This is a genomic window from Collinsella aerofaciens ATCC 25986 (assembly GCF_964239575.1).
GTDB classification, from domain to species: Bacteria; Actinomycetota; Coriobacteriia; order Coriobacteriales; family Coriobacteriaceae; genus Collinsella; species Collinsella aerofaciens_BQ.
In genome coordinates this window covers 1-43,139 of the sequence record NZ_CAXSQQ010000015.1, presented here as the reverse complement: position 1 = coordinate 43,139, position 43,139 = coordinate 1, and the positions used below count along the sequence as shown (strand labels likewise).

33 protein-coding genes are annotated in these 43,139 nt (G+C 59.2%); 29 read left to right on the top strand and 4 right to left on the bottom strand.

Annotated features, from left to right (window positions below; translation table 11 throughout):
• The first annotated feature begins 211 nt into the window (after window positions 1-211).
• From coaE to uvrB, 3 genes are read left to right on the top strand one after another with little or no spacing between them, the layout of a single operon-like run.
• Window positions 212-853, top strand: a complete 642-nt coding sequence (gene coaE, locus ACESUZ_RS07400; RefSeq protein ID WP_373199322.1) for a dephospho-CoA kinase — start codon at window positions 212-214, stop codon at window positions 851-853.
• Window positions 846-1,427 carry a lytic transglycosylase domain-containing protein gene (locus ACESUZ_RS07395; protein ID WP_373199320.1) on the top strand — a complete coding sequence of 194 codons (582 nt, stop codon included), beginning with the start codon at window positions 846-848 and terminating at the stop codon, window positions 1,425-1,427. The genes coaE and ACESUZ_RS07395 overlap by 8 nt, the downstream gene beginning before the upstream one ends.
• A gap of 51 nt (window positions 1,428-1,478) precedes the next feature.
• The gene (uvrB, locus tag ACESUZ_RS07390) at window positions 1,479-3,719 is read left to right on the top strand and encodes an excinuclease ABC subunit UvrB (protein WP_373199319.1); all 2,241 of its coding nucleotides are present in this window, start codon (window positions 1,479-1,481) and stop codon (window positions 3,717-3,719) included.
• Window positions 3,720-3,784: 65 nt separating this feature from the next.
• On the opposite strand, the gene ACESUZ_RS07385 is transcribed toward uvrB, so the two are convergent.
• The 4 genes from ACESUZ_RS07385 to ACESUZ_RS07370 all read right to left on the bottom strand — a co-directional run bounded on the left by ACESUZ_RS07385 (window position 3,785) and on the right by ACESUZ_RS07370 (window position 9,907).
• Entirely contained in the window at window positions 3,785-5,425 is a 1,641-nt protein-coding gene (locus ACESUZ_RS07385; protein ID WP_373199317.1) for an NAD(P)/FAD-dependent oxidoreductase, read from the bottom strand.
• An 80-nt stretch (window positions 5,426-5,505) separates the two neighbouring features.
• Window positions 5,506-6,777 carry an NAD(P)/FAD-dependent oxidoreductase gene (locus tag ACESUZ_RS07380; protein ID WP_373199315.1) on the bottom strand — a complete coding sequence of 424 codons (1,272 nt, stop codon included), beginning with the start codon at window positions 6,775-6,777 and terminating at the stop codon, window positions 5,506-5,508.
• A complete protein-coding gene (locus ACESUZ_RS07375) occupies window positions 6,778-7,608 on the bottom strand; it encodes an Mrp/NBP35 family ATP-binding protein (protein WP_055310500.1) in 831 nt (276 codons plus the stop codon). It abuts the gene before it with no gap.
• A gap of 145 nt (window positions 7,609-7,753) precedes the next feature.
• On the bottom strand, window positions 7,754-9,907 hold the full coding sequence (locus ACESUZ_RS07370; protein WP_373199313.1) for an LTA synthase family protein: 2,154 nt from the start codon (window positions 9,905-9,907) through the stop codon (window positions 7,754-7,756).
• Between the two features lie 193 nt (window positions 9,908-10,100).
• On the opposite strand from ACESUZ_RS07370, the gene uvrA reads away from it, so the two are divergent.
• The 26 genes from uvrA (at window position 10,101) to ACESUZ_RS07240 (ending at window position 43,044) form a co-directional block, all read left to right on the top strand.
• On the top strand, window positions 10,101-12,980 hold the full coding sequence (uvrA, locus tag ACESUZ_RS07365; RefSeq protein WP_373199312.1) for an excinuclease ABC subunit UvrA: 2,880 nt from the start codon (window positions 10,101-10,103) through the stop codon (window positions 12,978-12,980).
• 132 nt (window positions 12,981-13,112) lie between these two features.
• A complete protein-coding gene (ybaK, locus tag ACESUZ_RS07360) occupies window positions 13,113-13,613 on the top strand; it encodes a Cys-tRNA(Pro) deacylase (RefSeq protein WP_117848725.1) in 501 nt (166 codons plus the stop codon).
• Between the two features lie 105 nt (window positions 13,614-13,718).
• Complete coding sequence (gene murJ, locus ACESUZ_RS07355; protein ID WP_373199310.1) at window positions 13,719-15,299, top strand: murein biosynthesis integral membrane protein MurJ; 1,581 nt, start codon at window positions 13,719-13,721, stop codon at window positions 15,297-15,299.
• Between the two features lie 6 nt (window positions 15,300-15,305).
• The gene (uvrC, locus tag ACESUZ_RS07350) at window positions 15,306-17,246 is read left to right on the top strand and encodes an excinuclease ABC subunit UvrC (RefSeq protein WP_324249602.1); all 1,941 of its coding nucleotides are present in this window, start codon (window positions 15,306-15,308) and stop codon (window positions 17,244-17,246) included.
• 364 nt (window positions 17,247-17,610) lie between these two features.
• Window positions 17,611-19,224 carry an ABC transporter substrate-binding protein gene (locus tag ACESUZ_RS07345; protein WP_161144836.1) on the top strand — a complete coding sequence of 538 codons (1,614 nt, stop codon included), beginning with the start codon at window positions 17,611-17,613 and terminating at the stop codon, window positions 19,222-19,224.
• Window positions 19,225-19,381: 157 nt separating this feature from the next.
• Window positions 19,382-20,338 carry an ABC transporter permease gene (locus tag ACESUZ_RS07340; RefSeq protein WP_035138896.1) on the top strand — a complete coding sequence of 319 codons (957 nt, stop codon included), beginning with the start codon at window positions 19,382-19,384 and terminating at the stop codon, window positions 20,336-20,338.
• A gap of 3 nt (window positions 20,339-20,341) precedes the next feature.
• The gene (locus ACESUZ_RS07335) at window positions 20,342-22,357 is read left to right on the top strand and encodes a dipeptide/oligopeptide/nickel ABC transporter permease/ATP-binding protein (RefSeq protein ID WP_035138893.1); all 2,016 of its coding nucleotides are present in this window, start codon (window positions 20,342-20,344) and stop codon (window positions 22,355-22,357) included.
• On the top strand, window positions 22,358-23,185 hold the full coding sequence (locus tag ACESUZ_RS07330) for an ABC transporter ATP-binding protein (RefSeq protein ID WP_006236159.1): 828 nt from the start codon (window positions 22,358-22,360) through the stop codon (window positions 23,183-23,185).
• A gap of 80 nt (window positions 23,186-23,265) precedes the next feature.
• Entirely contained in the window at window positions 23,266-24,243 is a 978-nt protein-coding gene (locus tag ACESUZ_RS07325; protein WP_373199308.1) for an acetylxylan esterase, read from the top strand.
• Window positions 24,236-25,087, top strand: a complete 852-nt coding sequence (locus ACESUZ_RS07320) for an acetylxylan esterase (protein ID WP_055310507.1) — start codon at window positions 24,236-24,238, stop codon at window positions 25,085-25,087. Before ACESUZ_RS07325 ends, ACESUZ_RS07320 begins: the two co-directional genes overlap by 8 nt.
• A 68-nt stretch (window positions 25,088-25,155) precedes the next feature.
• The gene (locus ACESUZ_RS07315) at window positions 25,156-26,076 is read left to right on the top strand and encodes a dihydrodipicolinate synthase family protein (RefSeq protein ID WP_035138887.1); all 921 of its coding nucleotides are present in this window, start codon (window positions 25,156-25,158) and stop codon (window positions 26,074-26,076) included.
• A gap of 173 nt (window positions 26,077-26,249) precedes the next feature.
• Window positions 26,250-27,215: an ROK family protein gene (locus ACESUZ_RS07310; RefSeq protein WP_373199306.1), complete on the top strand. Its 966-nt coding sequence runs from the start codon at window positions 26,250-26,252 to the stop codon at window positions 27,213-27,215.
• Window positions 27,216-27,285: 70 nt separating this feature from the next.
• The gene (locus tag ACESUZ_RS07305) at window positions 27,286-27,972 is read left to right on the top strand and encodes an N-acetylmannosamine-6-phosphate 2-epimerase (protein ID WP_006236154.1); all 687 of its coding nucleotides are present in this window, start codon (window positions 27,286-27,288) and stop codon (window positions 27,970-27,972) included.
• 101 nt (window positions 27,973-28,073) lie between these two features.
• Complete coding sequence (gene rapZ, locus ACESUZ_RS07300) at window positions 28,074-28,994, top strand: RNase adapter RapZ (protein ID WP_373199304.1); 921 nt, start codon at window positions 28,074-28,076, stop codon at window positions 28,992-28,994.
• 6 nt (window positions 28,995-29,000) lie between these two features.
• Window positions 29,001-29,930 (top strand): DNA-binding protein WhiA, encoded by a 930-nt coding sequence (whiA, locus tag ACESUZ_RS07295; RefSeq protein WP_373199302.1) that lies wholly within the window; start codon window positions 29,001-29,003, stop codon window positions 29,928-29,930.
• A gap of 193 nt (window positions 29,931-30,123) precedes the next feature.
• On the top strand, window positions 30,124-31,149 hold the full coding sequence (gap, locus tag ACESUZ_RS07290) for a type I glyceraldehyde-3-phosphate dehydrogenase (protein WP_055286941.1): 1,026 nt from the start codon (window positions 30,124-30,126) through the stop codon (window positions 31,147-31,149).
• A gap of 140 nt (window positions 31,150-31,289) precedes the next feature.
• Window positions 31,290-32,480 carry a phosphoglycerate kinase gene (locus ACESUZ_RS07285; protein WP_368142249.1) on the top strand — a complete coding sequence of 397 codons (1,191 nt, stop codon included), beginning with the start codon at window positions 31,290-31,292 and terminating at the stop codon, window positions 32,478-32,480.
• Entirely contained in the window at window positions 32,473-33,240 is a 768-nt protein-coding gene (gene tpiA, locus ACESUZ_RS07280; protein WP_022094882.1) for a triose-phosphate isomerase, read from the top strand. The genes ACESUZ_RS07285 and tpiA overlap by 8 nt, the downstream gene beginning before the upstream one ends.
• 5 nt (window positions 33,241-33,245) lie before the next feature.
• On the top strand, window positions 33,246-34,799 hold the full coding sequence (gene gpmI, locus ACESUZ_RS07275; RefSeq protein WP_117877273.1) for a 2,3-bisphosphoglycerate-independent phosphoglycerate mutase: 1,554 nt from the start codon (window positions 33,246-33,248) through the stop codon (window positions 34,797-34,799).
• A 165-nt stretch (window positions 34,800-34,964) separates the two neighbouring features.
• A complete protein-coding gene (gene secG, locus ACESUZ_RS07270) occupies window positions 34,965-35,219 on the top strand; it encodes a preprotein translocase subunit SecG (protein ID WP_006236144.1) in 255 nt (84 codons plus the stop codon).
• Between the two features lie 293 nt (window positions 35,220-35,512).
• Entirely contained in the window at window positions 35,513-37,189 is a 1,677-nt protein-coding gene (locus ACESUZ_RS07265; RefSeq protein WP_373199299.1) for a peptide ABC transporter substrate-binding protein, read from the top strand.
• Between the two features lie 156 nt (window positions 37,190-37,345).
• On the top strand, window positions 37,346-38,383 hold the full coding sequence (locus ACESUZ_RS07260; protein WP_022094885.1) for an ABC transporter permease: 1,038 nt from the start codon (window positions 37,346-37,348) through the stop codon (window positions 38,381-38,383).
• 14 nt (window positions 38,384-38,397) lie between these two features.
• Window positions 38,398-39,333: an ABC transporter permease gene (locus ACESUZ_RS07255; RefSeq protein ID WP_373199296.1), complete on the top strand. Its 936-nt coding sequence runs from the start codon at window positions 38,398-38,400 to the stop codon at window positions 39,331-39,333.
• A 2-nt stretch (window positions 39,334-39,335) separates the two neighbouring features.
• On the top strand, window positions 39,336-40,427 hold the full coding sequence (locus ACESUZ_RS07250; protein ID WP_138375019.1) for an ABC transporter ATP-binding protein: 1,092 nt from the start codon (window positions 39,336-39,338) through the stop codon (window positions 40,425-40,427).
• On the top strand, window positions 40,427-41,455 hold the full coding sequence (locus ACESUZ_RS07245; RefSeq protein WP_022094888.1) for an ABC transporter ATP-binding protein: 1,029 nt from the start codon (window positions 40,427-40,429) through the stop codon (window positions 41,453-41,455). The genes ACESUZ_RS07250 and ACESUZ_RS07245 overlap by 1 nt, the downstream gene beginning before the upstream one ends.
• Window positions 41,456-42,000: 545 nt before the next feature.
• Window positions 42,001-43,044: an IS110 family RNA-guided transposase gene (locus ACESUZ_RS07240; RefSeq protein WP_443985274.1), complete on the top strand. Its 1,044-nt coding sequence runs from the start codon at window positions 42,001-42,003 to the stop codon at window positions 43,042-43,044.
• Window positions 43,045-43,139 lie beyond the last annotated feature (95 nt).

Here is a 43,139-nt window from a genome sequence, read left to right as displayed (position 1 = left end):
AGGCCAGGGCGCCGCTGACCGGTGGACGGCACCGAGCCGTACGCTTGAACTGAGAAGGGGGAGGCCTCGCGGCCTCCCCCTTTTTTGTGTATATACACGTTGTACTTCGGGATTTAGCTTCCCCGTATGCGCTCTTACTGTTTGGCTGTATTTTGAGTCCTTCTAGTGTATTTGAGCGATAATTACTCGCATTGGCGTTAGGGAGGGCTTGATGTTTACCGTATTTGTCTTGGGCAATATTGCTTCGGGTAAGTCGACTGCCTGCCGCTATTTCGAATCTCGTGGCGCTATGCTAATCGATCTGGATGAGCTTGCAAAATCGCTGTATGTGCCGGGCTCTGATATCGTCAATGCTCTCGCGGATGAATTCGGTTGGGACATTTTGGATGAGGATGGCGGCATTCGCCGCAGCATCCTCGCTTCTCGAGCTTTTGCTTCTCCTGATTCGGTCGCACGGCTCAATGGCATTGTGCATCCCGTTCTCATTGAACAGCTTTCGCTTAGGATTCTCGATCCGGTTTGTTGTACGGTTTCATCTCCCCGTTATCCCTTTTCGGTGGTCGAGGTTTCTGCTCCGACTGGTTTTGAGGATGCATTTGGCTTGGCTGATGAAATTCTGGTCATCAGCGCCCCTTTGTCAGTTCGTCGCGAGCGCGCTATTCAACGTGGCATGGAGCCATCTGATTTCGATGCCCGTTCTGCTTGCCAGCCCGATGAGTCTGCGCTGTGCAATCTCGCTACAACGGTGATTGATAATTCGGCAGCCGATAATTCGCTCTTTGAGCAGCTTGACTCATGGCTTGCATGCCACGGGATTATAGATACTTCGGATGAGGAGGAGGCCGATGCCTAAGGCACGTTTCTTTACGTGGTATCGCGTGGCGCCACTTGCCGTTGTGTTCGTCTTCGGCCTTATTTCGCTCGTCTACTCGTGTGCCCCTGCCGCTTTCTTTAAGCCGCTGTATCCGATTGACTACGAGGTGTATGTAAAGCAATCCAGTATTTCGCATAATCTGGATCCGTATCTGGTGTGCGCTGTCATTAAGTCGGAATCGAATTGGGATCCCGAGGCCGAGTCGAATCAGGGTGCTCAGGGATTGATGCAGCTGATGCCCGAGACTGCCCAGGATATGATCGCCAAGGGCCTTGTCGACGGAGGGGAGTATTCGGCCGACAATCTTAACGATCCGGCTACGAATATCGAGTTTGGCTGCGCATACCTCTCGTATCTTCTCGCCTATTTCAACGGGTCGACGGATAGTGCCATCGCCGCCTATAACGCCGGTATGGGCAATGTCGACGGATGGGCGCAGCAGAACACGTCACTCCATAATGCGATTACCTTCCCTGAAACTCAGGCTTATCTGATTCGCGTCAATAATGCCTGGGTTCGATATAAGACTCTCTATCCCGATCGGTTCGTATAGGACTAAGCCCACCGCCTGCGTATACTGCAGATGTATGAGTTAGGAGTATCCATGGCGGAATTTGAAGTAGAACGCGTTGGTGGTGAACTTAAGCGCTTTGGCGTTGAGGGCGCTGAGGTGCCGTTTGAAGTCGTTTCCCCCTATGAGCCTGCCGGTTCCCAGCCCAAGGCCATTGAGTCACTTGTGCGGGGCGTGAGGGATGGAGACCGCTATCAGGTTTTGCTGGGTGTGACTGGTTCGGGTAAGACTTTTACGATGGCCAAAACCATTGAGGCCTTGGGTAAGCCGACCCTTGTCATGGCTCCGAATAAAACGCTCGCCGCTCAGCTTGCGAGCGAGCTCAAAGAGTTCTTTCCCAATAACGCTGTGGTCTACTTCGTCTCGTACTACGACTACTATCAGCCCGAGGCGTATGTGCCGCAAAGCGATACATATATCGAGAAAGACTCCTCGATTAACGAAGAGGTCGAGATGCTGCGCCATCAGGCGACCGCGTCACTGCTCTCTCGACGTGATGTGATCGTTGTCGCATCGGTCTCGTGTATCTATGGCATTGGCTCTCCTGAGGACTATGCGGGTCTGGCTCCAAACGTCGACAAGAAGGTGCCGCTCGAGCGCGATGACTTTATCCATGCGCTTATCGACATTCAATATGATCGCAATGACTATGACCTGGCGCGTGGCACGTTCCGCGTGCGCGGCGATGTTGTCGACGTGTATCCGCCTTATGCCGAGCATCCGTTGCGGTTTGAGTTCTTTGGCGACGAGGTCGAGCTGATTGCCGAGATCGATGAGGTCACCGGTGAGATGCTTCGTGAGTACGAGGCCATCCCCGTATGGCCGGCATCACACTACGTGACCGAGAAGCCGAAGGTCAAGGCTGCTCTGAAATCGATCAGCGAAGAGTGCGAGAAGCGCGTGGCGGAGCTCAAGGCGACCGACAAGTTGCTCGAGGCGCAGCGTCTGCAGCAGCGCACCGATTATGATCTTGAGATGCTCGAGACGATGGGCTTTTGCAACGGCATCGAGAACTACTCGCGTCATCTGGACGGTCGCAAGCCGGGTGAGCCGCCGTTTACCCTAATCGATTACTTTCCCAAGGATATGCTCTGCATCATCGATGAGAGCCATGTGACGGTGCCGCAGATTCGCGGCATGCACGAAGGTGACCGCTCGCGTAAGGTGACGCTGGTGGAACACGGTTTTCGCCTGCCCTCAGCGCTCGATAACCGCCCACTTCGTTTCGATGAGTTTGAGGCAAGGATACCCCAGTTTATCTATGTTTCGGCCACGCCGGGCGACTACGAGCTGCGGGTGAGCCAAAACGATGTGGAGCAGATTATTCGTCCGACTGGCCTGCTCGACCCCAAGATTGACGTGCGTCCAGTTCGCGGCCAGATTGACGATCTTGAGGACGAGATTCGCGAGCGCGTTGCCCGCAAGGAGCGCGTGCTGGTGACCACGTTGACCAAGCGCATGGCCGAGGACCTGACCGACCATCTGCTCGACGCGGGCATTAAGGTCAATTACATGCACTCTGATACGGCGACAATGGACCGTGTCGAGATCCTGCGAACGCTGCGCGAGGGCAAGATCGATGTTCTCGTTGGCATCAACCTGCTTCGCGAGGGCTTGGATCTCCCCGAGGTCTCACTGGTGGCAATTCTCGATGCCGATAAGGAAGGCTTCTTGCGCAACCGCCGTTCGCTGATTCAGACGATTGGCCGTGCGGCCCGTAACGCCGATGGTGAAGTCATCATGTATGCAGACGTTGTGACCGATTCGATGAAAGAGGCCATCGAGGAGACGCAGCGCCGTCGCGAGATTCAGATGGCATACAACGAAGAACATGGCATTGTGCCCAAGACAGTGCGCAAGGCCATCAACGACATCTCAAGTTTTATTGCCGAGGCCGAAAAAACTGTGGGCTCCAAGGGACGCTCGAAGGGCGACTCTCTTGGCCATGGCGCATTCTATACGCCCGATGAGTCGGGCGAGGGCGGTGTGCCGGAAACGGTGGCGCCCGAGCAGACACTTGCGGAGCAGTTGGAAGAACTGCCGCATGACGAGCTTGTGCGGATCGTCGAAACCATGGAAGAGGATATGCGTAACGCTTCTGCCGCTATGGACTTTGAGGAGGCGGCGCGCCTGCGCGATGCTGTCGTTCAGATTCGGGTGATGCTCGAGGGTGCGTCTGAGGACGAGACGATCGAGCGCTTACGCTCGCAGGCCCGCAAGGGTTCCACGTTCGCATCGGGCAGAAAACGCCAGGGTGCACGGTTTAAGAAATAGCGAACAGGCCCCGAGTTCCCTGTGGAGCTCGGGGCCTATGTCTTTTGCGCGCTGGAATTTGTGCGTTAGAGGTCTGCGATCAGGGCTTCAGCACAACGGATGCCGTCGGTGGCCGCGCTCATGATGCCGCCGGCATATCCAGCTCCCTCACCACAAGGGTAGAGGCCCGGGGTCGACACGGCATGGCACGTTCGGTCTCGGGTAACAGTGACCGGTGAGCTCGAACGAGTCTCCACGCCGGTAAGAACGGCATCGGGACGGTCGTAGCCTCGTAGCTTTTTTCCGAGTAGGGGAAGTCCCAGGCGGAGCGACTCGACGATATGCTGCGGTAGGGCTTCGTCAATTGCCGTCCAGGTCACACCGAGCGGATAGGTGGGCTTTACCTTTCCGGGCGCCTTGCTGGCGCGTCCTGCGAGGAAATCTCCGACGAGTTGTGCCGGTGCGTTCCAGTTGGAACCGCCCAGGCGATAGGCGGCCGCCTCGCAGGCACGCTGGAGCTCGATGCCGGCGAGCGGGTCATCGTTGGGAAGGTCCTCAGGCGTGACGTTAACGAGCAGGGCGGCATTTGCGTTGCGTCCGTCGCGGGCATTGAGACTAGCCCCGTTGACGCACAGATGGCACGGTTCTGAAGAGGCGGCAACAACCTGTCCGCCGGGGCACATGCAAAACGAGAACACGCTGCGGCCGTTGGGAAGATGGGCAACAAGTTTGTAGGGGGCCGCCCCGAGCGCTGGATGTCCCGCCGAGGCTCCATATTGGGCTCTGTCGATGTCGCGTTGCGGATGCTCGATGCGAACGCCCATGGCAAAGGTCTTTTGTGCGAAGGCCACGTTGTGGTCCTTAAGGAGCTCAAAAATATCGCGAGCAGAATGCCCGCAGGCGAGGATGAGGTGCTTTGTCTCGATTGGCTCGTAAGCGGCGTCTTGGGACGATTGGACATCAATACCGGTGATGGCGCCAGACGCGTCGATGCGAATGTCGACGAGCTTCGTTCGATAACGGACGACACCTCCGAGCTGCTCGATGCGCTGGGATATAGCGGTGACAACCTTGGGAAGGATGTCGGAGCCAATGTGCGGCTTGGCATCCCACAGAATATCGCGGGGCGCACCCGCCTCGACGAAGGTTTCGAGGATAAGGCGATGGGCGGGATTTTTTGTTCCCGTATTGAGCTTGCCGTCCGAGAAGGTCCCCGCGCCGCCCAGACCAAACTGAATATTGCTCTCGGGGTCGAGGATGCGCTCCTTTAGAAAGAGGTCGATCGTCTGCGAGCGGCGAAATGCCGGGTCGCCGCGCTCGATAAGCAAGGGCTTAAGACCTGCTTTGGCGAGCGTGAGCGCAGCGAAAAGGCCGGCGCATCCGGCGCCGACAACGACAGGGCGTTCTTGAGGTGCGTCGGAGACGGGGGAGGGGAATGAAGGCTCATCGTCTTCTATCGCGCGTACGCGCGAGCGGTCACGCTCGGCAACGCTGTCGACCGCTTCTCGCTCGAGGTGGGGACTAGTCAGCTCAACACGAAAGCTCAGGATAAAATGGACGTCTCGTTTTTTGCGAGCGTCGATTGACTTGCGGTGGAGTTCGATGGACTTGATCTCGGAGTCCTTGCAACGTAGGATGCGCTTGGCGACTCGCTTGCCAACAATGAGGCAGGTATTTTCATCGCCGGCTTCATCGAGCGACGCGTTGACTTGGGTGATTTCGATCATCGAGGTCTCCTTAGAGGCAAGAAAGAGGCCGTCCGGTATCCCAGACGGCCCGAATGCGTTTTTGATTATAGACTGCGCGGCTACAGGCTGCTTGCAGCGCGAATGCCCGAGAGCCAGGCCCACGCAAGGTTAAAGCCTCCGCAATCGGCGTCGATGTCGAGCGCTTCGCCGCAGACGTAAAGCGGGGCGTCGACAACGCTGCGCGCGCGTAGACTGGGTGTTGAGATGCTCTCGACAGATACGCCACCACGCGTGACCTGCGCCGAGCGCTCCTCGGCTGTTCCCTCGACGAGCAACTTAAAGTGCTTGAGGATCGAGACCAGGTGGATGACATCGTTGGAGCCTGGATGGCACTGCTCGAACGCTGTACAGACGACGCGGGAGAGTTGCGGGGCGAGCATGCCGTCGAGCCAACGGGGATCGCGGGGCGAAAAGCCGCCGAGCAGCTCAACGCGCCGGTTGAGCATATCGAGCAGCTCGTCTTTGGAGAGGTCGGGGAAAACGTCGAGCAGGATGGTATCGCCGCGCTGGATACGACGGGAGAGGTTGAAGACAGCGACGCCCGAGATGCCGAAGGCTCGAAACAGTACTTCACCGTCTTCGTGCCAGAGCTCACTATGGTTACGGGTGAGCGTCAAGCGGGCGCGGACGCGCAGACCATCCAACGTCTTGAGTGCCGCCCGATCGCCAACGACCGTTGCCGATACGGGGCAGAGGATGGGGCGCAGCGAAGTGAGGGGGAGGCTAAACGCATCGGCGATACCGGTGGGGTTGCCGCCCGTGGCGATAATTACGGCATGTGCCTGCAGGGCCTCGTTCTTGCGAGGGACATCGGCGAGCGTTTTCCGAAGCGAGCGGAGCTCCGATTTTCGGTCGTCGTGCTTTTTTGCCTTGAGCGCCCGCGCTGGACGGTCTATTTGGAGTGCCCAGCCTTCGGAAACTTTGTGCGCCGAGGCAACGTTGGCTCCGCAGATTAAGGTGATACCTAGGCGGTTGCAAACGTTGAGAAGCGCGTCGCGCACCGATTCGGCGCGAAGGGAGCGCGGGTACAGCCGGCCTTCCTCGGAGGTTGTCATGATGCCCAGCGAGGAGAAGAAACCCATAAGCTCTTGTTCGGGCTGGGGGCCCATGACGGATTCGACGAATGCGGGGTGGTTATACCGCTGAGGATCAATCGATTCGTTGGAGAGGTTGCAGCGGCCGTTACCGGTCGCAAGGAGCTTAAGGCCGCAGGCGACATCGCGCTCAACGATGCAGACGCTTTTACCAGCACGTGCGGCCGTAATGGCGGCGGCGAGGCCTGAAGCCCCGCCGCCGATTACCAGGACGTCATAGAAGGCGCTCGTGTTCACTTAGGCCTCGTCGGTCTCGTGCGGGGTAATGGCCTCGACGGCAGAGACTGCCTTGGGCAACATGCCATCGGGCAGCGCGGTCTCGACCTCGCCCTTATCGCAGGCCTCGGCGAGTGACGGATTGATGGGAAGCGTGCCCAAGATGTCGAGGTTATAGCGCTCTGCGACCTCGGGGAGCTTGCTCTTGCCAAAGACCTCGATCTTCTTGCCGCAGTCGGGGCACTCAATATAGCTCATGTTTTCGACGATGCCCAGAATGGGGACGTTCATCTTCTCGGCCATGTTGACCGCCTTGGCGACGATCATCGAGACCAGATCCTGCGGGCTCGTGACGATGACGATGCCGTCGACGGGCAGTGACTGGAAGACGGTGAGAGCGACGTCGCCTGTTCCCGGAGGCATGTCGACCAGCAGGTAGTCGATGGGGCCCCACGAGGTCTCGCTCCAGAACTGCCTAATGGCGCCTGCGATGACCGGACCGCGCCAAAGGACGGGGTCGGTCTCGTTTTGGAGCAGCAGGTTGGAGCTCATGACCTTGACGCCGTGCTCGGAGATTTCGGGCAGCATAAGGTTGCCAAGGGCATGGACGTGGCGTCCGCTCATACCGAACATCTTGGGGATAGAGGGACCGGTGATGTCGGCATCGAGGACGCCGACCTTGTGGCCGTGACGGGCAAGCTCGGTAGCGATGGCACCGGTGACAAACGACTTGCCGACACCGCCCTTGCCGGAAAGCACGGCGATGACGCGTTTGACCTCGGACAGCGTGTTCTCCTCAAATTGCGACGGCGACGTTTGTCCGCCGGCGGCCTGTGCGTGCTCGCAACCCATGTATGACTCCTTTGTATATGTTGGGGCCGGAGCCCCGTGATGTGACACGAGCGTCATTGTACCCTCGTTTGCGAGCGGGAGTCATTTGCGATGCATTTGGGCCGAGCGTGCTTGCAATACGATGGGTCCAAGCGAATGGGCGGGCTTACTGAACTTTGCTAGCGAACTCGAGGTATTGCATGCGCTGCAGCTTGTCGATCGTCGAGGCGTATGGGCTGTCTTCAGATTCCAAGTCGTAGCGCAGCCCGTCGGCACCAAGGTAGCCGGCGACATTGATGGTGGGCACATCTGACCTTGTTGCAAGCAGAGCCTTTTGATAGTCGGTGAGCGGGGCGCCGATCTTATTAAGGGTAATGGCTGCAATCTCGTTTGCCCCGACGGTGTCGTAGACGTTGAGCTCGGTATTGCCGGCGATTTCATAGTTAGCCCAGACAAAATATGTCGACTGATAGATACGGAAAGCGTGGCTTGCCGTATCTTCCTGAGGGTACAGCTCGTCGTTGAGAGTCGTTGCGGCGCTCGGCTGATGGTCGCCAAAAAAGACAAGGACAACCGGTCTGCCGATATTGCGGAGCTCGTTGATAAAGTACTCGAGGTCCCGGTCGGATGCGTTGATGCAGGTAAGATAGGTGTTGAGCGCGCTATTGGCACCCTCGCTGGCTCCCTCGACCCAATAGTTTGTCAGCTCCTCGGCGGGAACGGTGCCATAGTCGTAGCCGCCGTGATTTTGCATCGTGACGTCAAAGATGAACTGCGGCGCTTCGTTGGTTCTAAGCAGGTCGAGTATCTTGTCGTAGGTGGCGTAGTCGCATACGCCGGCATGGTAACAGGGCGCACCTTCGAAATCGCCGATTGAAAGAAAGTCTCCAAAGCCCAGCTGCTGATAGATCTTATCTCGATGGTAGTTGACGGGGTTTTGCGGGTGCATAGCGGTAGCGGTATACCCAAGCTCTTTAAGGTCCTTTGCCAGGCTGTTGACGCCATTCATCTGATACAGCTGATAGGGGATCTTGCCTAATCCGACAAAGGCCGTTGTCGCTCCGGTCAAAAATTCGAATTCGGAGTTTGCCGTTCCGCCACCGGTGACCGAAGCGAGCATGGTGCCGCGAACAAGTGTGTCGGGAAGCGAGTTGTAGAATGCGGGGCCGGTGTACCCGGCCGCCTGGAGCTGCTCAAAGCACGAAAGGTCGCTAAAACTCTCGTTCATGACGGCAACAATCGTCGGCTTGATTTCATTGAACTGGGCAACGGCAGCCGCGCGCTGCTCGCTCGAGCCATACGTGCTGTCGTAGGCGGCGGCGAGCTCCTGCTCGATGCTCTGCGCCTCATCGGGCGTATAGCCTTCGGGCTTCTCAATGGGCAACTCGTTGACCATTTCGGTGAACGAAGTGATAAAACCCTGAGACGTATATGTGATGATGGGCTGCCAACGGTCAAATCCAAAATCCAGCGCCTGCTCCAAGTCGATGCTGGAAAAGCCCGAGAGCTCCACAACGGCCACTAGCAGAAAAGCGCAGAGGTTAGCGGCGATTGCGGGGAAGACATGGGTGGGCGTACGGAGCTTTCTCGGTCGGATAAGCGAAAGAAGCCCCAGGGAAATCTCCAGCAGGGCTAGAGAGGTTACGATTCCGGCGGTAAAGGTAAACTCGTATCCCTCGCTCACTTCCATTGCGGTGCCAAGGGCCAAGATATCGCTTGGCAGGATGGCCTCGCCTTTAAACGTTATGACGAAGTGCTCGGCAATGCCAAGGATGCAACAGGCGACGGGCACGAGGGCCATGACGCCTCCATGACGCTGTCCCAGCAAATAAAGGGAGAGCAGAACCGTCGCGAGCAGCCCGACGGAAAACCCGAATGAGTTGGCGGGAATGCGATAGAACGTTTCGTTGCAGGCAATTTCGAGTGAAACGAACGAGAGCGCTGAAACAGCGGCGATGACAAGGACGTCACGGCAAATACAGGCAACCGTTCCCGTCGCAAGATCGGTTTGGTCGATAAGTCCCGAAACCAAGGGCTCGACAAGAAGTATGACGGCGGTAGCACCGAGCGCCGAATAAGAAAGGACCCATAGGGAATTGTCCTCATTTACGAGCAATTGATTCGTAATCCATGCAGCTACCATGCCGAGCGGGATGAGGAGCGTCGCGCACCAAAAGACGCGGGCAATGGGCGGCTTTTCATTGTGTTTGATTGAAAAATATACGCGCACCACGACGATGGCCACGATAAGGACGGCGATGAATATGGGCAGATTGGCCATGTCGCTCGAAGTGATTTCAAGGGGGATATCTTCGGTCATGGACGTTCCTCTGTTACGGCAAATTAAGTTCAGTATTAGATTACTGTAACCTTTCCACGACATTTCGAGAAACAAAGCGCCCGATACGCAAAGCTAAAGGTCTGCGAATCTTGTATTACGAACATCTGTGCGCGTCGAGTGCGCTAAACTCATCGGCAGTATGATTCGATGCAATAGGAGGCAAGGAGCTTCCATGTCTGATTCTTCTATCGTTATTCGCGGCGCTCGTGAGCACAACCTCCGTGATATCGATGTTTCCATTCCGCGTGACCAACTCGTGGTCATTACCGGTCTTTCTGGCTCGGGCAAGAGCTCGCTGGCATTTGACACTATCTATGCCGAGGGCCAGCGTCGATACGTCGAGAGCCTTTCGAGCTATGCGCGCCAGTTCTTGGGTCAGATGGACAAACCCGACCTGGATTCAATCGACGGCCTTTCGCCGGCAGTGTCGATCGACCAAAAGACGACGTCTAAAAACCCTCGCTCGACGGTTGGCACCGTAACCGAGATTTATGACTATCTGCGCCTGCTGTTCGCCCGTGTGGGCACCCCGCACTGTCCCGAATGCGGCCGCGCCATTGAGCGTCAGACGACCGACCAGGTTGCCGACAAGGTCTTGGCGGCGGGGGAGGGCCGCCGCGCGTTTGTGCTGGCACCGGTGGTGCGCGGGCGAAAAGGCGAGTACACCAAACTGTTTGAGGACCTTCGCGCCGAGGGCTTTAGCCGCGTGCGTGTCGACGGTGAAGTGCGCTCGCTCGACGATCCGATCGATCTGGACAAGAAGTTCAAGCACGATATCGAGGTCGTAGTCGATCGCATCGTGATCCGTGAGAACTCTCTGGGCCGTATCGCCGAGTCTGTTGAGCAGGCGACCGCGCTGGCTCACGGCAATGTAAACGTGTACATGCTGCCCGATCGTGATGCTCCCGAGGGGACCGAGGGCGAGCTGCTGGAGTATTCGTTGGCCTTGGCGTGCCCGGAGCATGGTCACTCCATTGACGATCTTCAGCCGCGTGATTTTTCGTTCAACGCTCCCTATGGCGCATGTCCTGAGTGCGACGGCCTGGGCTTTAAGAAAACCGTTGATGCCGAGGCGTTGATCGAGGACCCCTCGAAGTCCATTGCCGACGGAGTCTTTGGTAGCCTGTTTGGCAACTCGAACTACTATCCGCAGATTTTTGCTGCGGTCTGCAAACACTTTAAGGTGAGCACCGATACGCCGTGGGAGGACTTGCCCCCTCGCGTGCGTCGTGCATTCTTGGATGGCCTGGGCGATACGAAGATCTCGGTCGACTACCAAAAGCTCGACGGACGTCGCAGCCAGTGGGATACCAAGTTTTCGGGCGTTCGCAACATCCTGTACGAACGCTATACCGAGACGACGAACGAGAACACCAAGGCGCGCCTGGAGAAGTACATTCGCGAGGAGCCGTGCTCGAGCTGCCACGGCGCTCGTTTGCGCCCTGAGATGCTCGCCGTCACCGTGGGCGGCAAGTCCATTTACGAGGTTTGTTGCCTGTCGTGCCGTGAATCGCTCGAGTTTTTTGAGGGCCTGGAACTCACCGAGCGCCAACAGTTTATCGGCGGCCGTATCGTCAAGGAAATCCTGGAGCGCTTGCGTTTTCTGGTCGATGTTGGACTCGACTATCTGACGCTCGATCGTGCCTCGGCGACGCTTTCCGGTGGCGAGGCGCAGCGTATTCGCCTGGCAACGCAGATCGGCGCGGGTCTCATGGGCGTGCTCTATATTCTGGACGAGCCCTCGATCGGTCTTCATCAGCGTGACAACGAGCGCTTGATCAAGACGCTCGAGCGCCTGCGCGATATCGGCAATACCGTTATCGTCGTCGAACACGACGAGGATACAATCCGTGCCGCCGATTACGTGATCGACATGGGGCCCGGCGCCGGCGTCAACGGCGGACACGTAGTCGCGGCGGGAACGCCTGCCGATATCATGGCGTGTCCTGAGTCGATGACGGGCGCTTATCTGACCGGCAAACGAATGATCCGGGTGCCTGATGAACGGCGCAAGCCCGGTCGCGGCTGCCTTAAAATTACGGGCGCTCGAGCCAACAACCTCAAAAACGTTACTGCCAAAATCGAGTTTGGTACGCTTACGGTTGTTACCGGCGTGTCGGGATCGGGCAAGAGCTCCCTGGTTACCGATACCATTGCGCCTGCCCTTACGAATGCCATTCACCGTTCGACGCGCCCTGTGGGTCCATATAAGAAAATCGAGGGCATCGAGTGTATCGATAAGGTTATCGATATCGACCAGTCGCCGATTGGCCGCACGCCGCGTTCCAACCCTGCTACCTATATCGGCCTGTGGGATGATCTTCGCGCGCTGTTTGCGAGTACGCCGGAGTCGAAGGCGCGCGGCTACTCGCCGGGTCGTTTCTCCTTTAATGTGAGTGGCGGGCGCTGTGAGGCGTGCAAGGGCGACGGGCAGATCAAGATCGAGATGCACTTCCTTCCCGATATCTACGTTCCCTGCGAAGTTTGCGGCGGTAAACGCTACAACCGCGAGACACTCGAGGTCACCTACCGTGGCAAGACCATCTCGGACGCGCTCGACATGAGCGTCACCGAGGCGCTGGCCTTCTTTGGGAATATCCCGCAGATCAAGCGAAAGCTCCAGACGCTGTACGATGTAGGCTTGGGCTACGTGAGCCTGGGCCAGCCCGCCACGACGCTCTCGGGCGGCGAGGCGCAGCGTGTGAAGCTCGCCAAGGAGCTTCATCGACGCCAGACGGGCAAGACGTTCTATATTTTGGACGAGCCGACGACCGGTCTTCATTTTGAGGACGTCCGCCAGCTGCTCGATGTGCTGCAGCGCTTGGTCGATGCGGGCAACACGGTGCTGGTGATTGAGCACAACCTTGATGTCATCAAGGTTGCCGACCGCCTGATCGATATGGGTCCCGAGGGCGGTAACGGCGGCGGAACCGTCGTGGTTTCGGGCACACCGGAGCAGGTTGCGGACTGTCCGCAGAGTTATACGGGCAAGTTTTTGGCGCCGTTGCTCAGGCGTGACCGGGAGCGTCAGGCTCAACTTGATGCTCAATAAATAGGCGATTCAGTTTATGGGCGCCAACGACTCCTTGTGATTCGATGGCGCTTGCTGTGCCGAAGTGACGTATGCAGCCGAATTGGACATATACTTAATCTTTGCGTCCGAATGCGAGGGAAAGGATATGTCATGGCAAAGGCTGTAAAGACGCCAAAAACCAATGCGATGCGCGAGCTGGAAAGCGCCGGCATTTCCTATGTTCTACATACGTACGAAGACGATGGTGATGAGTCGGTGGGCCTGGGGGTCGCGATTTCGGAGCAGCTTGGCGAGGAGCCCGGTCAAGGATTTAAGACCTTGGTCTGCGTGACGCCGTCCAACGACCATGTCGTGTGCTGCATCCCTGTTGCCGATGAGCTCGATCTAAAGTCCGCCGCGCGTGCCGCGGGGGAGAAGTCCTTGGTTATGATGCATGTGAAGGATTTGCTTGCGGCGACTGGCTACGTTCGCGGCGGCTGCAGCCCGGTCGGTATGAAAAAACGCTACCGGACGCTCATTGATGAGACGTGTGTCCTTTGGGATACCATTTTTATTTCGGGAGGCAAGCGTGGTTATCAGCTCGAGCTTGCACCCGATGATTTAATTGCATTTTGCGGGGCGACGGTTGCCGCGATTACGAGAGAGGACTGAGCGATGCCGCAGGAAGAATTGAAGCGCGGAGCTCATTTTGCAAAAGAATCTGCGCCTCAGACGCCCTCATCCGAAGCTTCTTCGTCGCGAGATGACACTGACGACATGGGCTCGTCGGACTACTCCACGGTTGGTCGTTCCGCCGGGCTTATGACCATCCTGACTATCGTGTCTCGCGTCACCGGTTTTATCCGCACGTGGGCAATGGCGGCCGCTATCGGCATGTCGCTACTCTCGTCCTCCTATCAGGTCGCCAACAACCTGCCCAATATGCTCTACGAACTCGTGATGGGTGGCATGCTCGTGACGGCGTTTTTGCCCGTGTACATGGGCGTGAGGCGTGAGCAGGGTCGCGAGGCCTCGAACGAGTACGTGGGCAACCTGCTCGGCATTCTGCTTTTAGTGCTGGGTGGCATTTCGTTGCTGGGGACCGTGTTCGCCCCGGGCTTTATCTGGACGCAATCGTTCCTTTCGGGTGACGGTGGCAGCATGGATACCGCTGCGTTCATGTTCCGTTTCTTTGCCATCCAGATTCTGTTTTATGGTTTGGGCTCGGTGTTCTCGGGCGTTCTCAACGCACACCGCGACTACTTTTGGTCGACGTTTGCCCCGGTCCTCAACAATGTGATCGTCATTGCGAGCTTTATGGGTTTTGCGCCCGTGTCCGCACAGTTTGGCGAACGTGCCGGCATCATCTTGATTGCGGCCGGTACGACCCTCGGTGTCTTTGTTCAGATGGCATGTCAGATTCCCGCGCTTGGCAAGCACGGCGTGCATCCCCATATCCATATCGACTTTAAGGACCCCGCGCTGCGCCAGACGATTGCGCTCGGTATCCCGACGCTGCTCGCCACGGTGTGCATGTTTGTCTCGACTTCTATCACCAACGCTGCCGCGCTGGTGGTCCAGCCCGAGACGGGTCCTTCCGTCATCGCCTATGCGCGCCTGTGGTACACGCTGCCCTACGCGCTGATTGCCGCCTCGCTTTCGACGGCGCTCTATACCGAGCTCTCTCATGACGCACAGGAGAAGGATTACGACAGCGTTCGCACGGGCATTTCGCGTGGCGTCGCCCAGATGCTGTTCTTCCTGATTCCGTTCGCACTGTACCTGATTGTCTTCGCACGTCCGCTCAATTTGATCTACTGTGCTGGCAAGTTCGATGAATCCGGCGTGGCGCTGGTATCCGAGTACCTTGTCTACCTGGCGCTCTCGCTGCCGCTCTACGGCGTGGTCGTGTTGATGCAGAAGAGCTTCTCTGCCTTGCTCGACATGAAGCCCTATAGCCGCTATTGCCTGTATTCCGCCATCGGCCAGGCCGGCTCGGTTCTGCTGTTTGGCGTTGTGCTGGGCTTCGGTATGCCGGCAATCGCGCTTTCGTATGTCGTCGACTACGTGATCTTGGTCGGCTGTTCGCTGTGGTGGCTGCGTCGTCGCCTGCGTGGCCTTCAGGTCAAATCTATCCTACATGGCGGTTTCTTTGGCCTTTTGCTCGGTGGCCTAGGTGCTGCCGCAGGCGCCGGCGTCATGTGGGCGCTTGAACACTTTGTCGGGGCACTTGGCGGCTCGATTCTGATTACTCTTGGCTACGTTTGCGTTGCGGGTGTCGCCTCGCTTGTTGTTACCTTTGGCCTTGCCGTCGTCCTTAAGATGCCCGAGGTCTCGGCGCTGCTTCGTCGCAAGTAGGTGCGCGTGGCCGGTCACGACAACATACCAACGCTTGCCGAGCAGGTTTCGCGCGTTCCCACACAGCCCGGATGCTACCTTTGGAAGGATGCCAAGGGCGATGTCATCTACGTGGGCAAGGCGAAAAACCTGCGCGCCCGCATGCGTCAATACGTGACACTGCAGGATGAGCGTCAAAAGATCCCGCTGATGATGCAGCTGGTGGCGAGCTTTGACTACATCGTTGTCGAAACCGAGCATGAGGCGCTTGTACTCGAGCGCAACCTGATCGGCCAGTACCATCCGTACTTTAACGTCGACCTCAAGGATGACAAGAGCTACCCCTTTATCGCCATTACAAAGGGCGACCTGTATCCCGCGATCAAATACACGCGTGAGCGTCATAAGCCGGGAACGCGCTATTTTGGACCCTATACCGATAGCCGTGCGGCACGTGAGACGATAGATACGCTGCGCAAGGTTATCCCCATCTGCTCTGCATCCTGTGCGGAGTGGCGTCGTTGTCGCCGTACCATCGAGTCCCACAAGGGCGAGGAAGACATCGTCAATATGATTTGCGCACAAAACGGGCGTCCCTGCTTTGACTACCATGTCGGGCGCGGCCCGGGTGCGTGTGTCGGCGCGATTTCCCCGGCAGACTATGCCAAGAACGTCAAGCGTGTCGAGCGCTTTTTGTCGGGCCATCGCAAGGATGTCGTCGATGAGCTGACCTCCGAGATGACGGATGCCGCCGAGGCGCTCGACTTTGAGCGCGCGGCACGCGTCAAACGTCGTTTGGAGGTCATCAGGGGTCTGGACGATCGTCAGCAAGTCGTTTTTCCCTCCAGTGTCGATATCGATGTCATCGGGTTCTATCGCGAGGAGACCATCTCCGCCGCTTGCGTCTTCGTCGTTCGCGAGGGCCGAACAGTTCGCACCTGCGAGTTCATTCTCGACAAGGGTCTTGATGTTGACGAGGAAGAGCTCCAGTCGGGCTTTCTTAAGCGCTATTACGACGAGACGGCTGATATTCCAGCTGAGGTCAACCTTTCCGTCGAGCTTGAGGATGCGGAGGCGCTGGGGGAGTGGCTTGCGGGCAAGCGTGAGCGTTCCTGTCATCTCCATAGGCCGCAGCGTGGCGAAAAGCACCGTCTGCTCGATATGGCATCCAAAAATGCGCGCCATGCCCTCATGCGCTACATGATGCGAACGGGGTACGCTGACGACCGCACCAATCAAGCGCTCCTGGAGCTCGAAAGTGCGTTGGCGCTGCCATCGCCGCCGTTGCGTATCGAGTGCTTCGATATCTCTACACTGCATGGCACCTTTACGGTCGCCTCGATGGTGGTGTTTACCAACGGGCGCGCCGACAAGAGCCAGTACCGTCGTTTTAAAATTCAGGCCGAATTGGACGAGGCAAACGACTTCGTGTCGATGTCCGAGGTTTTGGGACGACGCTATGCTCCCGAGCGCATGGCCGACGAGCGCTTTGGCTCGCGCCCCGATTTGCTCGTTGTCGATGGCGGTAAGCCGCAATTGACCGCTGCGATCAAGCAACTTGAGGCTCTTGGGCTCGATATACCAGTTTGTGGCTTGGCGAAGGCCGACGAGGAAGTTTTTGTGCCTTGGGACGAGACTCCTGTCGTGCTGCCGACCGGGTCTGCTTCGCTCTATCTAATTAAACAGGTACGCGATGAGTCCCACCGATTTGCCATCACGTTCCACCGTGAGTTGCGCGATAAAGCCATGACGGTTTCGGTACTCGATGACGTTCCGGGCGTGGGACCCACCAGAAAACGTGCCCTTATGCGCCATTTTGGCTCGATGAAGCGTTTGCGCGCGGCGAGCGAGCAAGAGATCGCGGAAGTTCGCGGCATACCTGCCGATGTTGCCAAGGCGGTCCACGAGGCGCTCGTTGCATGGAATGCCGAGCGCGCCGAGGCGGCGGCTGGCCATTCCGATAGCTAAACACGAGCCTAAACAACTGATATACATGATTGCGCGATTTTCAACCATTTATTTCGCCATGATTGCCTGCTGGTTTCGGGTTTTATTAACGCTAAAACGTTTGACTAACCCAAGCGAAAACCCTGCTATCCTGCGGGTTGACGAAGACTGATATCTCACCTCGCCGATACATACTGTCTGGCGAATCATTTGTCAATGAATTCGGTGAACGGTAGTAAATACCGTTCAAGCGTATGTATGTATCGGTCGCCGAGCGCGGCACCTCAGTTGGGTTCGTCGGTAGGTAAGGTATATATCGTCCGCAAGTTGCGCGGGGGCACGTCTAGGTGCTCCCGAGTAAGATTCTCTATTGATAGGAGAAGACATGGCCATCATCAACAAGGGTATGTCCAGGCGTTCGTTCCTCGGCCTCACCGGCAGCGTCGCTGCTGTCGCCGGCCTTGGTCTCACTGGCTGCGGTGGCAGCTCTAGCGACGAGGGTTCCGCTTCCGGCTCCACCGATTCCGCCAACCGTGGCGGCGGCGTGATCACCGCTGGTTCCGCTTACGCTCCGTCCAGCTTCGATCCCGCCAGCACCGGCTCCGCTGTGGGCCTGGGTGCTAACTGGCACGTCGTCGAGGGCCTCTACGGCATCGATTACCACGACTACAGCACCTTCAACGAGCTCGCCACCGACGATCCCAAGTCTGTGGACGACACCACTTTCGAGGTCACCATCCGCAAGGGCGCCAAGTTCTCCGATGGCACCGAGGTCACCGCTGACGATGTCGTTGCCTCCTACACCGCTTGCGCCGCTTCCGCTACCTATGCTCCGTTCTTCCAGCCCTTCGAGTCCATCGAGGCCAAGGACGCCAGCACCGTGACGGTCAAGACCAAGGTCCCCAACTTCTCCCTGCTCAAGGATCGTCTGGCCATCGTCCGCGTTACCCCGGCCACCCAGACCGAGGAGGATCGCGCCAAGCAGCCGATCGGCTCCGGCCCCTGGATGTACGACTCTATCTCCGATACCGAGATCACCTTGGTTCCCAACCCCGAGTACAACGGTGAGTATGCTGCCGAGGATAAGAAGATCCAGTACAGCATCCTGACCGACCCCACTGCTCGCGTTACCGCTCAGCAGGAGGGCTCCACGCTCGTTATGGAGCTCGTTACCGCTGACGCCGTCGACCAGCTCGAGAGCGCCGGCTGCAAGATTGACAACGTTCAGGGTTTCGGCACCCGCTTCATCATGTTCAACGTCGCCAAGGAGCCTTGGAACAACGTCAAGGTCCGTCAGGCTGTCATGTATGCGCTCGACACCGAGAAGATGGTCAGCAACACCTTCGCCGGCCTTGCCACCGCTGCCAGCTGCTACCTGCCCAAGAGCTTCACCAACTATCATGAGGCTTCCACGGTGTACAAGACCGACACCAAGAAGGCTAAGAAGCTCATCGAGGAGTCTGGCATCACCCCGGGTGCCATCACCCTGCGCACCACCGACAACGAGCAGATTAAGGGCATGGCCGCCCAGGTCAAGAACGACCTCGACGCTCTCGGCTTCGATGTGACCATCCAGACCGATACCTCGCCGGCCACCTACGCCGCCATCGACGGCGGCGAGGCCTACGATATCCTCCTTGCCCCTGGCGATCCTTCCTGCTTCGGCGCCGACCCCGACCTGCTGCTCAACTGGTGGTACGGCGACAACGTCTGGATGCAGACCCGTTGCCCGTGGAAGGAGTCCGCTGAGTGGCAGAAGCTCCACGGTCTCATGGACGAGGCTCTTGCCGCCGAGGGCGACGAGCAGCAGAAGAAGTGGAACGAGTGTTTCGACATCATTGCCGACAACGCCGTTCTGTACCCCGTTGTCCACGTCAAGACCGTCTCCGCTTCTTGGGACGATCCGTCCACTGCGCCCAATGGCGAGGCCCTCGATGGTTTCAAGGGCATCGGCACGACGAGCATGTCCTTCAGGGGCGTTGCGACCGTCAAGGCGTAAGACTCGCTTGAGTCTATATGCAGGATGTCGGTCGTTGGGACCGTATCCTCATAGTTGAAACAAAGACCCGGGCGGCAACGATGTCGCTCGGGTCTTGTAATGAGTATCCGTACTCATATACCAGTTGGTCCTACCGACAAAAGAAAGGGGAGAGAACGTGAACAACTTGCTACGTTTGATTGGAAGGCGTCTTGTGGCGCTGCCGATCATGGCATTGGGCGTCACCGTCCTGGTGTTCTTCCTTATGTCGTTCTCCAAGACCGACCCCGCCTACACGGCGTTGGGTGACGGTGCCTCGCCCGAGGCGGTTGCCGAGTACCATGAGAAGTATGGTCTGGACGACCCCTGGCCCGTGCGCTACGTGCGCTATATGGGCGATTTGATCCATGGCGACATGGGCACCTATGGTGCTGCTCGCAACTCCGTTGCCAAGCGCATCTCCACGGCCCTGCCCGTCACGATGCAGCTGACCTTCATCGGTCTTGCCATCGGTGCGGTCGTTTCGTTTTTGCTCGGCGTCATCGCGGCACTGTATCGCGACAAATGGCCGGACCAAGTAATCCGTGTCTTTTCCATCGCCGGCTTGGCAACCCCGTCGTTCTGGCTTGCCGTTCTGTTGATCCTGCTGTTCTCTTCCTACCTTAAGGTGCTCCCGGCATCGGGCGCTCTGCCTCACTTCACCACGAATCCGGTTGGCTATCTGGGGCGTATGATCATGCCCGCTATCGCCTTGGCATTTCCGCTGACGGGCCAGATGACTCGTATCGTGCGTACCGCCATGGTCGAGGAGCTCGACAAGGATTATGTCCGTATGGCTCGCGGCGCCGGCGTTCCCGAGAAGGTCGTCGTCGGCATCAACGTTCTTCGCAATGCGCTGATCACCCCGGTCACCACCCTCGGTCTTAAGATCGGTTACCTCATGGGCGGCGCCGTCGTCATCGAGGTTATCTTCAACCTCCCCGGCATGGGCACCGCGATTCTGCAGGGCGTTCAGGGCAACGAGGCGAACCTGGTTCAGGGCGTCGTCATCGTCGTTGCTCTTGCCTTCATCATCATCAACATCGTGGTTGACATGCTCTACCTGCTCATCAACCCGCGCATCAGGACGGTGTAGATTATGGTAAAGATTCGAGAGAAGCAAACCGAGCAGCTCGAGAAGGCTGCCTCCAAGGGGCTCAAGCTCGGTGGCTGGAAGAAGATGACGCTGTCTTCTAAGATTGCCGCCGTCGTGCTGGTGCTGGTCGCCCTGACTGCGATTCTGGCGCCCCTTCTTGCCCCCTATAGCCCGGTCGAGATCTTTACGGCTCGCCAGGCTCCCGGCAACGGATTTATCTTCGGTACCGACGATAAGGGTCGCGACATTCTGTCGCGTATGCTCTACGGTGGTCGTTACTCGCTGATTATCGGCTTTGGCGCCACCGCCATGGCTCTGGTCTGCGGCTCGGTCGTGGGCGCCCTTGCAGCGGTTTCGCGCAAGGCCGTCTCCGAGACGATCATGCGTATCTTGGACATCATCATGTCCATCCCGGGCATCGCCCTCGCGGCCGTCTTCGTCTCCATCCTGGGCAACTCCGTGCCGTCGATCATCTTCGCCATCGGCTTTATGTACACTCCGCAGATTGCCCGTATCGTACGCGCCAATATCGTGTCCGAGTACGGCGAGGACTATGTCCGCGCGGTCATCGTTTCCGGCGCCAAGGCTCCGTGGATTTTGATTAAGCATGTTCTGCGTAACTGCATCGCCCCGATCATGGTCTTCACCGTTACCCTGGTCGCCGACGCCATCATCTTCGAGGCCTCGCTGACCTTCATCGGCGCTGGTATCCAGGAGCCCACCGCTACCTGGGGCAACATCCTCGCCGACGCCCGCGGCGGCGTGCTCGCCGGCCGTTGGTGGCAGGCGCTGTTCCCGGGCCTAGCCATCATGATCACCTGCCTGGCGCTCAACATCCTCTCCGAGGGCATTACCGACGCCATGGCCGCTGCTCCCTCCGCTGCCCTGGATCCTACCGATTCCTCCAAGCGTCGCGAGGCCGACCTGCTGGTCTCCGACCCCGTTCGCGCCTACAAGGAGCAGGCCCAGTCCCTCTCCGCTCGCCTTGGCGCCCTGCGCGATGTCGAGCTCAAGCGTGACGATCGCCACGTGCCCGACGAGTCCGTTGAGCCGATTCTCTCGGTCCGTGACTTCTGCATCCAGTTTGAGCATCACGGTGATATCAACGTCGTCGACCATGTCAACTTTGACGTTCGTCCTGGTCAGACCATGGGCCTGGTGGGCGAGTCCGGTTGCGGTAAGTCCATCACCACGCTGGCCATCATGGGCCTGACCGACGATGACGAGCATCTTTCCGGCGAGGTTCTCTGGGAGGGTCGCGACCTGCTCAAGATGAGCAAGAAGGAGTGGTTCGGCCTGCGTGGTACCGATATCGCTATGGTCTATCAGGACGCCCTGTCCTCGCTTAATCCCTCCATGCTCATCTCTGCCCAGATGAAGCAGCTCACCAAGCGTGGCGGCACCCGTAGCGCCGAGGAGCTCCTGGAGCTCGTGGGCCTCGATCCCAAGCGTACGCTCGAGAGCTATCCGCACGAGCTTTCCGGCGGCCAGCGTCAGCGCGTCCTGATCGCTATGGCCCTTACCCGCGACCCCAAGCTGGTCATCTGCGACGAGCCCACGACCGCTCTGGATGTTACCGTCCAGAAGCAGGTCATCAAGCTGCTCAACGATCTTCAGGCCAAGCTCGGCTTTGCCATGATCTTCGTTTCGCACGACCTGGCGCTGGTCGCCGAGGTCGCTCACAACATCACGGTTATGTACGCCGGCCAGGTTATCGAGCAGGCGCCCACCAAGGAGCTGCTCACCAACCCGATTCACGAGTACACTCGCGGCCTTCTGGGTTCCGTCCTGTCCATCGAGAGCGGTTCGGGCCGCCTGCACCAGGTGCCCGGCGCCGTTCCGAGCCCGCGCGATTTCCCCAAGGGCGATCGCTTCGCGCCCCGCTCGAGCCATCCGCGCATTGGCCTGGACACCCGTCCGGTCTTCAAGCGCGTGCCCGGCACCGAGCACTTCTATTCCGAGCTCCCCGACGAGGTGCTCAAGGCAAATGGTTTGACCCCTCACGCGGAGGTGATGTAGATGAGCGAGACCGCAGTCAACGGCGTCGAGCCGATCATCTTCCTTGATGACGTCCACGTCACCTTTAGGACCCGTACCGGCTCGATTCTGCACCCCAACCTGGTTCACGCCGTCCAGGGTGTAACGATTAAGCTCATGCCCGGACAGACCATCGGCATCGTCGGTGAGTCCGGTTGCGGAAAGTCCACCACCGCCAACGTCATGTGCGGCCTGCAGGCCCCCACGAGCGGCAAGGTCTACTTTAAGGGCAAGGACGTTACCAAGCGTACCGCCGAGGACCGTCGCCACATGGGCCGCGTCATCTCGGTCGTGTTCCAGAATCCGGCTACGGCGCTCAACCCCCGCATGGTCGTTCGCGAGCAACTGCTCGACCCCATGCGCGTCCACAACTTGGGTACTGAGGCCGAGCAGGAGAAGCGCGTCAAGGAGCTCTTGGAGCTCACCGGTCTGCCCAGCTCCGCCGCCGAGGTTCTTCCCGGCCAGCTTTCGGGCGGCCAGCGCCAGCGCGTCGCAATTGCCCGTGCCCTGTCGCTGAACCCTGATGCCATCATCGCGGACGAGCCCACCTCGGCTCTGGACGTTTCGGTCCGCGCGCAGATCCTCAACCTGCTGACCGACCTTAAAAAGGAGCTCGGCCTGGCCATGGTGTTCATTAGCCATGACATCCAGACGGTCCGCTATATCTCTGACGACATCATCGTTATGAATGGAGGCAAGATCGTCGAGCAGGGCGAGGCCAAGCAGGTCTTCCAGCATCCTCAGGACCCCTACACCAAGATGCTGCTCGGCGCTGCGCCGTCGCTGCTTCATCCCAAGCTCGGCGAGTAGCCTCGCTTTCCCTCCCGTGCGCCCGGTTCCCTTACCGGGCGCACCTCCGTTGCGATTTCGAAAGGCTGGGTTCACGAGCCATGCCAAGTGCTCAGGAGCTACAACAGCAATTTGGTGAATATCGAGGCGCTATGCCCCGTCCATCGGATTTCGATCTCTTTTGGAAGGACCGCATGGCCGAGGCCGACGCCGTCGAGCTCGACTATGCGATTGAGGCGGCTTCGGTTGCGGATTCCGCGACCTGTCGGTTTTTCGACCTCTGGTATACCGGCATGTGCGGTGCACGCCTGCATGCCAAGTATCTCCAGCCAGTTTCGGACGAGCCCGTGCCGCTGGTGCTACAGTTCCACGGCTATCCGGGTGCAAGCCGCAGCTGGTTCGAGCAGGCGTCGTTTGCGGGCATGGGCATGGCACTCATCGCTCTCGATTGTCCTGGCCAGGGTGGCCCCTCCGAGGATATTGGTGGATTTGAAGGCACGACGGTTGCTGGGCATATCGTCGCCGGTATCGACGGCGACCCGGCCAATCTTTACTATGTCCGCTTGCACCAGGATATCCGCATTCTGTGCCGTATTGTTCGCGAGCTCGAGGGCATCGATCTTTCCCGCGTATTTGTGAACGGCGCATCGCAGGGCGGCGGTTTGGGCATTGCGACCTGCGCGCTTAATAGTGAGCTTATCAATCGCGCTGCCATCCTCTATCCCTTCCTGTCGGATTTCCGCCTTGTTTGGGATCTGGATGCCGACGATATCGCTTATGAAGGCCTGCGTTATTGGTCGCGTTGGTTTGACGAGGACTCGACTCGTATTGAGGAGGCCTATGCCAAACTGGCGTACTTCGATTCCAAGAACTTTGCCCCCATGGTCAAATGCCCCGTGCTGTTTGGCACGGGCACAGCCGATATCGTCTGTCCGCCGGCGACGCAGTTTGCGGTCTACAACAATCTGGCCTGTGAGAAGCGACGCGAGTTCTTTGAGGGCTTTGGCCACGAGGAGATTCAGGACTATGACGATCTGATCATTCCGTTTTTCTGCGAGGGAGGGGAGGCTCATGTCTAAGTGCGAGAGCAATATCGACGAGCTGATCGTCCCCGGGCTCGCGGAGATGCCTGGAACGGTTTCGTCAAGGCTCTCTGATTTCCGGGGTTGGCACGGCGATGCTTCGGCGGATGTTTCCGAATTAGAGACAGCCGCTTCGGACCTTGAGGTTTGCGGGCTGACTGTTACGGCGATTGATTTCGCCAATCCGTGCGCGCGCTACTCCGAGGTTTCCATTGAGCTCGGCGGGTATGTCGTACACGGTCGTTTGATTGAGCCCTTAGGCCATGCCCGGGCATCCGAGTTTGTGCCGCTCTGTCTGATGTTTCACGACATCGATCGACCCGTGCGTGGATGGCATCACATGACGAGATTTGCCGCCATGGGGTATGCCGTTCTCGCACTGGATGACGATGTTGCTGGTGCGGACGACCTGCAGTGGGGGATTGCTTCGCCCGCTTTTGTCAAGCGCGTCCGTTGGGGCTGCGCGTTGGCGAAGGTCGCGCGCAATCTTGATGGCATGGATCCCGATCGCATTTTTGCATGGGGCGAGGGTCTTGGCGGCGGTGTCGCGCTGGCGGTTTCTGCTCTGGACGAGCGCGGACTTGCCTGCACGGCGGTTGCCAATCCAATTCCCGGTGGCCTCGAGGCTCTGTCGTCTCGGGTGCGCGGATCGGTGCTCATGGGCACGTCGCTCATGGATACCGTGAGCGACCCCAAGGGTCAGTTTGCCGTATTCAACGGTCTTGAGTGTGACCGGAGGCATATCATCTATGCCAAATACGCTCATGAGCGTATTAACGCGTTCGAAAACGAAGTCGTCGACTTCTTTAACCAAACGTTCTATCCGTGTTCTTTGGCCTAGACGGCCTGGACACTGCCAACAAGAGTGAGCGGCATAGGGCCGCTCGCCAGACAGCTAAGGAGATTCTTGTGGCAACTCAGAAATTCACCGGCGTTATCCCTCCCGTCGTTGTTCCCGATACCGAAGACCACCAGCTCGACGTTGCCTCCTTTGAGCGCAGCATCAACCGCATGATCGATGCCGGCGTCGATGGTCTGTTCTTCTTGGGGTCTTCGGGCGAGGTCGTCTTCTCCACCGATGAGCGCCGTCGCCAGATTATCGCCGAGGCCGTTCGTATCGTCGACCACCGTGTGCCTGTTCTGGTCGGCATCATCGATACCGAGACCGAGCGCATGATTGAGCACGGCAAGGTCGCCCAGGAGCTGGGCGCCGATGCCCTCGTCGCCACCTGCCCGTTCTATGCCCTGCAGGGTATGACCGAGGTCGAGGAGCACTTCCGCATCCTGCACGAGGAGCTCGACCTGCCCATCTTTGCCTATGACATTCCCGTCTGCGTTCACACCAAGCTCCCCTGGAAGCTCCTTGCCAAGCTCGGCGCCGAGGGCGTCCTTGCTGGCGTCAAGGATTCCTCGGGTGATGACATCTCGTTCCGCTACCTCGTTCAGGAGAACGAGAAGAACGGCCATCCGATGAGCATCCTCACCGGTCACGAGGTTGTTGTCGACGGCGCCTATCTCGGCGGCGCTGACGGTTCCGTCCCGGGTCTCGCCAACGTTGAGCCCGAGGGCTACGTGCGTCAGTGGAAGGCCGCTCAGGCTGGTGACTGGGCTACCGTCAAGGCCGAGCAGGATCGCCTCAACGAGATTTCCCACATCTGGGATGTCACCTCGGGCGTCCAGGGCTATGCCGGTGGCGTCGGTGCCTTCAAGACCGCTATGAACCTCATGGGCATCTTCGACAGCCCGACCATGCCGCGCCCGGTGAAGGCCATGACCGGCGAGAACGTCGAGGCTATTAAGAAGGTCCTCCAGGACAACGGTCTCCTGTAAAGCTTCCCCAGGCACCCGACCTCGCCGTTCAACCGTGCGGCCATGACCCATTAGGTCAATGGCCACACGGTTTCTCGGCGATCTCGGGCACCTGGAAAACCTTTACCGCGCTGTGACGGCTAGCCTGACGGCGCATTTCCTGTAGTTGTTTTTTATCTCCTAAGGAGAGCGACATGGAGAACAAGTACGTCTGCTCTGTCGATATCGGCGGAACTAAGATCGCGACTGCCATCATGGAGTACCCGGCTGACGGTAGTGTGCCCCATCCCGTTTTTGAGGCCGAGGTTCCTACCGAGGCCCAGGAGGGTGGCGAGGCCGTCTTCCAGCGTATCGAGGCGTCCATCAAGGCCGCTCTTGAGGCGAATCCCGATGTAGAGGTCCTCGGTGTCGGTATCGGTGCCGCAGGCGTCGTCGATCCCAAGACGGGCGCCATCGCGTATGCCAACGAGATCATGCCCGGCTGGTCCGGCGTCCAGTTGGGGCCGCGTCTGCGCGAGGACCTCGGTCTTCCCGTTGCCGTTGTGGGCGATGTGCAGGCTCATGCTCTGGGCGAGGCCCACTGGGGTGTCGGCAAGGGCAAGTTCTCTGTCTTGTGTCTGGGCATCGGTACGGGCATCGGCGGCGCATATGTCGAGAACGGCCGCGTGATGCAGGGCTTCCATGGTGCTGCCGGCCATATGGGCCACATCGAGTGCTCGGCTGCCGCCGGCATTCCCTGCGCCTGCGGGCGTTCCGGTCATCTTGAGTCGGTTGCTTCGGGCACTTCCATTGGTCGTATGTACGATGAGCGCTTTGGCCGCGTCGACCCCAGCCGTCCTTCGGTCGGTCGCGATGTGAACGACCTGTGCCGCGCGGGCGACGCAAGGGCGACCGAGGTCATCCACGATGCCGGCTTTGCTCTGGGTGCCAGTTTAGGCTCGCTCGCGAACATCTTGGATCCCGAGGTCATCGTGCTTTCGGGCGGTGTGATTCACCAGGGTCCCGATTGGCGCTCGCAGACGTGGAAGGATTCGGTGCACGAGGGCTATGCCAGCCAGGCGCTCGATCCGCTTCAGGACACGCCGATTCTCATCGGTTCTCTGGAGGGCGACGCGCCGCTCATCGGTGCCGCCGAACACCTTCTTGCGTCGTTGAAGTAAACGTATCTTCTGTAGGAGCCTCCCGAGACAACACGCCTCGGGAGGCTGTTCTGAGAAAGGTTGCAGCCTTATGACCGTCGATCCTTTGATTCAATCCCTGAAGGGTAAGCTCGTCGTGAGCGTTCAGGCGTATATGGGCGAGCCGCTTCGTACGCCAGAGACCATGGCTCAAATGTCTCGTGCTTGCGAGCTCGGCGGCGCCGCCGCCATTCGCTGCCAGGGCCTTGCCGACATTGCCGCCATTAAGGGTCGCTGTGAGGTTCCTGTTATCGGCCTGTGGAAGGATGGGCACGAGGGCGTTTACATCACGCCGACGCTGCGTCACGCTCGCGCCTGCGTTGCTGCGGGTGCCGATATCGTGGCGATCGACGCCACCGATCGTCCGCGTCCCGACGGCAAGTCGGTCGAGGATACCTTCCGCCCGCTGCACGAGGAGGGTGTGCTCCTGATGGCGGATTGTGCCACCATCGAGGACATTCGCCGTGCGGTTGATATGGGCTTCGACCTTGTATCTACCACGCTTTCTCACGGTGTCGCTGCCATCGACTGCACCATGGCCGATGGCCCCGATCTGCCGCTCCTGCGTCAGGCGACCGAGGAATTCCCCGGTCTTCCCATCATCTGCGAGGGCCGCGTGCACACGCCCGAGGAGGCTCGCGCCGCGATCGATGCTGGCGCCTGGGCCGTTGTCGTCGGCACCGCCATCACGCACCCCACGAGTATTACGAGTTGGTTCAAGGCTGCGCTTGAGGCGTAAGACAGGCCTCGTATCCGCTCGGGGCGGTATACTCAATATAGGCAATTGACCGCGCGGGATCCGGGTTGCTGGGTCCCGCGCTTGTTTTTGGGAGGCAGCACATGCAAAAGGGAGATGCCATGGATGCGGCGGAGCGCTCGGAGCGCATCCCCGATATCGTCATCATCACCGGAATGTCCGGATCGGGCCGCACACAGGCCATGCACGTGTTCGAGGATATGGGCTATTTTTGCATCGATAACCTGCCTCCGCGTCTCATCGCCCAGCTTGCCGAGCTCGTCGGCATCAATACGGGCGTGGGCAGGCATCTCGCCGTCACCTGCGATTTGCGTAGCCAGGGACTGTTTGACGAGCTGCTCGATGCGGTCGCCGCGCTCGAAGAGCGCGAGATGAGCTGCGACATCGTGTTCCTGGAGGCTTCTGACGAGGTGCTGATTCGTCGCTACAGCGAAAATCGCCGCCGTCATCCCATTGCCAAGCCGGGGGAGACTACGGCCGATGCCATTCAGCGCGAGCGCCTTCAGCTCCAGGGCGTGCGCGACCGAGCCGATATGATTATCGACACGAGCCGTCTGCGCACCTCTGCGCTGCGCAACAAGCTACGTATGGCATTTTCCGAGCTGTCCGACCAGCAACTCATGGACGTCCACGTGTTCTCGTTTGGCTTTAAGCACGGCATGCCCGTCGAAGCGGACATTATGATCGACGTCCGCTTCCTGCCTAATCCGTTCTACGATCCCGAGATGCGCACGATGACCGGTCTCGATAAAAAGGTCTCCGATTTTGTTCTGGACCATCCCAAGACGCAGGAGTTTTGGAAGGCTTGGACACAGCTGCTCGAAACGGTGATGCCGGGCTATATCGCGGAGGGCAAGCCGCAGCTTTCTATCGCCATCGGCTGTACGGGCGGCCAGCACCGCAGCGTTGCCATTGCCGAGGCCACGGCCCGATACCTGGAAGGCGCTCAGTACCACGTGAGCATCTCCCACCGCGACCTGTCGCGCGCCAACACGAAGGCATAGGCCTGCATGTCGTTTACCGCTGAGGTGCGCGACGAGCTTGCGCGCTGCGAACCCGAATGTGAATACTGCGACTTGTCGACGCTTGCCGCCCTCACGCGCGTGAGTGGTACGCTCTCGCTTACCGGCTTTGGGCAGTATCGTTTGACGGTTGCGACTGAGACGGGAGCCGTTGCGCGCACGATGATCACGCTGACGCATCGCATCCTTAAGCTCAAAACGGAGTTCACCGTCCGCAAATCTGTATTGCATAAGGTTCGAAACTACCTCATTACCTTGCCTGATCAGCCCGATTTGGATAAGGCTCTGGTGCTGCTGGGCATTCTCGACCGTAGGGGAGGGCTCGTCGCAGGTGTGCCGCGTCACATTGTCGCCCGTCCTTGCTGTAGACTTGCCTATATCCGCGGCGCGCTCATCGCGGGCGGCTTCGTGGCCGATCCACGTGGCGATTTTCATTTGGAGATCGCGGTACAGGGCGAGCAATATGCCAAGGGGCTTTGCGATCTGTTGGAGCAGATTGGGGTCCATGCTCGTGTTAATGCACGGCGGGGGTCATATGCCGTGTACATTAAGAGCGCCGAGGAAATCGAGCATCTATTAAAGCTGATTGGCGCCAAGCGCAGCGTTGCCGAGATCGAGGAAGCGCGCGCGGTCAAGTTGGTTAAGAACGATGTGAACCGTCGCGTGAACGCCGAACTTGCCAACCAGACCAGAAGCGCCGGTGCCGCCCAACATCAGCTTGCGCTTATCGATGAGCTCGAGCAGCGTGGCCTTCGCGATGCGCTTCCGGATGCCTTGGCGGTCTTTTGCGACCTGCGCGAGCGCTATCCCGATCTGTCGCTGCGTGATTTGGGGGAGATGGCTGACCCCCCCTTGTCGAAGTCTGCCCTGTACCATCGCGTTTTGAGGCTTGAAAAGCTCATTGAAGCAAACAGGTAGTTTGAAGTATCGACTTATATACGGATTTAGCTGCTATTTTAGTCTTTAAAACGTTTTAACGTAAATTTGATTTTCAATTTCGAGCATTCTCGTGAAATTCAAGTCAAAAAAAAGGTATATTAGGCGAGTGGTTAGTTTGTGGGCCTCAACGGCGGGCGCTGTAGCTCGCGGGGGCCTTACGAAAGGAGACACAATGGCAGTAAAGGTTGCTATTAACGGCTTCGGTCGCATCGGTCGTCTGGCTTTCCGTCAGATGTTCGGTCATGAGGGCTCCGAGATCGTCGCTATCAACGACCTCACCTCTCCCGATATGCTCGCTTACCTGCTGAAGTACGACTCCACGCAGGGCAACTACGCTCGCGATCACGAGGTCGTTGCTGGCGAGGATTCCATCACCGTTGACGGCAAGGAGATCAAGATCTACAAGGAGGCCGACGCCAACAACCTGCCTTGGGGCGACCTCGACGTCGACGTCGTTCTCGAGTGCACCGGCTTCTACACCAGCAAGGCTAAGGCTCAGGCCCACATCAACGCTGGCGCCAAGAAGGTCGTCATCTCCGCTCCGGCCGGCAGCGATCTGCCCACCATCGTGTACAACGTCAACCATGAGACGCTGACCGCTGAGGACAACATCATCTCCGCTGCTTCCTGCACCACCAACTGCCTCGCCCCGATGGCCAAGGGTCTGAACGACTTCGCTCCCATCGTGTCCGGCATCATGACCACCATCCACGCCTTCACCGGCGACCAGATGCCGCTCGACGGCCCGCAGCGCAAGGGCAACTTCCGTCGCTCCCGCGCCTGCTCCGAGAACATCGTCCCGAACACCACGGGCGCTGCCAAGGCCATCGGCCTGGTTCTCCCCGAGCTCAACGGCAAGCTCATCGGTGCCGCCCAGCGCGTCCCGACGCCGACCGGCTCGCTGACCAACCTCTACGCCGTCGTTGACAAGAAGGTCACCGTCGACGAGGTCAACGCTGCCATGAAGGCCTACGCCGAGACCATCCCCGAGACCTTCGCCTACAACGAGGACCAGATCGTCTCCCGCGACATCGTCGGCGAGACCCACGGCTCCATCTTCGACGCCACTCAGACCATGTGCTCTGACCTCGGCAACGGCCAGACCCTCGTTCAGGTCACCTCTTGGTACGACAACGAGAACTCCTACACCTCTCAGATGGTCCGCACCATCAAGTACTTCGAGAAGTTCGTTGCTTAATTTAGCTTTTAGCGAATAGCTCGTTGAGCGTCTAAAGAAGGGCGCGGCCTTATAGGGCTTACACCCTAGGGTCGCGCCCTTTTTATAAGAAATCGTCTGCCGTAATGGGAGGCAGACACGTACGAAAGGTAGAAGCAAACATGGCCTTTACCAAAAAGACCGTCCGCGACATCGATGTCGACGGAAAGCGCGTTCTCGTCCGCGTTGACTTTAACGTGCCTATCAAGGATGGCGTCGTTGGCGACACCACCCGTATCAAGGCTGCCCTGCCCACCATCAACTACCTCGTTGAGCACAACGCTCGCGTCATCCTCATGAGCCACCTCGGCCGTCCCGAGGGCACCGGCTTCCAGCCCGAGCTGTCCCTCAAGCCCGTCGCCAAGAAGCTCGCTGAGCTCTCTGGTCTCGACGTTGCCTTTGTCGCCGATACCTACGGCGAGAAGGCTGCTGAGGCTGTCGCCGCCGTCGAGCCGGGTAAGGTCCTCGTTCTCGAGAACGTCCGTTTCGACAAGCGTGAGAAGAAGAACGACCCCGAGATCGCCAAGAAGCTCGCTTCCTATGGTGACGTCTTCGTTCTCGATGCCTTCGGCACCGCTCACCGTGCCCAGGGTTCCGTCGTGGGCCCCGCCGCTTACCTGCCTGCCGTCGCCGGCTTCCTGCTTGAGAAGGAGGTCGACACGCTGACCGGTATCTTCGCCGAGCCCGAGCGCCCCTTCGTCGCTATCGTCGGCGGTTCCAAGGTTTCCTCCAAGATCGGTGTTCTCGATCACCTCATCGACTCCGCTGACACCCTGATCATCGGTGGCGGTATGGCCTACACCTTTTTCCTGGCTCAGGGCCTGTCCGTCGGTCAGTCCCTCAAGGAAGAGGACTGGGTCGAGCGCGCCGGCGAGATGCTCAAGAAGGCCGAGGAGAAGGGCGTCAAGATCCTGCTCCCCATCGACAACCGCGTTGCCGATCACTTTGGCGAGGACGCTGTCCCCGAGGTTGTCGCTTCCGACGCTATCCCCGACGACCGTGAGGGCATGGACATCGGCCCCAAGACCGAGGAGCTCTACGCCGAGGCCGTCAAGGGCGCTAAGACCGTGTTCTGGAACGGCCCCATGGGTGTCTTCGAGTTTGACAACTTCGCTCACGGTACCCAGGCTATCGCCGAGGCTGTCGCCGAGGCCGACTGCACCTCGATCATCGGCGGTGGCGACTCCGTCGCAGCTGTCAACAAGTTTAACCTAGCCGACAAGATGAGCTGGATCTCCACCGGTGGTGGCGCTTCCATGGAGCTCGTCGAGGGTAAGGCCCTGCCCGGAGTGGAGGCGCTTCTCGATGCCTAATCGCACCCTTCTTATCGCTGGTAACTGGAAGATGAACAACGACGTCGCCGAGGCCGCCAAGCTCGCCGACGAGCTGGCTCAGGCTCTGCCCGAGGTTCCGGCTGGCGTCGAGGTGCTCGTCTGCCCTCCGACCATCGACATCACCACGGTTCATGACCGCATTCAGGCTGCCCCCATCGCCCTCGGTGCACAGAACGTGTACTGGGAGGCCAAGGGTGCCTTCACCGGTGAGTCCTCTTGCGACATGCTCAAGTCCGCTGGCTGCACCTACTGCATCATCGGCCACTCCGAGCGTCGCGACTACTTCCACGAGACCGACGAGGACCAGAACAAGAAGGCCAAGGCTCTCGTTGCCGCCGGTCTTGTTCCCGTCTTCTGCTGCGGCGAGTCCCTCGAGGTCCGCGAGGCTGGCACCTATGTCGAGCATGTCGTGAACCAGGTCAAGGCTGGCCTTGCTGGTCTTGAGATCACCTGCCCCAAGCAGGTCGTCGTCGCCTACGAGCCCATCTGGGCCATTGGCACCGGCAAGACCGCTACCGCCGAGGACGCCCAGGAGGTCTGCGGCGCTATCCGTGAGACCCTCAAGGAGATGTTTGGCGAGGAGCTCGCTAACGGTATCCGCGTTCTCTATGGTGGCTCTGCCAAGCCCGGCAACATCGCCGAGCTCGTCGCCAAGCCCGACGTTGACGGCGCCCTCGTGGGCGGCGCTTCGCTCAAGGCTGCCGACTTCGCCTCTATGGTCGTCAAGGCAGGCGAGTAGGACATATGGCACAGCGTCATCTTCCCGCACTCCTGATCATCATGGACGGCTGCGGCCTGGCTCCGGCCGATGGCGAGAACGCCGTCGCCGCTGCCAAGACGCCCTTCCTTGATAGCCTGTACGAGAAGTACCCCCACACCACGCTCGGCGCTTCGGGCGAGGACGTGGGTCTTCCCGATGGCCAGATGGGCAACTCCGAGGTGGGTCACCTCAACATCGGTGCCGGCCGCATCGTGTTCCAGGAGCTTTCGCGCATCAACAACGCCATCAAGGACGGCTCCATCGCCAAGAACGAGGTCTTCGTCAAGGCTATGGACGACGTCAAGGCTGACGGCAAGACTCTCCACCTCATGGGCCTTATGAGCCCTGGCGGTGTTCATTCTCACATGAACCACGTCGAGGCTCTGGTCAAGATGGCTGCCGAGCACGGTGTCAAGACCGTTCGCGTCCACGCCTTCATGGATGGCCGCGACGTTGACCCGCAGTCCGGCGCTGGCTACATGAGTGAGTTCTGCGCCTTCCTGGCTAAGATCTCCGAGGAGACCGGTTGCGACGCTCGCGTTGCCACCGTCTCGGGCCGTTATTGGGCCATGGACCGCGATAATCGTTGGGAGCGCATCCAGCGCGCCTACGACGTCATGGTCAACGCGTCCGATGCCGATACAGACCCCGTTGCCGGTATCAAGGCCTACTACGAGAAGGATCCGCGCGGCGACGAGTTCGTCGAGCCCTTCGCTGCCCACAACGAGGGCATTCACGAGGGCGACGCGGCCATCTTCTTCAACTTCCGTCCCGACCGCGCTCGTCAGATGACCCGCGTGTTCACGGACAAGGAGTTCGACGGCTTTGAGCGCGAGCAGATCAAGCTTTCGCACTTTGTGACGATGACCGAGTACGATCCGACGTTTGACGTCGAGGTCGCCTTCCCCAAGACGTTCCCCGAGAACGTCCTGGCCGACGTTATCGCCGCCAATGGCCTGAAGCAGCTGCACACTGCCGAGACCGAGAAGTACGCCCACGTGACGTTCTTCCTCAACGGTGGCATCGAGGAGCCCAAGGAGGGCGAGGAGCGCGTGCTCGTCGCTTCCCCCAAGGTCGCTACCTACGATCTGCAGCCCGAGATGAGCGCTCCCGAGGTTACCGAGAAGCTCGTCGCCGCCATCAACGAGGATCGCGCTGATTTCTACATCGTGAACTTCGCGAACTGCGACATGGTTGGTCACACCGGTGTCTTCGACGCTGCCGTTAAGGCTGTCGAGGCTGTTGACGATGCCCTGTCCAAGGTTGTCCCGGCGATTCTCGCCAAGGGCGGCTTTGCACTGATTACCGCCGACCACGGCAACGCCGATCACATGTTTGACGTTGCTTCCGACGGTTCCAAGCATCCGTTTACGGCTCACACCACCAACCGCGTGCCGTTCATCATCGTTGATGAGAAGGCCAAGCTCACCGGTATCGAGGACGGCCGTCTTTCCGATATCGCTCCGACCATGCTCACCATGGCTGGTATTGAGCCTTCCGCCGAGATGACGGGCCGCGTGCTCGCCACCGAGGCCTAATAGAAAACAAATACCGTTTTCTAGTAAGGGGGTTGTCCACAACCGGACAACCCCCTTTTTTGGTATTTCTGCCATTTCCACCCCGTCCTTGAGTGGCAGGTAGGGGAGAGCGGGGGATTGTGGTACAGTACTAGAGTTTGAACTGTTCTATTAAGGAGCTTATCTATGGGTCCGTTCCAGATTCTTCTGTTTGTCGTATGGGCTGTCTCTGCCGTGGCGCTGACGATTCTCGTCCTGATGCATTCCGGTAAGGGCACCGGCGTTTCGGATATGATCGCTAGCTCGCTGTACAACTCCAGCTCTGCCACGGGCGTCATGGAGCAGAACCTCGATCGCCTGACGGTAATTATGGCCGTTGTTTTTGCCGTGTGCGTCGTCCTGTGCATGTTCTTCTTCCCGCAGGGCATCGTCGGCTACTAAGCATCGGCGTATATACGTTTGCAATGGGTCTCGCAGGTGCGGGACCCTTTTTGTTTACATATTTGTAACAGAGTCAAAATATCCCCACATACTTCGCCCAACTAAAGAAATTCTCGACCGTTAACCGGAATTAGCCCCAAATCGTGCATAAAATGCGCTACTGTATTGCGAAACGTTGGTCCGTTGTGCATAACCAGCCATAGCAGCGGGCGGCGTTTTGATGGTTCGGATCGGATTGTCTCGACATATGTCCGACTGAACATTTCTTTGTCCTATCTCATAAGGAGGATGGCATGGCTGATTCTATGTTCCACCAGCCCGTTATGGGTCGTCGCGCCTTTGTTGGCGGCACCCTCGCTGCGAGCTCCATGGCTTTTCTTGCCGCATGCGGCAAGAAGGGCGGCGACGCTTCCGGTTCTGAGTCCGGTTCGACGCTGAACTTCTACATCAACAACCCGGTCTGCATCGACCCCTATAACGTCCAGGAGGACCAGGGCACTCAGGTCGAGTACCAGCTCTTTGACGCTCTGACCTCTTATGACGCCGAGAAGGGCGAGATCGTTCCGCTGGCTTGCGAGTCCTTTGAGGCCAACGACGACGCCACCGAGTTTACCTTCAAGATCAAGAAGGCCAAGTTCCACAACGGTGACGACGTTACCTCCAAGTCCTTCAAGCTCGGTTGGGAGCGTCTGGTCAACACCAAGTCGGCCATCGCTACCGAGTACGGCCCTTCCGAGGTTTCCTATCACCTTTCCATGGTCGAGGGCTATGACGACCTGCTTGCCGGTAACGCTACCGAGCTCAGCGGTGTTACTTGCCCCGACGATGAGACCCTCGTCGTCAAGCTGTCTTCCGCTTACGCCGACTTCCCCTTCGTCGCCTCTCACCCGGCTCTGGCCCCGGTTCCCGAGTGCGCCGAGTCCGATGTCAAGAGCTTCTACCTTGCACCGGTCGGTAACGGCCCGTTCATGATGGACGGCAAGTGGGAGGATGGTCAGGAGATCAACCTCAAGAAGTTCGACGATTACTATGGCGACAAGGCCAAGATCGATGGCATCCACTTCCAGGTCATCAAGGACATGGAGACCGCTTACAAGGAGTTCCAGGCCGGTAACCTCGATGTCTGCGACGTTCCCGTTGCTCAGATCGACGCTGCCAAGAAGGATCGCGGCGTGTCCAAGGACGGCTACACCATGGGTGACGGCGAGCGCATGCTGCTCGGCGCCGAGCCTTCCACCTACTACCTGACCTGCAACAACACGGCCGAGCCGTTCAACAACGCCGACCTGCGCAGGGGTATCTCCCTGGCCATCAACCGTGAGGCCATCTGCAAGACCATCTTCAAGGGTACCCGTACCCCCGCCGACGGTATTGTTCCTCCGGGCATCGATGGTTACAAGGAGGGCGCATGGGAGTTCTGCGCCTACGACGTCGACAAGGCTAACGAGTACCTCGACAAGGTTGCTCCCGCTGGCGCTAACGGCGATCGTGGCATTAGCGTGACCCTTTCCTACAACCAGGACGGTGGCCACAAGGAGATCATGGAGTCCATCATCGGCGACCTCGCCAAGGTGGGCGTTACCGCTGTCTCCGATACCCCTGAGTGGTCTGCCCTGCTCGAGCAGTATCAGAACTTTAACTATCAGTTCGGTCGTCTGGGCTGGATTGCCGACTACCCGATCATGGACAACTTCCTGTATCCGCTGTTCCACTCCGACTCCCTTGGTGGCGACAACCGCTCTGGTTACAGCAACCCCGAGTTCGACGCCAAGGTCGACGAGGCTCGTACCACGGTTGACGACGAAGAGCGCGTCGCTAAGATGCAGGAGGCCGACGCAATGGTAGCTGCCGACTGCCCGGTCATCCCGGTGATGTTCTACACGCACACCATCGTCGGCTCCGATCGCATCAAGCACCTCTATGTCGATCCGCAGAAGCACGCCGAGCTGGGTACCGCTGAGCTCGCCTAAGAGTTTGCAGCTTCCGTGAGGGTCAAGTATTTACGTAGACCTCATGGGAAACATACAGTTCTCCCTAACCTGGGGTAAACTGGCTGATGGTAATTTTGGGATGCCGGTCTGGCGATCGGCATCCCATTTAGGTTAATCCCTAGATAGGGGAGTGGTATGGGTAAGTACATCGTTAAACGTGTGCTTCAGTTCATCCCGGTATTTTTGGGCGTTACGCTGATTCTGTTCGCCCTTCAGAATATCGTGCCGGGAGATCCGATCAAGCTGATCGGTGGAGACAAGGCTCTGTCCCCCGAGGTGGAGCTTCAGCTTCGCGTCCGCTATCACCTGGTCCAGTCGGACGAGGACGGCAACGCGATCCTTGACGAGAACGGCGACCCCGTTCAAACGTCGCTCGTGGACCGTTACTTGTATTACATGAACGGCCTGCTTCATGGCGATCTGGGCAATTCGTATCAGCGCAAGCTGCCGGTTACGGAAATTTTTGCCCAGAAGTATCCGTATACGGTCAAACTTGCCGCGTGCGCCATCGTGCTCGAGGCAATCATGGGTATCGGTGCGGGTATCATTTCGGCGGTAAAGCGTTATTCCTTCTGGGATATTTTGGTAACGCTCACCACGTCGATCCTCGTTGCGGTCCCGGCCTTCTGGCTCGGTATGTTGCTGCAGCTGTTCTTTGGCGTCATCCTCAAGGACGCTACGGGCGGTGCAATCTCCATGCCGATCTCGGGTGCCGGCGGTTCCAGCTCTCAGTATCAGGATTGGATGCACTATGTGCTTCCGACCATTACGTTGGCTTCGGTTTCGACCGCTTATGCCGCCCGCATTATGCGCTCGCAGCTGCTTGACGTCATGAACCAGGATTACATCCGTACGGCAAAGGCCAAGGGTCTCTCCAATCGCGCGATCATCGTCAAGCATGCGCTTAAGAATGCACTCATCCCCGTCGTTACCTATATTGGTGTCGACTTTGGTGGCATGCTTTCGGGCGCCATCCTGACCGAGACGGTTTTTAACTGGCCCGGTATCGGCTATGAGGTCTATCGCGCCATTAGCATGCGTGACTGGCCCATCGTTATGGGCGGCGTTACGCTCATCGTCGTCGTCGTCATGGTGATTAACCTGCTCGTCGACATTAGCTATGCATTCCTCGACCCGCGCATCCGCCTTGGCGGTCCGTCGGATAAGGCCTAAGGGAGGTACGTCTCATGCAGGAAACTGATTCTCAGTCTCAGGAGCAGGCTACCGCCACCAAGGCCGCATCTGCTCCCGCCAAGTCCCGCACGCTGTGGGGTGACGCTTTTAAGCGTCTTCGCAAGAACAAGCTCGCCGTTATCGGTGTCTACTGGATCATCATCGTCGTTTTGGTTGCCCTGACCGCAGATCTGTGGGCTAAGCCCTGGCTCGGTTCGCCGACGGCTTCCGACTCGACCACCATGGCCGAGACGTCGCTGTTGGCTCCGTGTGCAGAGCACCCGTTTGGCACCGACGCCCTTGGTCGCGACATTCTCGTCCGCGTTATCTACGGTGCACGCGTTTCGCTGTCCGTCGGCATTATGGCCACCGCGATCTCCACGGTGATCGGTCTGGTCATGGGTGCTCTGGCCGGTTTCTACGGCGGCATCTGGGATACGATCATCATGCGCTGTGCGGACATCTTCCTGGCGTTCCCGTACGTGCTGTTCGTTGTCGCCATGATCGCCGTTATTGGCCGTGGCCTTCAGAACGTCTTTATCGCCATCGGTATTCTCGGCTGGCCTTCGATTGCGCGCGTCTTCCGATCCGCGATCCTGACGGTCAAGGAAAATGACTATGTTGATGCTGCGCGCGCGATGGGTGCATCCGATGCTCGTATCGTCGTGCGTCACATCTTCCCGAACTCCGTCGCCTCCATCGTGGTCTACGCGACCATGAACATTGGTGGCGCCATTCTGACCGAGTCCGCTCTGTCCTTCCTCGGCATGGGCGTTATTCCGCCTACGCCTTCGTGGGGCTCCATGATTCAGGACGGTCAGCAGTATCTTCTGACCGCTCCCTGGATGATGATCATGCCCGGTCTGGCAATTCTCTCGACGGTGCTCGCCTTCACCCTGCTGGGTGACGGTCTGCGCGACGCCCTCGACGTCAAGATGAAGGACGCATAAGGATGAAGAAGAACAAGAACTATGTGGACCTGAAGGACCAGCCGGTTCCCGAGGGCCAGCATCTGCTCGAGGTCGATGACCTTAAGATGTATTTCCACACCGAGGATGGCATTGTTCGCGCTGTCGACGGTGTCTCCTACACGCTCGATCGCGGCGAGACCCTGGGCGTCGTCGGCGAGTCCGGCTCTGGCAAGTCCGTGACCGCCATGACCATCATGGGTCTTATCTCGATGCCTCCGGGAAAGATTGAGGGCGGCGACGTTCGCTATCGCGGTCGTTCTATCCTTGAGATGACCGAGGAAGAGATGCAGCACATTCGCGGTAACGATATCGCGATGATCTTCCAGGATCCTATGACCTCCTTGAACCCGGTCTATAAGATCGGCAAGCAGGTGGGCGAGGGCCTTCGTCTGCATCGCGGTTACTCCAAGCAGGAGGCGCTCAAGCGCGCCACCGAGCTTTTGGACCTCGTTGGCATTCCTGAACCCGAGAAGCGCGTCAATGAGTATCCGCACCAGTTCTCTGGCGGTATGCGTCAGCGCGTCATGATTGCCATGGCTCTTGCCTGCGATCCCGATATTCTGATTGCCGATGAGCCCACGACTGCCCTGGACGTTACCATCCAGGCTCAGATTATTGAGCTTATGCAGGAAATGCAGGAGAAGAACGGCAACGCCATCATCATGATTACCCATGACCTGGGTGTTGTCGCTGATATGGCCGACAAGATCATGGTTATGTACGCCGGCCGTCCCGTCGAGTTCGGTACTGCCGAGGAAATCTTCTACGAGAGCCGCCACCCCTACACCTGGGGCCTTATCCGCTCCATCCCGGAGCAGGCCATCGATGAGAAGAAGCCGCTTACGCCGATTCACGGCAATCCGCCTTCGCTCATGAACCTGCCCGAGGGCTGCGTGTTCTCGCCTCGTTGCCCTTATGCAACCGATAAGTGCCGCAAGCAGCGCCCCGAGCGTGTTGTCACCGAGTCCGGTCACTATTCTGCGTGCCACTATTCCGGTGACCCCGAGTTCCTCAAGAACGCTCCTGAGACGTCCCGTACGCGCATGGATTCCAAGAAGGGAGGCGAGGCGTAATGGCAGATACCAACGAGCGTACTCCGCTGCTGAAGGTCGAGCACCTCTCTAAGGAGTTCCCCGCTGAGTCCGGCATGTTCGCCAAGCGTTTTTCCAAGCGCGTCGTCTCTGCCGTAAACGACATCTCTTTTGAGATTTATCCTGGCGAGACCTTTGGCCTAGTCGGCGAGTCTGGTTGCGGTAAGTCCACCACGGGCCGTACCATCATGCGCCTGACCAAGCCGACCGCCGGTAAGGTGTTCTTCCAGGGTAAAGATGTTGCCGAGATGAGCAAGCATGAGATCAAGGACATGCGTCGCGAGATGCAGTTTATCTTCCAGGATCCCTATGCTTCGCTGAATCCCCGCATGACCATCGGCGAGATCGTCTCCGAGCCCATGACCATTCATGGCGTGGGTACCAAGGAGGAGCGCATTGAGCGCGTCCGCGAGCTTCTCGACGTCGTTGGACTGAACCCCGAGCACATCAACCGCTATCCGCATGAGTTCTCCGGCGGTCAGCGTCAGCGTGTCGGCATTGCCCGCGCTTTTGCGCTGAAGCCCAAGCTGATTATCTGCGACGAGCCGGTTTCCGCTCTGGATGTGTCCATTCAGGCCCAGGTTCTGAACCTGCTCAAGGAACTGCAGGACAAGTTCGGTACCGCGTATCTGTTTATCGCCCACGACCTGTCCGTCGTGCAGCATATCTCCGATCGCGTTGCCGTTATGTATCTGGGTAAAATGGTCGAGGTTTCGGACTGGAAGACGCTCTATAGCGAGCCTCACCATCCGTACACGCAGTCGCTGCTGTCTGCCGTGCCAGTGCCCGATCCGGATATCCAGAAGACCCGTAAGCGCATCATCCTTGCCGGCGATCCGCCGTCACCGCTGGATCCGCCGACCGGTTGCCGTTTCCACACCCGCTGCCCGATCGCGCAGGGCATCTGCTCTGAGAAACTTCCCGAGTTTAAGGAAGTTGCCCCGGGTCACTGCTGCGCCTGCCACTTCGCGGAGCCGTTCCCGATCAAGGAATCGCACATCGACCTTTAGTCGGTTGTTATCGTCTCGGCCCGCGCTGGACTTAGTTTTCAGAACGTCCTCGATCATGGAAACCCCCTTATCCTGCTCCTTCGGAGCCGCGGATAAGGGGGTTTCCTGGTCTGCGGAATGTTCTGAAAACTAAGTCCAGCGCGGGCCCTGTGTTACCGCTGCAGAGGGGTGCGATTCCTTGATCGCTCACTTAATCTAATAAGAAATTGAGTGAGGCCGGAGCTTTAGCTCCGACCTCCCCATATAAGGGCTCGGCAAAGCCGAGCCACCAAATTTGCATCAGCCCCATAACATGTTTGAGAACGGTGTCTGGAGTACGTGGACGTAGGTCCCGAATCGGTGTTGCCTCCCGGCGCATTCCGCACTGATATCTTCTGTATTGAAGACGTCGATGGTGCACCCGTATACCATTGACGTCGACACCATCAGATGCGGACCGCGCGGTGACCCCACATTCCGCTGGCGCCCACAGGGCTGCCCTCGTTTCCTGACATGTCCCGCGCGGGCCGCGGCGAGCCGAGACCGCCGCATGACCTAATAGGAGCATGGAGCGATACCGCGGACCCGAACAACCGCATTCTATCGCGCCCCGTCAGTGTGCCGTCTGCCCGGTCCAGGCGAGCACGGAAAGAACGGAGCGAGACATGCAAAACGAATCGACACCCGGCGCCCGCGGGCCGGTCTTCTGCGGGGTCGACACCCACGCCGACTCGCACTGGCTGTGCGTCCTGGACTGGAGGGGCCGCAAGGTCCTGTCCCGCCAGTTCCCCGCCGACGCGGCGGGCTACGAGGCGCTCGCCGGGGCGATCGCGGCGGCCGGGGAGCCGGCCTGCGTCGCGATGGAGGGGACGTCGTCCTACGGGGCGGGCCTCACCAGGCACCTCGCGTCGCTTGGGATGCCCGTGCGCGAGGCGCTCTCCCCGGCGAGGATGCAGAGGAGGCGCCCGGGGCAGGGAAAGTGCGACGAGTCGGACGCGGAGAGGGCGGCCCGCGCGGCGATGTCCGGCTCAAAGCTCGGGACCCCCAAGAGCCAGGACGGGTGGGTCGACGGGGTGCGCTGCATGCTCGCGGCGCGCTCCGGGGCGGTGAAGGCGCGGACCTCGGCGATCAACACCGCGAGGTCGCTGCTCACCACCGCCCCGGAGGGGCTCAGGTCGAGGTTCCGCAGGATGGCGGGGCCGAGGCTGATGGAGGAGCTCCCCTCCGTGGGCGCCGAGGGCGCGCTGGGCGCCGCGCTCGGCGCGCTGGCGGACCTGTGGGCGGCGGCGCGCGACGCGGCGCTCGACATGGAGCGCGCGATCGAGGCGTCCCTGGAGGAGAACTGCCCCGCGCTGCTGGCGATGTACGGGTGCGGGCCCGTGAGCGCGGCCAAGCTCGCGGTCGCGGCCGGGGACAACCCGGGCAGGCTGCGCTCCGAGGCGTCGTTCGCGGCGATATGCGGGGCCTGCCCAATCCCCGCCTCGAGCGGCAAGACCGTGAGGCACAGGCTCAACAGGGGCGGCGACCGGCAGGCGAACAGCGCTCTGCACGAGATCGCGAGGCAGAGGGTCATGCGCGACCCCGAGACCGCCGTGGATTGGCTACACTGATGTGGACAGTTCCGGGAGGGGCGCAGGAGACGGGAGGGCCGTATATGAGGGACCCCAGGCACCCGAGGCATTTCACCGACGAGTTCAAGAGGCAG

What these genes read in the sequence shown, in the direction of transcription:
- gpmI (WP_117877273.1), top strand. Translation starts at nt 33,246, where the DNA reads ATGGCACAGCGTCATCTTCCCGCACTCCTGATCATCATGGACGGCTGC.
- ACESUZ_RS07375 (WP_055310500.1), bottom strand. Translation starts at nt 7,608, where the DNA reads ATGGGTTGCGAGCACGCACAGGCCGCCGGCGGACAAACGTCGCCGTCG.
- ACESUZ_RS07370 (WP_373199313.1), bottom strand. Translation starts at nt 9,907, where the DNA reads ATGACCGAAGATATCCCCCTTGAAATCACTTCGAGCGACATGGCCAAT.
- ACESUZ_RS07325 (WP_373199308.1), top strand. Translation starts at nt 23,266, where the DNA reads ATGCCAAGTGCTCAGGAGCTACAACAGCAATTTGGTGAATATCGAGGC.
- ACESUZ_RS07335 (WP_035138893.1), top strand. Translation starts at nt 20,342, where the DNA reads ATGGTAAAGATTCGAGAGAAGCAAACCGAGCAGCTCGAGAAGGCTGCC.
- ACESUZ_RS07305 (WP_006236154.1), top strand. Translation starts at nt 27,286, where the DNA reads ATGACCGTCGATCCTTTGATTCAATCCCTGAAGGGTAAGCTCGTCGTG.
- gap (WP_055286941.1), top strand. Translation starts at nt 30,124, where the DNA reads ATGGCAGTAAAGGTTGCTATTAACGGCTTCGGTCGCATCGGTCGTCTG.
- uvrA (WP_373199312.1), top strand. Translation starts at nt 10,101, where the DNA reads ATGTCTGATTCTTCTATCGTTATTCGCGGCGCTCGTGAGCACAACCTC.
- ACESUZ_RS07345 (WP_161144836.1), top strand. Translation starts at nt 17,611, where the DNA reads ATGGCCATCATCAACAAGGGTATGTCCAGGCGTTCGTTCCTCGGCCTC.
- ACESUZ_RS07285 (WP_368142249.1), top strand. Translation starts at nt 31,290, where the DNA reads ATGGCCTTTACCAAAAAGACCGTCCGCGACATCGATGTCGACGGAAAG.
- ACESUZ_RS07265 (WP_373199299.1), top strand. Translation starts at nt 35,513, where the DNA reads ATGGCTGATTCTATGTTCCACCAGCCCGTTATGGGTCGTCGCGCCTTT.
- rapZ (WP_373199304.1), top strand. Translation starts at nt 28,074, where the DNA reads ATGCAAAAGGGAGATGCCATGGATGCGGCGGAGCGCTCGGAGCGCATC.
- secG (WP_006236144.1), top strand. Translation starts at nt 34,965, where the DNA reads ATGGGTCCGTTCCAGATTCTTCTGTTTGTCGTATGGGCTGTCTCTGCC.
- ACESUZ_RS07240 (WP_443985274.1), top strand. Translation starts at nt 42,001, where the DNA reads ATGGAGCGATACCGCGGACCCGAACAACCGCATTCTATCGCGCCCCGT.
- whiA (WP_373199302.1), top strand. Translation starts at nt 29,001, where the DNA reads ATGTCGTTTACCGCTGAGGTGCGCGACGAGCTTGCGCGCTGCGAACCC.
- uvrB (WP_373199319.1), top strand. Translation starts at nt 1,479, where the DNA reads ATGGCGGAATTTGAAGTAGAACGCGTTGGTGGTGAACTTAAGCGCTTT.
- ACESUZ_RS07310 (WP_373199306.1), top strand. Translation starts at nt 26,250, where the DNA reads ATGGAGAACAAGTACGTCTGCTCTGTCGATATCGGCGGAACTAAGATC.
- ACESUZ_RS07250 (WP_138375019.1), top strand. Translation starts at nt 39,336, where the DNA reads ATGAAGAAGAACAAGAACTATGTGGACCTGAAGGACCAGCCGGTTCCC.
- ACESUZ_RS07260 (WP_022094885.1), top strand. Translation starts at nt 37,346, where the DNA reads ATGGGTAAGTACATCGTTAAACGTGTGCTTCAGTTCATCCCGGTATTT.
- ACESUZ_RS07330 (WP_006236159.1), top strand. Translation starts at nt 22,358, where the DNA reads ATGAGCGAGACCGCAGTCAACGGCGTCGAGCCGATCATCTTCCTTGAT.
- ACESUZ_RS07395 (WP_373199320.1), top strand. Translation starts at nt 846, where the DNA reads ATGCCTAAGGCACGTTTCTTTACGTGGTATCGCGTGGCGCCACTTGCC.
- ACESUZ_RS07245 (WP_022094888.1), top strand. Translation starts at nt 40,427, where the DNA reads ATGGCAGATACCAACGAGCGTACTCCGCTGCTGAAGGTCGAGCACCTC.
- coaE (WP_373199322.1), top strand. Translation starts at nt 212, where the DNA reads ATGTTTACCGTATTTGTCTTGGGCAATATTGCTTCGGGTAAGTCGACT.
- ACESUZ_RS07255 (WP_373199296.1), top strand. Translation starts at nt 38,398, where the DNA reads ATGCAGGAAACTGATTCTCAGTCTCAGGAGCAGGCTACCGCCACCAAG.
- murJ (WP_373199310.1), top strand. Translation starts at nt 13,719, where the DNA reads ATGGGCTCGTCGGACTACTCCACGGTTGGTCGTTCCGCCGGGCTTATG.
- ACESUZ_RS07320 (WP_055310507.1), top strand. Translation starts at nt 24,236, where the DNA reads ATGTCTAAGTGCGAGAGCAATATCGACGAGCTGATCGTCCCCGGGCTC.
- ybaK (WP_117848725.1), top strand. Translation starts at nt 13,113, where the DNA reads ATGGCAAAGGCTGTAAAGACGCCAAAAACCAATGCGATGCGCGAGCTG.
- ACESUZ_RS07385 (WP_373199317.1), bottom strand. Translation starts at nt 5,425, where the DNA reads ATGATCGAAATCACCCAAGTCAACGCGTCGCTCGATGAAGCCGGCGAT.
- tpiA (WP_022094882.1), top strand. Translation starts at nt 32,473, where the DNA reads ATGCCTAATCGCACCCTTCTTATCGCTGGTAACTGGAAGATGAACAAC.